This is a genomic window from Clostridium estertheticum (assembly GCF_018861295.1).
GTDB lineage: Bacteria > Bacillota > Clostridia > Clostridiales > Clostridiaceae > Clostridium_AD > Clostridium_AD estertheticum_D.
Window position 1 is genome coordinate 57672 of the sequence record NZ_JAHLDM010000015.1, and the last position, 57671, is coordinate 115342.

Annotated in this window: 53 protein-coding genes, 1 other RNA gene and 1 riboswitch (2 of these 55 cut by a window edge); of the genes, 4 read left to right on the forward strand and 50 right to left on the reverse strand. The window is 30.6% G+C overall.

Annotation, left to right across the window (positions count from 1 at the left end):
* The 5 genes from KPL54_RS15045 to KPL54_RS15060 all read right to left on the reverse strand — a co-directional run.
* On the reverse strand, positions 1-442 hold the 5' portion of the coding sequence (locus tag KPL54_RS15045; protein WP_216107334.1) for a class I SAM-dependent methyltransferase. 284 nt of this gene lie to the left of the window's left edge; the window shows 442 of its 726 coding nt (coding positions 1-442); its start codon is at positions 440-442; its stop codon lies beyond the left edge, outside the window.
* 12 nt (positions 443-454) lie between these two features.
* Positions 455-577 carry a hypothetical protein gene (locus KPL54_RS26535; protein WP_268037591.1) on the reverse strand — a complete coding sequence of 41 codons (123 nt, stop codon included), beginning with the start codon at positions 575-577 and terminating at the stop codon, positions 455-457.
* 130 nt (positions 578-707) lie between these two features.
* Positions 708-1460: a class I SAM-dependent methyltransferase gene (locus KPL54_RS15050; RefSeq protein ID WP_216107335.1), complete on the reverse strand. Its 753-nt coding sequence runs from the start codon at positions 1458-1460 to the stop codon at positions 708-710.
* A 124-nt stretch (positions 1461-1584) separates the two neighbouring features.
* A complete protein-coding gene (locus KPL54_RS15055) occupies positions 1585-2109 on the reverse strand; it encodes a topology modulation protein (protein WP_216107336.1) in 525 nt (174 codons plus the stop codon).
* A 131-nt stretch (positions 2110-2240) separates the two neighbouring features.
* Positions 2241-2765 (reverse strand): GNAT family N-acetyltransferase, encoded by a 525-nt coding sequence (locus KPL54_RS15060; RefSeq protein WP_268037590.1) that lies wholly within the window; start codon positions 2763-2765, stop codon positions 2241-2243.
* Positions 2766-3289: 524 nt separating this feature from the next.
* Here KPL54_RS15060 and KPL54_RS15065 point away from each other — a divergent pair.
* Positions 3290-3925: a cupin domain-containing protein gene (locus tag KPL54_RS15065; protein WP_216107337.1), complete on the forward strand. Its 636-nt coding sequence runs from the start codon at positions 3290-3292 to the stop codon at positions 3923-3925.
* Between the two features lie 163 nt (positions 3926-4088).
* Here KPL54_RS15065 and dut read toward each other — a convergent pair whose 3' ends face one another.
* From dut to KPL54_RS15080, 3 genes are all read right to left on the reverse strand, one after another.
* Positions 4089-4526: a dUTP diphosphatase gene (gene dut, locus KPL54_RS15070; RefSeq protein ID WP_216107338.1), complete on the reverse strand. Its 438-nt coding sequence runs from the start codon at positions 4524-4526 to the stop codon at positions 4089-4091.
* Positions 4527-4710: 184 nt separating this feature from the next.
* Complete coding sequence (gene rlmD, locus KPL54_RS15075) at positions 4711-6066, reverse strand: 23S rRNA (uracil(1939)-C(5))-methyltransferase RlmD (protein WP_216107339.1); 1356 nt, start codon at positions 6064-6066, stop codon at positions 4711-4713.
* A 17-nt stretch (positions 6067-6083) separates the two neighbouring features.
* On the reverse strand, positions 6084-6410 hold the full coding sequence (locus KPL54_RS15080; RefSeq protein WP_216107340.1) for an RDD family protein: 327 nt from the start codon (positions 6408-6410) through the stop codon (positions 6084-6086).
* A gap of 283 nt (positions 6411-6693) precedes the next feature.
* Here KPL54_RS15080 and KPL54_RS15085 point away from each other — a divergent pair, with 283 nt between their 5' ends.
* The gene (locus KPL54_RS15085; RefSeq protein ID WP_216107341.1) at positions 6694-7455 is read left to right on the forward strand and encodes a TSUP family transporter; all 762 of its coding nucleotides are present in this window, start codon (positions 6694-6696) and stop codon (positions 7453-7455) included.
* A gap of 120 nt (positions 7456-7575) precedes the next feature.
* Here KPL54_RS15085 and purD read toward each other — a convergent pair whose 3' ends face one another.
* From purD to KPL54_RS15160, 15 genes are all read right to left on the reverse strand, one after another.
* Positions 7576-8820: a phosphoribosylamine--glycine ligase gene (purD, locus tag KPL54_RS15090; RefSeq protein WP_216107342.1), complete on the reverse strand. Its 1245-nt coding sequence runs from the start codon at positions 8818-8820 to the stop codon at positions 7576-7578.
* A gap of 71 nt (positions 8821-8891) precedes the next feature.
* Entirely contained in the window at positions 8892-10394 is a 1503-nt protein-coding gene (purH, locus tag KPL54_RS15095) for a bifunctional phosphoribosylaminoimidazolecarboxamide formyltransferase/IMP cyclohydrolase (RefSeq protein WP_216107343.1), read from the reverse strand.
* 14 nt (positions 10395-10408) lie between these two features.
* Positions 10409-11017 (reverse strand): phosphoribosylglycinamide formyltransferase, encoded by a 609-nt coding sequence (gene purN / locus KPL54_RS15100; protein WP_216107344.1) that lies wholly within the window; start codon positions 11015-11017, stop codon positions 10409-10411.
* On the reverse strand, positions 11005-12003 hold the full coding sequence (purM, locus tag KPL54_RS15105; protein WP_216107345.1) for a phosphoribosylformylglycinamidine cyclo-ligase: 999 nt from the start codon (positions 12001-12003) through the stop codon (positions 11005-11007). The genes purN and purM overlap by 13 nt, the downstream gene beginning before the upstream one ends.
* Positions 12004-12012: 9 nt before the next feature.
* Positions 12013-13446, reverse strand: coding sequence for an amidophosphoribosyltransferase (gene purF / locus KPL54_RS15110; RefSeq protein ID WP_253203487.1), 1434 nt, complete (start codon positions 13444-13446; stop codon positions 12013-12015).
* Between the two features lie 87 nt (positions 13447-13533).
* Positions 13534-14238: a phosphoribosylaminoimidazolesuccinocarboxamide synthase gene (gene purC, locus KPL54_RS15115; protein WP_216107346.1), complete on the reverse strand. Its 705-nt coding sequence runs from the start codon at positions 14236-14238 to the stop codon at positions 13534-13536.
* 47 nt (positions 14239-14285) lie between these two features.
* Complete coding sequence (gene purE, locus KPL54_RS15120; protein ID WP_216107347.1) at positions 14286-14765, reverse strand: 5-(carboxyamino)imidazole ribonucleotide mutase; 480 nt, start codon at positions 14763-14765, stop codon at positions 14286-14288.
* 124 nt (positions 14766-14889) lie between these two features.
* Positions 14890-14989: riboswitch (purine riboswitch) on the reverse strand.
* Positions 14990-15124: 135 nt separating this feature from the next.
* On the reverse strand, positions 15125-18949 hold the full coding sequence (locus tag KPL54_RS15125; protein WP_216107348.1) for a phosphoribosylformylglycinamidine synthase: 3825 nt from the start codon (positions 18947-18949) through the stop codon (positions 15125-15127).
* A gap of 180 nt (positions 18950-19129) precedes the next feature.
* An RNA gene (gene rnpB, locus KPL54_RS15130) (RNase P RNA component class A) lies at positions 19130-19518 on the reverse strand.
* A 39-nt stretch (positions 19519-19557) separates the two neighbouring features.
* A complete protein-coding gene (locus KPL54_RS15135; RefSeq protein WP_216107349.1) occupies positions 19558-20373 on the reverse strand; it encodes a Nif3-like dinuclear metal center hexameric protein in 816 nt (271 codons plus the stop codon).
* Positions 20364-21053 (reverse strand): tRNA (adenine(22)-N(1))-methyltransferase, encoded by a 690-nt coding sequence (locus KPL54_RS15140; RefSeq protein ID WP_216107350.1) that lies wholly within the window; start codon positions 21051-21053, stop codon positions 20364-20366. Before KPL54_RS15140 ends, KPL54_RS15135 begins: the two co-directional genes overlap by 10 nt.
* An 11-nt stretch (positions 21054-21064) precedes the next feature.
* The gene (locus KPL54_RS15145) at positions 21065-21952 is read right to left on the reverse strand and encodes a PH domain-containing protein (RefSeq protein ID WP_216107351.1); all 888 of its coding nucleotides are present in this window, start codon (positions 21950-21952) and stop codon (positions 21065-21067) included.
* 122 nt (positions 21953-22074) lie between these two features.
* On the reverse strand, positions 22075-23172 hold the full coding sequence (gene rpoD / locus KPL54_RS15150) for an RNA polymerase sigma factor RpoD (RefSeq protein WP_071613588.1): 1098 nt from the start codon (positions 23170-23172) through the stop codon (positions 22075-22077).
* A 22-nt stretch (positions 23173-23194) separates the two neighbouring features.
* Positions 23195-24967, reverse strand: coding sequence for a DNA primase (dnaG, locus tag KPL54_RS15155; protein WP_216107352.1), 1773 nt, complete (start codon positions 24965-24967; stop codon positions 23195-23197).
* A 217-nt stretch (positions 24968-25184) separates the two neighbouring features.
* Positions 25185-26213 (reverse strand): deoxyguanosinetriphosphate triphosphohydrolase, encoded by a 1029-nt coding sequence (locus KPL54_RS15160; RefSeq protein WP_216107353.1) that lies wholly within the window; start codon positions 26211-26213, stop codon positions 25185-25187.
* A 215-nt stretch (positions 26214-26428) separates the two neighbouring features.
* Between KPL54_RS15160 and KPL54_RS15165 the strand changes: the two genes are divergently transcribed.
* Positions 26429-27502 carry a CotS family spore coat protein gene (locus KPL54_RS15165; protein ID WP_216107354.1) on the forward strand — a complete coding sequence of 358 codons (1074 nt, stop codon included), beginning with the start codon at positions 26429-26431 and terminating at the stop codon, positions 27500-27502.
* A gap of 116 nt (positions 27503-27618) precedes the next feature.
* Here the strand turns inward: KPL54_RS15165 and KPL54_RS15170 are convergent, their stop codons facing one another.
* From KPL54_RS15170 to gpr, 23 genes are all read right to left on the reverse strand, one after another.
* Positions 27619-27792, reverse strand: coding sequence for an FmdB family zinc ribbon protein (locus tag KPL54_RS15170; RefSeq protein WP_216107355.1), 174 nt, complete (start codon positions 27790-27792; stop codon positions 27619-27621).
* A gap of 172 nt (positions 27793-27964) precedes the next feature.
* Positions 27965-30601, reverse strand: a complete 2637-nt coding sequence (ppdK, locus tag KPL54_RS15175) for a pyruvate, phosphate dikinase (protein ID WP_216107356.1) — start codon at positions 30599-30601, stop codon at positions 27965-27967.
* 351 nt (positions 30602-30952) lie between these two features.
* Entirely contained in the window at positions 30953-31594 is a 642-nt protein-coding gene (locus tag KPL54_RS15180; RefSeq protein ID WP_216107357.1) for a DUF4342 domain-containing protein, read from the reverse strand.
* Between the two features lie 14 nt (positions 31595-31608).
* Entirely contained in the window at positions 31609-32367 is a 759-nt protein-coding gene (recO, locus tag KPL54_RS15185; protein WP_216107388.1) for a DNA repair protein RecO, read from the reverse strand.
* A complete protein-coding gene (gene era, locus KPL54_RS15190; protein WP_071613595.1) occupies positions 32364-33245 on the reverse strand; it encodes a GTPase Era in 882 nt (293 codons plus the stop codon). The genes recO and era overlap by 4 nt, the downstream gene beginning before the upstream one ends.
* Positions 33246-33477: 232 nt before the next feature.
* Positions 33478-34176 carry a diacylglycerol kinase gene (locus KPL54_RS15195; protein WP_216107358.1) on the reverse strand — a complete coding sequence of 233 codons (699 nt, stop codon included), beginning with the start codon at positions 34174-34176 and terminating at the stop codon, positions 33478-33480.
* 61 nt (positions 34177-34237) lie between these two features.
* Positions 34238-34738: an rRNA maturation RNase YbeY gene (gene ybeY / locus KPL54_RS15200; protein ID WP_216107359.1), complete on the reverse strand. Its 501-nt coding sequence runs from the start codon at positions 34736-34738 to the stop codon at positions 34238-34240.
* Positions 34735-36885: an HD family phosphohydrolase gene (locus tag KPL54_RS15205; RefSeq protein ID WP_216107360.1), complete on the reverse strand. Its 2151-nt coding sequence runs from the start codon at positions 36883-36885 to the stop codon at positions 34735-34737. The genes ybeY and KPL54_RS15205 overlap by 4 nt, the downstream gene beginning before the upstream one ends.
* 58 nt (positions 36886-36943) lie before the next feature.
* A complete protein-coding gene (gene yqfD, locus KPL54_RS15210; RefSeq protein WP_216107361.1) occupies positions 36944-38116 on the reverse strand; it encodes a sporulation protein YqfD in 1173 nt (390 codons plus the stop codon).
* The gene (gene yqfC / locus KPL54_RS15215; RefSeq protein WP_216107362.1) at positions 38100-38384 is read right to left on the reverse strand and encodes a sporulation protein YqfC; all 285 of its coding nucleotides are present in this window, start codon (positions 38382-38384) and stop codon (positions 38100-38102) included. The genes yqfD and yqfC overlap by 17 nt, the downstream gene beginning before the upstream one ends.
* 469 nt (positions 38385-38853) lie before the next feature.
* Positions 38854-39030 (reverse strand): 30S ribosomal protein S21, encoded by a 177-nt coding sequence (gene rpsU, locus KPL54_RS15220; RefSeq protein ID WP_071613601.1) that lies wholly within the window; start codon positions 39028-39030, stop codon positions 38854-38856.
* A 183-nt stretch (positions 39031-39213) separates the two neighbouring features.
* Positions 39214-39564 (reverse strand): histidine triad nucleotide-binding protein, encoded by a 351-nt coding sequence (locus tag KPL54_RS15225; protein WP_309245390.1) that lies wholly within the window; start codon positions 39562-39564, stop codon positions 39214-39216.
* 80 nt (positions 39565-39644) lie between these two features.
* The gene (locus KPL54_RS15230; protein WP_216107363.1) at positions 39645-40421 is read right to left on the reverse strand and encodes a 16S rRNA (uracil(1498)-N(3))-methyltransferase; all 777 of its coding nucleotides are present in this window, start codon (positions 40419-40421) and stop codon (positions 39645-39647) included.
* Positions 40422-40450: 29 nt separating this feature from the next.
* Positions 40451-41386: a 50S ribosomal protein L11 methyltransferase gene (gene prmA, locus KPL54_RS15235; protein WP_216107364.1), complete on the reverse strand. Its 936-nt coding sequence runs from the start codon at positions 41384-41386 to the stop codon at positions 40451-40453.
* Between the two features lie 58 nt (positions 41387-41444).
* Positions 41445-42566, reverse strand: a complete 1122-nt coding sequence (gene dnaJ / locus KPL54_RS15240) for a molecular chaperone DnaJ (RefSeq protein WP_216107365.1) — start codon at positions 42564-42566, stop codon at positions 41445-41447.
* Positions 42567-42749: 183 nt separating this feature from the next.
* Positions 42750-44612: a molecular chaperone DnaK gene (dnaK, locus tag KPL54_RS15245; RefSeq protein WP_216107366.1), complete on the reverse strand. Its 1863-nt coding sequence runs from the start codon at positions 44610-44612 to the stop codon at positions 42750-42752.
* A 117-nt stretch (positions 44613-44729) separates the two neighbouring features.
* The gene (gene grpE / locus KPL54_RS15250) at positions 44730-45413 is read right to left on the reverse strand and encodes a nucleotide exchange factor GrpE (protein WP_375372997.1); all 684 of its coding nucleotides are present in this window, start codon (positions 45411-45413) and stop codon (positions 44730-44732) included.
* Between the two features lie 44 nt (positions 45414-45457).
* Positions 45458-46504: a heat-inducible transcriptional repressor HrcA gene (gene hrcA, locus KPL54_RS15255; protein WP_216107367.1), complete on the reverse strand. Its 1047-nt coding sequence runs from the start codon at positions 46502-46504 to the stop codon at positions 45458-45460.
* 213 nt (positions 46505-46717) lie between these two features.
* Positions 46718-47839, reverse strand: coding sequence for a radical SAM family heme chaperone HemW (gene hemW, locus KPL54_RS15260; protein WP_216107368.1), 1122 nt, complete (start codon positions 47837-47839; stop codon positions 46718-46720).
* A gap of 58 nt (positions 47840-47897) precedes the next feature.
* The gene (gene lepA, locus KPL54_RS15265) at positions 47898-49703 is read right to left on the reverse strand and encodes a translation elongation factor 4 (protein ID WP_216107369.1); all 1806 of its coding nucleotides are present in this window, start codon (positions 49701-49703) and stop codon (positions 47898-47900) included.
* Between the two features lie 143 nt (positions 49704-49846).
* On the reverse strand, positions 49847-50104 hold the full coding sequence (locus tag KPL54_RS15270) for a hypothetical protein (protein WP_216107370.1): 258 nt from the start codon (positions 50102-50104) through the stop codon (positions 49847-49849).
* 89 nt (positions 50105-50193) lie between these two features.
* Entirely contained in the window at positions 50194-51318 is a 1125-nt protein-coding gene (locus KPL54_RS15275; RefSeq protein ID WP_216107371.1) for a stage II sporulation protein P, read from the reverse strand.
* 52 nt (positions 51319-51370) lie between these two features.
* Positions 51371-52345 carry a GPR endopeptidase gene (gene gpr / locus KPL54_RS15280; protein ID WP_216107372.1) on the reverse strand — a complete coding sequence of 325 codons (975 nt, stop codon included), beginning with the start codon at positions 52343-52345 and terminating at the stop codon, positions 51371-51373.
* Between the two features lie 250 nt (positions 52346-52595).
* Here gpr and rpsT point away from each other — a divergent pair, with 250 nt between their 5' ends.
* Positions 52596-52868, forward strand: coding sequence for a 30S ribosomal protein S20 (rpsT, locus tag KPL54_RS15285; protein WP_216107373.1), 273 nt, complete (start codon positions 52596-52598; stop codon positions 52866-52868).
* A gap of 79 nt (positions 52869-52947) precedes the next feature.
* Here rpsT and holA (KPL54_RS15290) read toward each other — a convergent pair whose 3' ends face one another.
* The 4 genes in view from holA (KPL54_RS15290) to KPL54_RS15305 are tightly spaced (each overlapping or abutting the next) and all read right to left on the reverse strand, a layout consistent with a single transcriptional unit that may run on beyond the window.
* Positions 52948-53982 (reverse strand): DNA polymerase III subunit delta, encoded by a 1035-nt coding sequence (holA, locus tag KPL54_RS15290; protein ID WP_216107374.1) that lies wholly within the window; start codon positions 53980-53982, stop codon positions 52948-52950.
* Positions 53975-55231 (reverse strand): ComEC/Rec2 family competence protein, encoded by a 1257-nt coding sequence (locus tag KPL54_RS15295; RefSeq protein ID WP_216107375.1) that lies wholly within the window; start codon positions 55229-55231, stop codon positions 53975-53977. Before KPL54_RS15295 ends, holA (KPL54_RS15290) begins: the two co-directional genes overlap by 8 nt.
* On the reverse strand, positions 55209-56225 hold the full coding sequence (holA, locus tag KPL54_RS15300) for a DNA polymerase III subunit delta (protein WP_216107376.1): 1017 nt from the start codon (positions 56223-56225) through the stop codon (positions 55209-55211). Before holA (KPL54_RS15300) ends, KPL54_RS15295 begins: the two co-directional genes overlap by 23 nt.
* Positions 56218-57671, reverse strand: the 3' portion of a protein-coding gene (locus KPL54_RS15305) for a ComEC/Rec2 family competence protein (RefSeq protein ID WP_216107377.1). Its footprint extends 262 nt past the window's final position; the window shows 1454 of its 1716 coding nt (coding positions 263-1716); its start codon lies beyond the right edge, outside the window; it ends in the stop codon at positions 56218-56220. Before KPL54_RS15305 ends, holA (KPL54_RS15300) begins: the two co-directional genes overlap by 8 nt.

The window sequence follows — 57671 nt, forward strand, 5'->3', positions numbered from 1 at the left end:
CGTCCATATTATTTTCGAAAATGACCTTGGACATGATTCTTCCAGCATGATTGTGTTTTACCATAGAAATTATTCCATTGGGTCTAAGAACTCGATAAAATTCTCTAAATATTTCTTTTGGATCTTCCGCATACTCCAAAACATTATGACATACTACTAAATCAAACGAACTATCTTCTTGTTGTTTTAATTGCTCTATATCCCCAATCATCTGCTTATAATTATTTTCACATATTCTCATTTCTACCATGTCGGCATTTGGTTCTATTGCAACCACCTCATTGTTCTTTGCTAAATGATTTGCGGTAATTCCCAATCCACTTCCAAAATCAAGGATTTTAGAATTAGTTATTTGAGATAGTTGTTCCCAAACCACTCTATAAAACATTACGCCCCAAGGTTTCTTTACGTTTTCTAAATATGATTTAAAATCATTATTCATTATGCTCCTCCACTATCTATATTTAAAATTCAGATATGATGAATCTACTATATTCTCCACAAATGCTTCCTCAAGTAATTTAATTCTTAATTTTACAAGACTATCTATATCATCAATTGTCGCCATTCTTATCATTACCATTTACCCCTCACTAATTACTTTACTATTTCGCATGTTAAATATTGTATCGTACTATCTATATTCGGAGCTCTCATTCTCTACAAGTTTACAGTATTCTTTTAAATCTGATTTAAAAAAACTCACTCTATAATTTTATAGCCTTTATAATAAATGACATTGGTATAATCTTAGCTTTAAAAGCTGAATAATATTTTTCTGAAAAATCAGCAGCATTATTAATTGTTTCTGTGTCCGTTTTCTCAATTAATCTTTCAACCTTCATTCCTGCATTTGAAAGTGCATTTATGTATGTTGACAACTTCCAATTATAAAGCGACATCGGTTGTCCACCTTTTTTCATATTTATCAATTTTTCCTCCATATACGAGTGATTTAAAAAAATCTTGTCATCCTTTACTTCCAAACACTGCATAAGTGGGTTATCCCAACTAAAAACAAATATCCCACCTGGTTTAAGATAATTAGATATCATATTTATTGTCTTTTCCAAATCAATAGTCCAACCTAAAGCATATATTGAGTAAACAATATCAAAATAATTTAATGGTATCCCAGGATTATTTTCCATTGGTGAAACAAAAAGCTTTTGTGAGTAACCGCTTTTATTAAGAACATCTTTAGCACTTTTTATCTGTGTTGATGAAATATCAATTCCCCACAATTCGGATGCACCCTTTTCACCCATATAACACAGCGAATGACCACTACCGCACCCTATATCTAATACATATTTACCTGAAACATCTTCAAATAAATTTAATTCATCCTCTTTAGGAGTAAACGGGCCGTAAGTAGGAAGAGCTGTTACTCCAAACCAATCATCAGCTATGATATCCCAACTCTTACTGTTTTGGTCTAATATTTTTTCATTATTCATGCCATATCCCTCCGATTTTGATTCAATTATTTCATGTATTTCTGATTAATTGTTATTACCATACTACCATCATAGTTTAACTTAAAATAGATATTAATGAATTATATAACCGATTACATTCTCATTAATTTCTTCCATTTAAAATTTCTATAATATACTGTTTTGATTGTCTTCTATTTTTAAATACTATTACCTGTTTATTATTTTTTTCAAGTTTATCAATATTTATTTGACGTGGTTTATTAGAGAAATTCCAAATATACTTCATAAATTCAAAATCAAACTTTTCAGGGCACCCCTCTGGCATATCAGGTCTTATTTTACCTAAATTTGTTATAACTCGTTTAAAGTAACTCAATAAGCAAACAACTCTACTTAATTTAAAATATATTATTGTATCGGCCTTTTCAAGTCGAATATCTATAGTACCCCCATAGTTACCATCTATTATCCATTCATATCCTGCTATTAACTTCTTTTGCTTTCTCACCCATTCAGTCCTCGGAGTTTCAATCCATCCATTATTCCAAAACTCTTTATCAAGATGAATAAGAGGAATACCCGTGATTTTTGACAACTTCATCGAGAATGTACTTTTGCCACTACCTGGGGAACCTATAACCATTATTTTATTTCCCATGCTGCTCATTTACACCACCCCCTTTATTCTAAACAAGTTAAGTATCACTTACTAAAAATTATTATTGAATAATAATTCTGCCATTTTTTATCTCCTTTATTTTCTATAAAATATTGAATTCATCTTCTTCTCAACCAACACTATCCTTCAATACAATAAGTTAGTTTATCATATTCCACTTCAATTCCCTGCTTTATAGATTTATAGTTCTTTTCCTCTTTAATTTTAGTCATACCACACTTTTCCATAACTCTGTAGGATGCTCGATTTTTATTAGTACAGCTCGACATAATCTTAGTAATGTTTAGTTTATGAAATGCATATTTAATGATTTCTCTAACCGCTTCTGTCATATAACCATTGTTCCAATATACCTTATTAGAAATCCAACCGATTTCTGTGAATTCTTCTTCTATTTTTAACGAAATGTTACCAACAACTTTGTTGTTTTCCTTCAATTGGATTGCAAATTCATACCAAGTAACTGTATTAGAATTCATACAAGTAGTACATTCATCAATAAACTTTCTGATATTATTTTTGGATTTAGGCCAATATATCATATATTTACCCGTATCCTCATCACATCCGTATTCACTTATATCATAGCAATCCTGTTGCGCAATTGGCCGGATTATTAACCTATCAGTTATTATTATATCCACAATAATACACCTTCTTTAACAATTTATAAGTAGTAAATCACCCTGTAAGTCTCTTATCTAATCAACTCATATGTTCATAATATTTTTCATACTATAAATAATTTATAAATTCACTTACTGACTATAAATGCTTCATCAATACTGTTAGAGGACACTTTAATTTGCAGTAAATCTTCTCTTTTAGACATGAATGTCAGCAACTGTAGTTTTATATAGAAAAACAAAGCACAAGATGTATTGAATACAACTTGTGCTTTTTGTTTAGGCTTTAACTACGAAGAACAAACCTAAGTACATCATAATACAATTAAATATTAACTTCAATAGCTTTTTGTGAGAATTATGAAAAAAAGTATTTTAAAGGTTTTTAAAAAATTAATTCCTAAGGAATTAAACATACCAAAATCAGATAAACTCTAGAAAACCAGCTTACATTACTTAATTCATTATACTCTCTAACGAAAGCACATTTTCTAAACATATATCATATTATAATTTTATAGTACTATGAAAGGAATATCAATATGTATAATGTTTATGAACCATATCCTTACTTTGTTAACACACCAATGTATAATCTTTATAAACCATATCCATGTCCTTATTACATTAACGTGCCAATGTATACCCCAACTAATGAAATGGAGTATGATTCAAGATTTGATTTTTTACAATCAGCAAATCCCTATGATAATGGTTTAATTCAGTTAAAAGATTATGGAGCAGAACCATTTGTAATTAATATTGATAAAGCTACTAAGCAAAACAATACTTATCGTACTGCTTTATGGACAGGAAGCCATTTACAACTTACCCTGATGAGCATCAATGTTGGGGAAGACATAGGGTTAGAGGTTCATCCCTTTCTTGACCAATTCATACGTATTGAAGAAGGCCAAGGACTTGTTAAAATGGGTGACAGTAAATATAACTTGGATTTTCAAAGAAACGTCTATGATGATTTTGCGTTCATCATACCTGCTGGTAAATGGCATAATCTAATCAATACAGGTGATATACCAATTAAATTATACTCTATTTATGCACCACCTCAGCATCCACATGGTACAGTTCATGAAACTAAAGCAGATGCAGATGCTGCTGAAGAGAACCACGACAACCACTTCCAAAATGGAGTGAATCTAAACACTATTGCTTAAGTGCTGGTAAAAATTTAAACCCTCAGTTTGAAAGCTGTCACGGAGTATCAATCAACCTAGCTAATATTCCTAATGTTGGTGTGCTCAAAGGTTAAATAAAAAAATCTTGTAAAAATAAAATGAGATAACTTAAATACTAAGTTATCTCATTTTATTGTCTGTATTATTTACTAAACCCAGTTGAACCAAATCCACCTTTACCTCTTTCTGTAGAATTTAATTCATCTACCTCTACTATACTAACCTTTAAAACTGGTTTTATTACCATTTGTGCAATTTTCATATTCTTTTCAACTCTAAAATTAATTTTACTATGGTTAATTAAAATTATTCCAATTTCACCTCTATATCCCTCATCAATAGTTCCTGGTGTATTTAGTACTGTTATAGAATTCTTTAAAGCTAGTCCGCTTCTGGGCCTAATTTGAGCTTCTGTATCTTTAGGTAACTCAATTTGAATTCCTGTATGTACAAGTACTGTTTCACCTGGCATAATAATCTTTTCTTCAACTGAAAATAAATCTAAACCTGCATCACCTTCATGAGCATATTGAGGAAGTATAGCCACTTCATTAATTTTCTTTACTTTTAAATTTAACATAAATCAATTCCCCTTTCTTGAATAATCCTCTGATTCTACATAATTAGCAGCATTATTGAATTCACTTAACTTACAATTTAGAAGGTCATTCCATAAATTAAAAATTCCCCCAAACACTCGTCTGAGGGGACATTAAACACACTTTAATTAACTATTAAAAACCTTTAAAGCCTTTGATATCAGCCTATGCCTTAACTATATCAACAATAGTCTCTATATGAGGGGTATGAGGGAACATATCCATCAATATTACCTTATTCACCTTATATCCATTATTGATCATTTCTTTTAAATCAACAACTAAACTTTTAGGATTACAAGAAACATAAACTATGTGCGGTGCATCAAATTTTATTACATAATCTAATGCTGTAGGGTGAACACCCGCTCTTGGAGGATCTAAGATAATGCTATCAGGTTTATCTTGTACATCTTTTATAACTTTAGCTACATCACCTGCTATAAACTCACAATTATCTAATCCATTGATTCTTGCATTTTCATTTGCAGCAGCAACTGCTTCTTCTATTAATTCAATTCCCAAAACTTTTTTAGCTTTAGCTGCAACAATTTGACCTATAGTTCCAGTTCCACAATATAAATCAAACACAACTTTTGATTCTGAATTACCTAAAAAATCTCTAACTATACTATAAAGCTTTTCTGCACCTTTTGAATTAGTTTGAAAAAAAGCAAAAGGGTTGATTTTAAACTTAAGATCTAATATGTTTTCCATAATGTATTCTCTTCCGTATAATAGTTCAGTTTTATCAGCTTGAACTATGTCTGATAATGAGTCATTATATGTATGCATTATTCCGGTAATAACTCCATCACATTTTAATTCCTTAAGCTTATTCGTAATTTCACTAAGATCTAAATCTATCTGAGATGTAGTTACTAAATTAACTAATATTTCACCAGTATTTTTAGCCTTTCGAATCACTAAGTTTCTTAAATAACCCTTACGCTCCATTACATTATAATGTGGCAATTTTAATTCTATAAAATAGTTTAATACTAATTTTAATATCTCTCTAAAATCTACATCAACTATTTTGCAATCATCAACAGTAACTATACTAAAACTTCTTCCTTTTGTATGCATGCCTAAAGTTAATTCTTCGTTTTTTCTAAAATCACCAAAAGTGAATTCCATTTTATTTCTATACTCGAATTGTTCAGGACTCTGCTCTATACCCAAAAATTCATAATCTTTTATTTCTGCATCTTCAAATAATTTTAGAACTTGTTGTTTTTTAAATTCTAATTGCTTTTCATAGGAAAGGAATTGATGGCTGCATCCTCCACAAAATTCAGTGATTTTGCAAAGAGGTTCAACTTTATAGTCTACATCTTCAAGTATTTTCACAAGTTTTGCTTCTACTACAAATTGCTTCTTTCTTGATACTTTAGCAATTACCTTTTGACCTGGTAATGTATTTTTAATCATTACCTTTTCACCCTCATAGTATGCAATTCCCTGTGCTGGAAATTCTAATTCTTCTATATCAAATTCATATTCTTTTCTTTTTTGCATATTTTTTTCACAAACTCCTATCGTTTAGTAATAAATAGTCCTGATGCTTTCTTACCAAGTGTAGCAGACATTTTTCCACTTTCCATAATACTCATGTATAATACCATAACAACCATAAAAGTCACAGATATCATTTCAAATTTTTGAGTTAATGCAAATCCTGATATTCTAAGCACAGCATCTGCTAAAAATACTACTACTGTTGATGTCACACCTATAACTATTAAATCTATAAGGCTAGCCATAAAAGTGTTTAAAAAAGTAGGTCTTGATGCATTATTAGAATTGGATTTAACTGATTGACCGTCTTTACTATTTACCTTGTTTCCTTCTTGTTCTAACATTTTAATTCCCCCAATTATTATATTATTATTTTTGTTAACTTTTATTTTTATAATTCCCCATTATAAAATGCTTATAATTTTTTACTCCACCTATATATAATACGTATTTTTGACGTATAAATCAATAGTTTATTAAGTATCTTGATGTATTTGCCTATTGTTTTTGGTGTTTATTTAATTTAAATTTCATCAATATGACTCTTTAATTTATACTAACAATCATTTATAATATAAGAAAACCTTATTATTTGTTTTAATTTATTGAAAATTAGGAAGGTGTTACATGATTACTAAAATTATTCTCTTATGTATGGCCGGCTTTTTAGCTTCTTTTGTGGATTCCATTGCTGGAGGTGGTGGTTTAATAAGTGTGCCCGCCTTTATGCTTGCAGGTTTACCTCCTCACATGGTGCTTGGAACCAATAAATTCAGTGCTACTGCTGGTTCTTTTACTAGTTCGCTACAATTTATAAAATCAGGGAAGGCTAATTTTAAGTTATTAAAATATCTTATCCCCTTCACCTTTATAGGCTCGATATTAGGTGTTAAAGCAGTTCTACATATAGACCAAAAATTTTTAAATACATTAGTATTAATTCTTATCATGTTCATTGGAATTTATACTCTCTTTTCCAAATCTTTAGGATTAGAAGATAAATTCCAAGGCCTCAATAATAAAAATGTTATTCTTGGAGTAATCCTCGCACTTTTCTTAGGTTTTTATGATGGATTTTTTGGCCCTGGAACTGGTTCATTTTTAGTATTTGGATTTATAAGTATCTTTGGTTTTAACTTTGTAACTTCTTCTGCTAATGCAAGAATTTTAAACTTTGTCAGCAATATTACAGCACTTATCTTATTTGCCCTAAGCGGTAAAATAAATTATATGATAGGATTGCCAGTAGCTATTTCTATGATTATAGGCGCTAAAATGGGTACAATCGTTGCATTAAATAAAGGTTCAAAACTCATAAAACCTATTTTTGTAACAATGTCTTTAGCTGTTGCCTTAAAAATGCTTACAGGCCTTTTTAAATATCTCTAAATATAATCAACTACCATTTTTATTGAATTTTTCTTATTAATGAATAAAAAGTGCGAAGAATAACTAATCGCACTTTTTATTATCTAAATTATTAAGTATGAAATTTCATACTCTTTATTTCTATTTCCCAATATCTTTTCTATAATACATTCCATCAAACTGAACTTTTTTCATATCAGCATAAGCTATTTTCCTTGCTTTTGCGAGTGTTTCACCAAATCCTGTTATTCCTAGAACTCTTCCACCATTTGTCTTTAAAAGACCATCATCACAAATAGCACCTGCTAAATATAATTTACCTTCTAATTTTCCAGATTCACTTATTTCATATCCCGTATTGTATTTTCCAGGATAACCTTTTGATGCAGCAATTAGGCAACAAGAATATCCCTTTTTCCACAACAACTCAAAGTTTTCAAGGTCTCTATCTATCGCACTAATTACAAGTTCCGTAAAATCACTCTTCATTAATGGAAGCACAGCTTGCGTCTCAGGATCTCCAAATCTTACATTGTATTCCAGCGAATATACACCTTTTTTAGTTATCATTATACCGAAAAACATTATGCCCCTATAATCCATTTTTTCCTCTTGAATTCCTTTAAGCGTAGGCAACAATATATTTTTGTAAAATTCATCTAATACTTCTTTAGTACAGTATGGATTTGGTGCTATAGCTCCCATCCCTCCTGTATTAGGTCCAATCCCTCCGTCAAATATTTGTTTATGATCTTTTGAAGATACAAATGGGAGTATAACTTTCCCGTCTGTTATAGAGAGTATAGATGCCTCAACACCTTCTAAAAATTCTTCTATTACAATTTTCTTCCCACTGCCTTTAAATATATCCACTACCATAAAGTCATTTATACTACTTTTAGCCGCGAAAAAATCATTGCAGATAACTACCCCTTTTCCTGCTGCTAGTCCATCGGCCTTAATTACTATAGGGTACTCACAATTTTTAAGATAATCTATAGCTTTATTCTCATCTTCAAATACTTCATACGCAGCTGTTTTTATGCCATATTTTTTCATAAATTCTTTAGAATAGGATTTACTTCCCTCTAGTCTTGCCGCTTTTTCACATGGTCCTAATATTTTAAGTCCCTTTTCATTAAACTTGTCTACTATTCCTTGTACAAGCCATTCCTCTGATCCAACTATTGTAATATCTATCTTGCTTTCAATAGCAAATGATAAAAGCTCATCTATCTGCGTAATATTAATATTCTCACATTTATTTTCTCTATATGTACCACCATTACCAGGCGCACAATAAACCACCTCCACATTGGAGTTTTCTGCAACCTTTGATGCTAAAGCATGTTCACGTCCACCAGAACCAATAATTAATGCCTTCATTATTCCATCTCCTTTATCTCTATAAATTAAAATTGATGGAATAACTAGGTTATCCCATCATGAAGTTATGACTAGTGCTTGAAATGTCTAATTCCTGTAAATACCATAGCAATTTCATTTTTATCACACATCTCTATTGATTGTACATCTTTAATTGAACCACCTGGTTGAATTATAGCCTTTATATTATATTTTGCGGCAAGTTCTACAACATCTCCGAATGGGAAGAATGCATCTGATGCCATAACTGTTGCATCTACTCCTCTTTCTAAAGCATGCTCTGCTGCCCATATTCTATTAACTTGGCCTACTCCGATTCCTTTAGTTGCACCATCTTTAACTACTACAATGGCATTAGATTTAACATATTTAACTACTTTCATAGCGAATATTAGATCTTTCACTTCCGCCTGGGTTGGACTCTTTTTAGTAACTACTTTTATTTCCTCTGCTAATTTATCATCTGAACTTTGTACTAGTATTCCGCCATCAACAGTAACCATATTAATAGTGCCTTCTGATTTGTTTAAACACTTTACAACTCTTAAATTTTTCTTACCTTTTAATACTTCTAATGCATCTTCCTCAAAGTCTGGTGCAATAATTACTTCTAAGAATATCTTTTTAAGCTCGAGAGCAGTTTCTTTATCAACTTTTCTATTAAAAGCAACAATACCCCCAAAAATAGACATTGGATCACATTCATACGCCTTTTTGTAAGTCTCAAGTGTACTACTACCTATCGCCACACCACATGGTGTATTATGTTTTAGAGCGCAACAAGTAATTTCGTCGAAATCACATACTACCTTCCATGCAATATCCATGTCCTTTATATTATTATAAGATAACTCCTTGCCATTTAACTGCTCAAAATTTTTCATTGCTCCATTTCCTGAAGTTTTCACATAATAAGCTGCACTTTGATGAGGATTTTCCCCATATCTTAGATCCATTTGTTTTTTATATGATACAGAAAGATAGTCTGGGTATGCCTTCTCTCCTAGTAAAAAATTACTTATAGCTGCATCATAAGCTGATACTAAATTAAACACTTTACCTGCTAGGTGTTTTCTAGTATCAAAATCTACTTCTTCTTTAGCATCCATTTTTTTTATTATATTTTCATAATCAGAAACATCACTTAATACAATAACATCTTTAAAGTTTTTAGCTGCTGCTCTTAGCATTGTTGGTCCACCAATATCAATGAATTCAACTTTCTCCTCGAAACTTATATCTTCGCAAACTTTATCAAAGAAAGGGTAAAGATTAACTACTACCATATCAATAGGTTTTATTCCTTTAGCTTTAATAGTTGCCATATGCTCTTTATTACCACGAATAGCAAGTATTCCACTATGAATAACTGGATGTAATGTTTTAACTCTTCCATCTAATATCTCTTCAAATCCTGTAACATCAGAAATCTCCACAACTTTTATACCATTTTCTTTTAAATACTTAAATGTTCCACCTGTGGATATAATCTCTACACCATTGTTTTGAAGTGATGTTGCAAGTCCCAAAACATTTTCTTTATCAAACACACTTATAAGTGCTGTTTTAATCATTTAAATTCCACCTTTCATATAACTAGTACTTTTCTTCCTTCAATCCTTATTTTTCCCTCACTTATATATTTAATAGCTTCGGGTAATGCCTTATGCTCCTGTTCTAAAATCCTTAATTGCAGATCTTTCGCTGTATCCGAGCTAAAAACATCTACAACTTTTTGAATTATTATTGGACCAGAATCTGTACCCTCATCTACAAAATGGACAGTACACCCAGAAACTTTAACTCCATATTCTATAGCCTTCTCATGTACTTTCAATCCATACATACCCCCACCACAAAATGATGGGATAAGTGCTGGATGTATATTTATAATTTTGCCCTTAAATGCTGAGAGAAGTTCACCTTGAAGTATAGATAAAAAACCAGCGAGTACTATTAAATCTACTTTTCCATCTAGAATTTTAAATATTTCAGCTGACATACTTTTCCCATACTGCTTTCTGTCTAATATGTATGTTTTTATATTTTTAGCTTTTGCCCTATCTATGCCATATGCATCTTTTTTATCACTAATTACGACCTCTATAGAACAGTTTAAGTACCCACTTTCTATATTATCTATAATAGATTGAAGGTTGCTTCCGCCACCTGATACTAATACGGCTATTTTAAGCAAACTCCTGCACCTCCAGCCTCAACATGCCCAATTTTATATGCTCTATCTCCTAAATCATTAATAGTCTTTATGATTTTTACAACATCTTTATCTTCAACGCATAATACATATCCTATTCCCATATTATATGTGTTAAACATATGCTCCTCGGTTACTCCAAGAGACATTAGATGTTTACAGATGTCTGGAGTATTAAAGCTGTTTTTATCCACTACTGCTGTGAACGCTCCATTAAACATTCTTGGTATATTTTCATAAAAACCGCCACCAGTTATATGTGCCATACCTTTTATGTCAAATTTATCTAAAAGACTTAGTACAGTTTTTACATATATTTTTGTTGGAGTTAAAAGAGTCTTTCCAATCTTATCTCCATTAAAATCTTCATCCAAATTTGGTATTAACTTTCTAACTAATGAATATCCATTACTATGAAGACCTGAGGACTCAATTCCTATAAGCGAATATCCATCTTTGATAGCAGAGCCATCAATAATTTTATGTTTATCAACTATTCCTACAGTAAATCCTGCCATATCATATTCACCGTCTCTATAAAAGCCAGGCATTTCAGCAGTTTCACCGCCTATTAGTGCACAATTAGATTGAATACATCCATCTGACACACCTTTTACAAGCTCCGCCGATACTTTAGAATCTAATTTACCACAAGCAATATAATCTAAAAAGAAAAGAGGTTTTGCACCATGACAAAGGACATCATTAACACACATAGCAACGCAGTCAATACCTACAGTATCATATTTTTTCATTCTAAATGCTATATCAAGTTTTGTTCCAACTCCATCAGTACCCGAAACTAAAATAGGATTTTTATAACCCTCTCCTATTTCGAACATACCAGCGAAACTTCCTAAATGATTTAAAACACCCTTTGTAAATGTTGCCGCTGCATATTCTTGTATTAATTTTACTGATTTGTATCCTTCTTCAATATTGACACCTGCATCTTTATAAGTTATCATAAATATCCCCTACTTTCCTAATTTTTCTTTCTCAGTTTCGTATGGAGCTGATACTGGATATGTACCATTAAAACACCCTAAGCAAAATTCATTATGGCCAAGTGTTTTAAGAAGTCCATCTATACTTAAATATCCAAGGCTATCTGCACCTATCTCTCCTCTTATTTCCTCAACGCTTATATTAGACCCTATTAAATCTTTTCTATAAGGTGTATCTATTCCAAAATAACATGGATATTTTACTACTGGTGAACAAACCCTAAAATGAACTTCTGTTGCCCCAGCTTTTCTTAGAATGTCAACCAATCTTTTACTTGTAGTTCCACGAACTATTGAATCATCTATTAAAATAACTCTTTTACCTTCTACGTTAATTTTTAATGCATTTAATTTTACAGAGACTGCTCTTTCGCGAATTTCTTGAGTTGGGCTTATAAAAGTTCTACCCACATATCTGTTTTTTACAAGACCTATTCCAAAAGGTATCCCAGACATTTTAGAATAACCTATTGCTGATGCCAGTCCTGAATCTGGAACTCCTATAACCATATCTGCATCCACTGGAGACTCTTTAAATAACTGCTCTCCCGCTGCCACTCTTGAAGTGTACACATTTATTCCATCAATTGTGCTGTCTGGTCTTGCAAAATATATATACTCAAAGGAACAAGTTGAATTTTTAGTTTTTTCGGCAAAATTAATAGACGTAAGGCCGGCTTCATCTATAATTACTATTTCACCAGGTTTTACATCTCTTAAGAACTCTGCACCAACTGCATCAAGTGCACAACTTTCTGAAGCTATAACGTAACTATTTTCTATTTTACCAATGCAAAGAGGTCTAATACCATTTTGATCGCGAACACCTATTAACTTATCTTTTGTAAGCATTACTATTCCATAAGAACCTTTAACAGCTTGTATTGCATCAACTACTGCCTTTTCCATGCCTTTTTTTGCACCTCTAGCAATTAAGTTAAGTATTACTTCTGAATCTATTGATGTTTGAAACATATAGCCGCAATCCTCAAGTAACTCGCGGATTACCTCTGCATTTACTAAATTACCATTATGAGCTATTGCTATGTCACCTAGTTTCGATTTACTTAAAAGTGGTTGTGCATTTTTCACTTCACTAGATCCTGTAGTTGAATATCTAACATGTCCAATAGCAGCTATACCTTTCATTTCACTAATCTTTTTCTTATCAAAAACATCGCTTACAAGTCCCATAGCCTTTTCACAAGTAAGGGAAACTCCATCAGAATATACTATTCCGGCACTTTCTTCTCCCCTATGCTGAAGAGCATAAAGCCCATAATAAGTTAACGATGCAACATCTAAGTCTTTATCCGCCGCAAGAATTCCAAAAACACCACATTCATCCTTAAACTTATCTTGATCATTAATAATGACCTCATTTGATTCTATAAATTCACTCAAAGAAATTCCTCCTTATATGTTCATTGCTATTGTTCATCGCTATTGTCCTTTGTAGGCTGTTTTCTATATCTTCATTGCAATTTAATTTTATTTAGTAATTCTACTTAATATTTCTTCATACGCTTCTGTAACATTTCCTAAATCTCTTCTAAATCTATCTTTATCTAGTTTTTCTCCAGTTTCAACATCCCAAAATCTACAAGTATCTGGTGATATCTCATCTGCCAAAATTACTTCATCATTAAATCTTCCAAATTCTAATTTAAAATCTATTAAGTTAATACCTTTTTTAAGGAAAAGTTCTCTTAAAATATCATTTATTTTAAAAGCCATTGTATATATTTCTCCTAATTCTTCAAAAGTAGTAAGATCCATAGCTACTGCATGATAATCATTTATAAGAGGATCACCTAAATCATCATTTTTATAACTTAATTCAATTACAGGTATTTTAAGCTTACTTCCCTCTACTATTCCATATCTTTTTGCCATACTACCAGCTGCAACATTTCTTATAATTACTTCTAGAGGTACTATTTCAACTTTTTTGCATAACTGTTCTCTATCATTTATTTTCTTAATAAAATGAGTTTTTATACCTTTTTTCTCTAATAACTCATATAACATAGTAGTTATACTATTATTTAAGATTCCTTTTTTCTCAATTTGACCTTTTTTAGCGCCATTTCCAGCCGTTGCATCATCCTTGAAATATACTCTTATCTCATCTTTATTGTCTGTACTAAACATTTTTTTAGCTTTTCCCTCATATAATAAAACTGAATCTCCCATTTATAACACTCCTTCATATATTAATTTTTAACCTATATATTTAACCTTTAAAATTCGATTTGCTCTTCATTCTCTGCTATAAATTTTTCTTTCATTTCTTTTCTATATGTAATTAGTTTATCTTTAAGAAGTGAATACTTAAGAGATAAAATTTGTACTGAAAGCATCCCAGCATTATAACTGTTATTGAGACCCACCGTAGCTACAGGAATAGCTTTTGGCATTTGCACAATTGAAAGTAATGAATCTATACCTCCAAGAGCTGCTTTAATTGGCACTCCTATTACTGGTAATATAGTCTGAGAAGCGATTACTCCTGGAAGATGTGCTGCAAGACCTGCTCCTGCGATAATGCATTCTACCCCTCTATCTTCCATTTCCTTTATTACCTGAGTTAATTTTTCTGGTACTCTGTGTGCTGAGAGGATGTGTACTTCATACTCCACTCCAAATTCCTTAAGTGCCATTGCAGCATTCTTCATTATATCTTTATCCGATTTGCTTCCAAATATAATTCCTACTCTCATATATTTGCCTCCTTATTTACATAAAGTATTTAACTGTTATAATTGCAATAAAAAAAGACTACACCACAAAATAATGTTTTTATGGTGTAATCTTGAATTAAGGGCATATACACACCCTTATAACTTCAATTCAAGATTCACCAATAGTGAGAAGTTAACGGCCTCTCGTAGAAACTTCTAAGCCATATTCCTAGAAATATATCGATGAACTAATTATTCGTTTTTTCCTAATTTATGTTTTAATATTAACATCTATTTTCCATTAAGTCAATTCATTAATTATGTTTTTTATATTATCGTTCGTATTTATGCCGATATATGAACAAATAAATGTATTTTTACAATTTATCGTTCGTATTTTATTTGAAGTAGTTTACTCCAGCATCAAATATTTTCTGGTCTTTATCTCCGATAATATTCACTAAAGTATTAACACCAACTCTTTCTGAATGTCCCATTTTACCCAAAATCCTTCCGTCCAAACTTGTAATTCCTTCAATTGCATATCTTGATCCATTAGGATTAAAGTTTATATCGTTATTTGGAATTCCATCAAAGTCTACATATTGAGTAGCTACTTGCCCATTTGCAAATAATTTTTTAATTACATCATCATTTGCTACAAATCTACCTTCTCCATGTGATACTGGAATAGAATGTACATCTCCAACTTTTACATTACTAAGCCAAGGAGACACTGTTGAAATTATTTTAGTTTGCACAACGCAAGATACATGTCTTCCAATTTCATTGTATGTTAATGTTGGGCTATCCTTTGTTATATCAGATATTTTTCCATAAGGGAGAAGTCCAAGCTTTATTAACGCCTGGAATCCGTTGCATATTCCCAGCATCAATCCATCCCTTTTCTCTAATAATTCACTAATGCTTTCACTTATTATAGGATTTCTAAAGAATGTAGCTATAAATTTACCAGAACCATCTGGCTCATCACCAGCACTAAATCCACCTGGAAGCATAACAATTTGAGAATTTTTTATCTTTTGTGCTATAGCTTTTATAGATTCCTCAATATGTTTTGCTGATAGATTGTTTATAACCACAATTTCTACTTCAGCGCCAGCTTTCTCAAAAGCCCTCATAGAATCATATTCACAATTAGTTCCTGGGAACACTGGAATTATGACTTTAGGTTTTGCTACTTTAATAATAGGAGTAGCGTTAAGTTTTATATTTTTAACATCTATATGGTTTTTATTAATTGTATTATCTTTTGAAATAGCAACTTCTTTCATGCTACTTACTTTTGCATTATTTACTTTTGTGTTAAATACACTTTCTAAAGGTTCTTCCCAATTACTCAAAGCTTCTTCTAAACTAATAGTTTCCCCTAAGACTTTAATAACTGGCTCTTTCGTTGTATGCCCAAGTATTTGAATATTTGAACTTTCCTTTGTTAGAACATCAAGAACATCATTTTCTATTTCCATAACTATGCTGCCATAATTTTCTTTGAATATATCTTCTACTTTAACATCATCTGCAAAGGTAAACCCTATATTATTACCAAAACTCATTTTTGATATAACCTCTATAAGTCCACCCATTCCAACTGCGTAACTAGACATTACTTTACCACTACTAATTAATTTTTTTACTAATTTATAATTTGTACGAAGTTTTTCGAAATCAGGTAATCCATCTTCACCTATAGTTGCATAAATTAAAACAACCTTACTATCTCCTTTTTTAAATTCTGGAGATATAACCTTATCTGTATTTACAACATCTACAGCAAAAGACACCAAAGTTGGCGGTACATTCATCTCATTAAAAGTACCTGACATACTATCTTTTCCACCGATTGCAGCTATACTAAATTCTTTTTGAACATGTAGTGCTCCTAAAAGAGCTGAAAATGGTTTACCCCATTTATAAGGTTCTTTTGATAATTTTTGAAAGTATTCCTGGAAGGTTAGTTTAATGTTCTCATAATCACCACCGCTGGCAACTACCTTTGTTACAGAATCAATTACTGCATATGCAGCTCCATGAAAAGGACTCCAAGTCGATAATTTAGGATTGTATCCATAGGCCATTATTGTACCTGTGTTTGTATCTCCGTGAAGAACAGGTAATTTTGCAACCATAGATTGAGTTGGTGTTTTTTGATATTTCCCACCGAATGGCATAAGCACTGTTCCTGCACCAATAGTACTATCAAATCTATCTGATAATCCCTTCTTGCTACAAACATTTAAGTCTGATAATGTAGAATTCCATAAAGCTTTTATTGATTTAGTTTCACTTGAATTTTCTAATTTATTCTTTTTAAAGTAATATTCATCCTCTTTAGGTGTTGCTATTTTTATATTTGCATGCTGCTTAACTCCATTGGTGTCAAGGAAACTTCTACTTACATCAACTATAGTTTTACCCTTCCATACCATTTTAAGCCTATTATCGTTAGTTATTAGAGCCACTTCTACAGCCTCTAAATTCTCTTCTTCTGATAATTTTATAAATATGCTTGCATCCTCTTTCCTAACTACAACAGCCATACGTTCTTGTGATTCCGATATAGCAAGCTCTGTACCATCTAACCCCTCATATTTCTTAGTAACTTTATCCAAATTAATTATAAGTGCATCTGCAAGTTCACCAATAGCTACTGATACTCCACCTGCACCGAAATCATTACATCTTTTTATAAGTCTAGTTACCTTAGGATTTCTAAATAACCTTTGGATTTTTCTTTCTGTAGGGGCATTACCCTTTTGAACTTCTGCTCCCGAATCCAGTAGTGAGCTTTCACTGTGTTGCTTAGATGACCCTGTAGCTCCACCACATCCGTCACGTCCTGTTTTACCTCCAAGAAGTATAACTACGTCAGACGCAAGCGGTTCCTCTCTCACTACGTTACTATAAGGTGTTGCTCCAATAACCGCTCCTACTTCCATTCTTTTAGCTACAAATCCTTCATCATAAACCTCAGAAACAAGTCCTGTAGCAAGTCCTATTTGATTTCCATATGAGCTAAATCCATGAGCAGCTTCAAGTGTAATTTTTCTTTGAGGCAATTTTCCTTTTATAGTATCTGAAATTTTTGTTCTTGGATCACCACTTCCTGTAACACGCATTGCTTGATACACATAACTTCTACCTGATAATGGATCTCTTATTGATCCACCAAGACAAGTTGCCGCGCCACCAAAAGGTTCTATTTCAGTAGGATGATTATGGGTTTCATTTTTAAACATTACAAGCCATTTTTCTTTTTTGTTATCAATATTGGCTTCAACTACTATACTACAAGCATTGATTTCATCTGAAACATCAAGATCCTTTAATTTCCCTTGTTTTCTTAAATCCTTCATACCAATAACAGCCATATCCATTAATGTTACGTCTCTAGTTGTTTTGCCATATACAAAGTCTCTAGTACCTAAGTACTCTGTGTAAGCCATCTTAATTGGTTTAGAATATTTTCCTTCTTCTATGCACACATCATCAATTACAGTATTAAAAGTTGTATGCCTACAATGATCTGACCAATATGTATCAATAACTTTTATCTCTGTTATAGTTGGATTTCTCTTCTCAGTTTCTCTAAAATAATCACTACAATATTTCAAATCCTCAAAACTCATAGCAAGCCCATTACTTTTTAAGAACTCTGCAAGCTTTCCATCAGTCATATTAGTAAAAGATTCTACTGTTTTTACCTGCTCTGGCTCATTAAAACTTTGCTCTAAATCTTTTGGTTTCTCTAAACTCGCTTCTCTAGAGTCTACAGCATTTATGCAATATTCTTTAATCTTATCTAATTCACCGATGCTAACATTTCCTTTTAATAATATCAATCTTGCTGTTTTAACTATATGTTCATCTTCTCTTGTTAAAATCTGAATACATTGAGATGCTGAATCTGCTCTCTGATCATATTGTCCTGGCAAAAATTCAATAGCAAATATTGTATTGTAATCCTTCATATCTAGTTCTTCATCATAAACATCATCCACTGTAGGTTCTGAAAATACAGTATTTTTTGACAATAGATACTGATTCTGTGTTATTCCTGTAATATCATATCTATTAACTAATCTAAGCCCCTTAAGACCTGTTATACCTAAATTTATTTTTATATCACTTAGTATTTTTCCACCTTCAATATCATAGTTCGTTTTTTTCTCAACATATAACCTATATATCTTATTTTTCATGATTAATACCTCCAAAAATTAAATTTATACGAATATTAAACATTATTTATCTTTTATAATTCGTTATAGTAAGATTATAATATACTTTGACCAATTATAAAAGGTCATTTTGCAATAAATTTTTTTTAATTTTTCCACGTAAAAAAAAACTCACCCTAAGGTGAGTACTTTTTTATATTTAGTGCGACTAAGTCTATAAGCCGAGTCCTGTATTAGACAATCATCTATCTAGGCCTACTGTTACCAATAAGCTCAAGCGATACACCCGAGAACGAGACGGGCCGCCCCAAAATGTTCTCCTATTCGATCTTGCTCCAAGTGGGGTTTACATAGCCGCAAAGTCGCCAGTGCGCTGGTGAGCTCTTACCTCGCCTTTCCATCCTTGCTAGTATATTCTAAAATTTTAGTAAACTAAACTTTTAGAATACCTTTAGCGGTATCTCTCTGTTGCACTTTCCTTAAAGTCGCCTTCACTGGGGGTTACCCAGCACCCTGCCCTGTGGAGCTCGGACTTTCCTCTTCTAAAGTATTGCAAGCAATACAGTAGCAGCGATTGTCTGGCTTACTCGCAAAACTATAATATCATATTATTAAAACAAAAGCAATCACTATTTGATTTTATATGGATCAAAAGTGCACTTAGAAATTATAACTTCATTGTCATATCCATCTTCTATTAGTCGTTTTTTGAACTTTTCCACAAATACTTTAAACGGTATCCACTCCGTTTTAAAATGACCAGCATCGATTAAAGCAATATTTTGTTCTAATAAATCACAAGCACCATGGTATTTAGTGTCTCCTGTAATAATACAATCTGCTCCAAGCTTTATACTCTCCCCAAAAAAATCTTCTCCACTGCCATTTATAATGGCTATAGTATTTACTAATTTATCATCCTTACCTACAACTCTTATAAATTCTGCTTTAAGTGTCCTTTTAACATTTTCGCATAACGATTCAAAACGGATAGGTTCATCTAAAATTACTAATCTACCAATTCCTGCATCAGTTTTACCTGAATCATTTGTTTCTGACATCTCTATTATTTTATATTTACTAAAGCCTAAGATTTCAGTAACAATATCATTCAAACCGCCTTTAACAGAATCAAGATTTGTATGACTAGAGTACACATTTATACCATTCTTAATCAGCTCAATAACTTTTTTTCCTACTAAGGTATCTGTAGTAATAGTTTTAGGTTTAACAAAAAGAAGAGGATGATGCGTCAATATAAAATTACACCCTTTATTTTTTGCTTCACGTATTACATCCATTGTGCAATCTAATGCGACTAAAATTTTTGTAACATTTTCCGCGCTCTCTCCAACCATAAGTCCTACATTATCATAACTCTCTTTTAAAATAGAGGGTGCGTACTCTTCCATAATATTTTCTACGTCTTTTACTTTTAAAAGCATTCTAAAAACTCCTTAAGTTTCCGTATAACATAATAAAGCTGCTCTTTCCTAGTGTTTGATAAAACGGTATTCTCGTTTAAACCATCGTATACTTTTGAGTATTTATGTAATTTGTATTCTATAAACTCTTTCATCACTAAATGTTTTTTGTCTAATAATATTTTACTTATTTCATAATATATATTGTCTAACACTTTAGGTTTAGAATCATATCTAACCTTAATTATTTCATAAAACTTACCATCATCATAACAAATTTCTTCATCAATAAATTCATATCCAGTTTTATATAAATATTCCCTAAGCACTTCAGCATTTTGAACTGGTTGAAGTACCATGTATTTTAATTTTTTAACAATACCCAAATCAGTTTCTAATATATCTCTTATTAAATTGCCACCCATTCCTGCAATAATAGCTACCTGAACTTCACCTTCTTTAACTGTAGACAGTCCACTTCCTAACCTACAGCTAATTACATTAGTTGCATTATTACGAGTTATATTTTTTTTAGCCTTTTCAACAGGCCCTCTATTTATATCAGATGCAATAGCCTTTTTTGTTATACCCTTTTGCACTAAATAAATAGGAACATATCCATGATCCGTACCAACATCAATAACACTATCACATTTTTTAATCATACTTACAATACATTTTAATCTTATACTAAGCTCCATAATTTTCATCCTTATCTAAAGTTAATTAATATTTTAAACTGCATAATTAAAAATATAAGCGCCACAACTAGTGACAAATAAATATATTTATATGCTGATTTTCTATCATATTTCGCGCAAAAATAACTTGCATAATACATACAAAAAAGCAAAGCCATATTTAATACTCCATAAAGCATCTGAGTAAATGCAAATTGCTTACCTGTACCCATTTTTATTGGCTTAAATTTTGCATCAAAATTTAATGGCATAATATCAGGTATCGCATTTTTCAAATGTAATATAAGTGGATTTAAAGTTAATATTAGTATTATAATACTAACTATCATTAATGGCACAATAAAATATTTGTCTTTATGAAGATTATAGCTATTATTCACATTATACTTCCACTCAGCAACAGGTATCTCGTGATAGATTAAATCTTCCTCAAATTTTTTAAAGTTAAGTGGTGAAACTGCATAATTCATATGTTTAGTTTTTATATAAACAACATTCTTATTATCAGTGACAAACATTCTAGACATTCCAATTTTATCAATTACAAATCTACCCATTACAAAACCGCTAGCGGCTATACCATTAAGCTTTACGCCTTTAATTTTACCAGTAGTCATAGAATATCCTTCAATCTCATTTAGTGGAATTATCACCCTTTTTAAGGACCAAATAGCATAAATTTTAAGTTTTTCCTCATCAATAGAACATTTAACTGAGGCGAACAGCAATATATAATATACTTGATATATATTACAAGCGACTAATAAAAGTTTTAATAGATTAGCTACAATGTATGAGTTAGTAAATTTAAGAAATATTAAAATTAATATATTATATAATGCAATAGTCAGTAGCATAAGCACTAACCCGTACCCTCGTTTCGATTCATAACTCTCCATTTAATCACCTTCTAAAATGTATTATATCATATATAAATCTACCTTGTAAATGCATTTACATATTTTTACATGACAATGAAAAAAAACACCTTAAAAAGGTGTTTTTTTATGCTTAATATGTTCTAATCTAAATAATCTTTTAATTTTTTACTTCTGCTTGGGTGTCTTAATTTACGTAGTGCTTTTGCTTCAATTTGTCTTATTCTCTCTCTAGTTACATTAAACTCTTTTCCAACTTCCTCAAGAGTTCTTGCACGTCCATCATCTAACCCAAATCTTAATCTTAAAACTTTTTCTTCTCTAGGAGTAAGCGTATCTAGAACATTAATTAATTGCTCTTTTAGCATTGTAAATGCAGCCGCTTCCGCTGGTGCTAACGCATCATCATCCGGAATAAAATCACCTAAATGACTATCTTCTTCTTCACCAATAGGGGTCTCAAGAGACACTGGTTCTTGTGCAATTTTCATTATTTCACGAACTTTTCCAACTGGCATTTCCATTTTTTCAGCAACTTCATCTGGCTGAGGTTCGCGTCCAAGTTCCTGTAACAATTGTCTTGAAACTCTAATAAGTTTATTTATAGTTTCAACCATATGAACTGGTATTCTTATAGTTCTTGCTTGATCGGCTATCGCTCTTGTAATCGCCTGCCTAATCCACCATGTAGCATAAGTACTAAATTTAAAGCCTTTTCTATAATCATATTTTTCTACAGCTTTTATTAGTCCTAAATTACCTTCCTGAATAAGATCTAAGAACAACATTCCACGTCCAACGTATCTCTTAGCTATACTTACTACCAATCTTAAATTAGCCTCTGCAAGTTTTTTCTTAGCAGCAAGATCTCCTTCTTCGTTTCTTTTAGCAAGATCAATTTCCTCAGCCGATGATAATAATGCAACCTTGCCGATTTCTTTTAAATACATTCTAACTGGGTCATCTATAGATATACCTTCTGGTATGCTAACATCAAGTTCTTCAGTTTCAGGTTCTGCTTCTGCTTGAGCACCTGTAGCAGGTGCAGCTTTTGCATGCATATCCCCAACAACCTCAATCTCCATTGATTCTAAAACTTCATATACTTTCTCTATTTGTTCTGGTGACAATTCTATTTCATAAAGTTCATCCATTACTTCTTTATAAGTTAAGGATCCTTTTTTCTTGCCTTTTTCAATAAGTTTTTTAACAATAGTCATTTTTGAGCTTTTATCCTTCATCATATAACCTCCTTTCTAAATACTATAATTGTTTTAGATTCTTTTGTAATTCTATGAGTTCTTGAGCAAGTTTTATAGATTCTTCGAGCAAACCTTTTGATTCGTACTGTTTGATTTTATTCATAATTTCTTTTTTCGACTCCTCTAACTTGAATTTTTTCAGTTGTTTTATGCAGTCATTTATTAGTTTTTTATGATCCTCTTCATTTCCAGAGAATTTAATTTCCATAATATTAATCCATTCCTTTGTGCATTCTGTATCTTTCTCACACATAGGTTCTATATTTTTTATTTTTTCACCTATTATTAAGTTTTTATATTTAACAATTAGCTCATATATACTTTTATGGCTTTGAATTACTAATTGGTTTACAGACATGTTTTCTGTAATATAGTTACAATTTTCTTCATTTATAAACATAAACTTTAATAAAGTTCTTTCAGCCTTAATATAAGCTGGCTCTAAATATAATTTTTGTCCAAAATCCTGTTGTATATTCATTTTTTTCATTTTATTAGAACTTTTATTGAGTTCTTTGCTTAATAAGTCATATATTGCCTGTTCTTTGATACCCGTATCCTCAGAAACCTTTTTTATATAAACATCTTTTTCAACAGGATCAAGTTCTGCAATAATTTCAGTAACTTTTTTTACATACTGTATTATCATTTCACTATTTGAAAAATTTATTCCGTCTCCTGCTCTTTTAAGTCTATAATCTATTAAAGGAAGAGCATCATCTATTAATTTTTGAAAAGCCTGCTTCCCACTATTTTTTATATATTCATCAGGATCTTTACCACTAGGAACTATAAGAACTCTTAAATCAAAACCTTCACTTCTTAATATCTCAAGTCCCTTTATAGTTGCAGCCTGACCTGCAAAATCAGCGTCAAAAGAAATAATAACTTTATCTACATGTCTTTTTAATAACTTTGCTTGATTAATAGTTAGTGCAGTACCAAGCGACGCAACTACATTTGAAAAACCATATTGATGAAGTGAAATGCAATCCATATATCCTTCTACTATTATTATTGTTCGAGATCTGTTATTTTTAATTACAAAATTTAATCCATAAAGATTTAATCCTTTATGAAATAAGGGAGTTTCCGGTGAATTTAGATATTTAGGTTTAGAATCATCTAAAACTCTTCCACCAAATCCAATCACTTTCCCCATATAATCAAACACAGGGAACATTATCCTATTTCTAAATCTATCATAATAAGACCCCTTAGGACTTTTAATAATTAATCCTATATTAAGTAAATCTAGTTCTGAGTAGCCTTTCTTTTTTAAATATAATAACAATCCATCCCATTTATCAAAAGAAAAACCTAATCCAAATTTTTTCATAGTAGCCTCTGTAATACCTCTGTTAAGGAAATATAATTCAGCTTTCTTATCCTTTCTTAAGTTTTCATAAAAATACCTGGCCGTTTCCACATTAATATTGTACATTTTTTTATACATGTCACGTTGTACATTATTTTCTCCATTATCTACTTCTATATTAATGTTAGCCCTTTGAGCAAGTATCCTTGCAGCTTCTGGAAAAGTTACGTTTCTATCCTTCATAACATAACTAATTACATTTCCAGCTTCTCCACATCCAAAACATTTATAAATTTGTTTTTCCGTAGACACTGTAAATGATGGACTCTTCTCATTATGAAAAGGACAAAGGCCAGTATAATTTTTTCCTGTCTTTTTAAGTTTTACTCTTTCAGATATTACATCCACAATATCATTTTGTTCCTTTATCTTTAAGATGACATCTTCAGCAATCAATATATTATTACCACCTTACCTATATAAGTTCACAATATGTTCTTATTCGACAAAAAAGCATGCTATCCTTCTTTAATTTTACTTTTTTTAAAAATAATTATGTCTGCTTATAATATATTCTTGATAAAATAGAAATTTCCTGCATTTTTTTAAATTTATTTTTTATTTATAATTTTTATACTATAATTTTTAGAAGTGTTAGCCTCTATTATTGTGTTTAATAAATAATAAGTTTAGGTACATATATATTATTAAAGAGCATTAAGCAATAGTCATCACTCATACCTGAAATGTAATCTGCTACCCCTATATACAGCCCCTCATCCTCAACTATACCCTTATAGAACTCTGGCATAGCAGATGGATTCTTATAGTAGTATTCAAAAACATTTGTCACCACAAATTGTGCCTTTTTCCTTTCTTCCTTTAATATTTCACCTTTATATATATTCTCAAACATAAAATTTCTTAAATAACCTAATGCATTTCCAACTTCCTCGGTAAGTGATACCCCTATAACTCCTGTATCTAAATTATTTATGGTATTATAAATACAATCTTTTACTAAAGTATCTATTCGGTTACCATGGTTCGTGCCTAATACTTTTGTAGCTCCTATTGGTAGCATTTCTTCTGTTAATAGATTGGCCCTTATAGAATCATCTATATCGTGGTTTACATATGCAATCTTATCGCTATACCTAACAACTTGCCCCTCAAGAGTTGCAGCCTCACCAAATTTTTTCAAAAGTCCACTATGATTAAGAATTCCATCTAATACTTCTACGCTTAAATTAAGTCCAACACCTGCTTTTTCTATTTTTGTGAGTACCCTGATACTATTTTCATTATGCCTGAATCCCTTTGGCAAAATATCATTAAGCACTGCTTCACCATTATGTGCAAAAGGAACATGGCCTATATCATGCCCTAAAGCTATAGCTTCTATTAAATCTTCATTTAACCCAATACCACGCCCTATAGTTCTAGCTATCTGTGCAACTTCTAATGTATGCGTTAACCTTGTTCTATAGTGATCACTACTTGTCTTTATGTATACTTGAGTTTTATGCTTTAGTCTTCTAAATGATTTACTGTGTATTATCCTATCTCTGTCAACCATATAACAAGTTCTTAGATCATCCTTCTCCTGCATTTTTTCGCGTCCCTTTGAATTTATGGATAACGCGCCATATTGTATAATTGTACTACTTTCATTAGTTTCTATTTTACTTCGAATATTCATAGATTTCCTCCTAAATTTAAAAATATCTCTTAAGCTATTTATTTTATTTCTTATTTAGGTTTCTTAAAATACGTCTTGCTAGTTTAATTATAAATTTAAAATCATATTAGTTAGTATTCTACAAATTAAATTAATTTCCCTTTTTTTACGTTAAACGTATATTATTTATATTTTATTAATATTCTAATAATGTAATAATTTTTAGGAGTGTTAAGATGCCATCTACGGCTAAAAACTTTAATAACATAAATTTGTTATCAGAAGAAAATGTAAAAAAGAACATTCTACCTCAATATGACTTAGCTAACGCTGATATATCACAAATTAAATTTAAAGATACTGATAAACAAAGAGCTGTATATAAAGTGCAATACTTTGACGAATGTTATTGTCTTAAAAAGGTTTATTACTCTATTAAAGATTTATTATTTGTGTACTCAGCAATAGAATGGTTATATAGAAACAATATTCATGTACCCCGAATCCTGAAAACAAAAAACAATAGTAGATTCGTAAATTACAACAACATGTTATTTATACTCACACCCTGGATTAATGGCATAAAATGTGATTACGATAATATCGATCATATATTAGTATGCAGTACGAATCTAGCAAATATGCACAAAGTAAGTATTAACTTTAAACCTATATGTGGTAGTTCCTTAAAAGAAGACTACAGCCCTTTAGGACCTTCCATCTATAAACACTACGAAAGCCTTCTTAATTTTTCTAATTTAGCTTATAAATACGATGACGCCTTTTCAAAATTATATCTTAAATATTTTGAAACAAGTAGTAACCTCGCTAAGTGTTCTTCAAACATTGCTTATAGCTTAAATCTTAATAATCTTACAAGATCATTGTGTCACCTTGACTATGTTAATAAAAATATTATTTTTGACAATAATAATGAAATATGGGTAATTGATTTTGATAAGTGCAGGAATGACTACTGCGCCCACGACATCTCATATTCATTAAGAAGACTGCTTAAAAGAGACAGTACAAAATGGGATTTAGAACTAGCCATAAGTTTTCTAGATTTATATGATAAGATTCTACCTTTAACCTTGGATGATTATAAATATATTCTTGTTTATTTAGCTTTTCCACAAAGATATTGGAAAATATCAAGAGATTATTATGGTAACATTAATAAGTGTAATAAAAAAGCCTTTTTAAATTTATTAAATAATGCAACTGATAAAAATGACTATCAATTAGATTTTGTACAAAAGTTTAAATTCTATATTGAAAATAAATTTAATATGACACATAAACTATAATTAATTCATCTCCTTGGTCGCGTAAGTATTCTCTTTTGTGATATTTTTCAAGTTATAATAACACCGTTAATAAATTTATTAACGGTGTTATTATAATTAAAAAGTTATTTTAAGATTTACTTATTTATTTTCCCACAAAATCCACTGCAATTAATCTTAAAACTCGGCACACTATATATTCTCTTTACATCAGTATTCCCACATTCACATTTAATCTGAGCTTCCTCATTCATACCCTTTTCAATGATGAATTCATTATTACATTTATTGCATTTATATGTATATGTCAAATTGTTCACCTCTATTTGCTGTTTTATTATATTCTCATATCCATCTACTATATTTAATAATAGGTCATATCACTTATTATAACAAGCTTAATAACAACTTTATAATATTAAAATAGGGCATTATACTTAAAATCAATAATGAAATTAAGTACAACACCCTATTCTTTTTATACTATTTTTTTCTTGGGTTATTTATTTCAGCTTGAGCAGCTGCAAGTCTTGCAACTGGAACTCTAAATGGTGAACATGATACATAATTAAGTCCAACATTGTGACAGAATTCAACTGACGATGGGTCTCCACCATGTTCGCCACATATTCCAAGCTTTATATTAGGCCTAACCTGACGTCCAAGGTCAGCTGCCATTTTAATAAGTTTACCTACACCTACCTGATCTAATTTTTGGAATGGATCAAATTCATAAACTTTCTTTTCATAATAATGCTTTAAGAAGTTTGCAGCATCATCTCTTGAAAATCCAAAAGTCATTTGTGTTAAATCATTTGTTCCAAACGAAAAGAACTCTGCTTCTTTTGCTATTAAATCTGCTGTAAGTGCTGCTCTTGGTATTTCAATCATTGTACCAACCATGTATTTTAAATCACTGCCAGACTCTGCTATGATTTTATCAGCTATTTTTACTACTATATCTTTAACATATTTTAGTTCCCTAACTTCTCCAATTAAAGGAATCATTATTTCTGGAACAATATTATATCCTTTTCTATTTTTAACATCTATAGCAGCTTCAATAACTGCCCTAGTTTGCATTTCTGCTATTTCTGGATATGATACTGCAAGTCTACATCCTCTATGTCCCATCATTGGATTAACTTCATGTAATGATTCAACTGTAGCCTTTAACTCCTTAAAAGTTATTCCCATATCTTTTGCTAATTTTTTTATATCTTCATCAGCATGTGGCAAAAATTCATGTAGCGGTGGATCTAAAAATCTGATTGTAGTTGGTTTTTCTTTAAGTTCTTCATATATTCCTACAAAGTCACCTCTTTGAATTGGTAGTAATTTATCTAGTGCTACTCTTCTTGCATCTTCATCTTTAGCGACAATCATTTCTCTTATAAGCATTATTCTATCAGAGTCAAAAAACATATGTTCTGTTCTACATAAGCCTATGCCTTCAGCTCCATATTTAACCGCTTGAGCTGCATCTTTTGGAGTATCAGCATTAGCTCTAACTTTAAGACTTCTTACTTCATCAGCCCAGCCCATAAATATTTCAAAGTATCCATTTATCTCAGGCTCAACTGTTTTAATTACTCCAGCATATACATTTCCTGTACTTCCATCCATTGAAATAAAATCACCTTCATGATATACCATTTCTCTAATTTGGAAACTCTTAGATTCTTCGTTAACTTTTAAATCAGAACAACCAGCCACGCAACACGTCCCCATTCCTCTCGCAACAACCGCAGCATGAGACGTCATCCCTCCTCTTACTGTCAATATACCTTCTGCAGCAACCATGCCTTCAATGTCCTCTGGTGAGGTCTCAAGCCTTACAAGAATAACCGCTTCTCCAGCCTCATGTCTGATTTTTGCCTCATCTGCAGTAAAGTAAACTTTTCCACATGCAGCTCCAGGAGATGCTGGTAATCCTTTAGCTATTATCGTAGCTTCTTTTAATGCAACTAGATCAAAATTAGGATGAAGTAATGTATCTAATTGTTTTGGATCAACCTTCATTAAAGCTTCCCTCTTTGTGAGCATTCCTTCTTCAACAAGTTCTACTGCAATTTTGAGTGCTGCTTGCGCAGTTCTCTTTCCACTTCTTGTTTGCAAAAAGAATAACTTTTTATCTTCAATTGTAAACTCCATATCTTGCATATCTTTATTATGTTTCTCAAGAGTATTAACAATATTCATAAACTCGCTATATACTTTTGGCATATCTTTTTCAAGTTGTGAAATATCTTGTGGCGTTCTTATTCCTGCAACAACATCTTCACCTTGAGCATTCATTAAGTATTCCGCAAAGATTCCTTTTTCTCCAGTAGATGGGTTTCTTGAGAAAGCAACACCAGTTCCTGATGTTTCACCTTTATTACCAAACACCATTTCTTGAACGCTTACAGCTGTTCCCCAGTCTCCCGGAATATCATTTAGTCTTCTATATACATTAGCGCGAGGATTGTCCCATGATCTAAATACTGCGGATATAGCCTCTATTAATTGTATCTTTGGATCACTTGGGAATTCTACACCTTTAGTTTCTTTATAAAATTCTTTGAATTGTACTACTAGTTTTTTAAGATCACTCGCATCTAATTCTGTATCGAATTTTACACCTTTTTCTTCCTTTATCTTATCCATCATATTTTCAAAATTTCTTTTTTCAACGTCCATAACAACATCAGCAAACATTTGTATAAATCTTCTGTAAGAATCATAAGCGAATCTTGGATTATTTGTAAGTCTTGCCATAACTTCTACTGTTTTATCATTTAACCCCAGGTTTAAAATTGTATCCATCATACCAGGCATTGATGCTCTTGCTCCGGATCTAACTGATACAAGTAATGGATTTTCTAGACTTCCAAACTTCTTACCGGTAAGGTTTTCTAGTTCAGTCATTTTAACATAAATTTCACTAACAATTTCAGGTGTTATTACTTGACCATCTTCATAGTATTTATTACAAGCTTCAGTAGTAACGGTGAATCCCTTTGGAACTGGAATTCCAAGACTCGTCATATCTGCAAGATTTGCACCTTTTCCACCTAGAAGATTTTTCATTGAAATATTACCCTCACTAAAATGGTATACGTACTTTTTCTTTTCCATTTGCACACAACTCCTTCGATTATAATTAATATATGATAATGGTTATAAGAATATCCCATTAACAACAATAAGCACCCTTGAAATTCATTACAATTTTATAAAATGGTATATATTTGAATCAAAACGTTTGCATCAATTAATAATATTCTAAGATTTCACATACCATTTGTAACATTATACCACGTTTCCTAATTGAATGTAGGCCTTTTTAATCACTTTTTTTCGTCATGTTTATTGCATTTTTTACATTTATAAAGCCAGCAACTAATAGCTGCTGGCTTTATAAATGCAAAAGATTACTTCGATTCTATTTAAAAACATTAAACTAAAAAAAACAAAATCATTATCTTGTTATTCATCTTCTTTAATATTTTCATTTTCTATATCTTCTTTTTTATCTTCTTCTTTATCTTTTTCTTCAAACTTTACAGTATATTGGTATACATTGTCAGTGTTAGTATCTTTATTGTCTTTATTACCTTTGCTAAAACTGTCTTTTGTCTCATTGTATTTTTCTTTTACATCCTCACCCATATCACTCATCTTGTTTACTACATCATCAACTGTATTTTTAATTATAGTATTAATTATTTCCACGCTACCATCTGCTTTAGTTATCTCTATAGTAACATTTGTTACTACTGCTGCAAATATGCCTATACCAAATAGATAAGGTATACATAACCCAACTATACCTACTGCAATGCCTGCATTAACAGGGATATCTATAACAACTTTATCATCCCTTTTAATTTTTATCCGTGTTACATTACCTTTTCTGGCTATCTCTTTTATCCATGATAAAAACTCATCCTTAGTAGTATACATTTCATCCATATTAAATTTAGCTGATTTTTTCTCTTTTGCTTCGATATAAATCAAAGCATCAACTACGTTAGCATCACATTCCTCTAGCGCTTCTTTAGCATCAGTATATGAAACCCCTGTACGTTCCTTAACAATATCAATCTTTTCAAGTGTAATTTCTTCCATTAAAATCATCCTCCTTAAAATTTATCTAAGTAATCAAACATTTCTAAGCTCTTTGGCTTTCTTGTATAATTTTGAGAAATAATAAGCGATAAAATTTTATATAATTCAAGCTTTGATGTTTTAGATACAATAATTCTATTAATTTTATCCATACCAAAGTTATTTAAGAATTTCAATGTATTATATGTAGGATTTGATATATATATACTATTTAACTTTTCACACTCACTGCAAATTGGACCATAAGATATTAAATCTATATAATTCGAGATAGTTATTTTTTTTCTACACCTTACGCACTTATCAAAATTTAATTCATATCCTGTTGCTTTTAAGATTCTTATTTCAAAAGCCCTTGCCAGAATTTCTATATCCATAACATCATTTTTAATAAAATAAAAAGCAGTAACTAAGTCTTTAAACAAGTCTTTATGAATCTCATCATTTTCAAGTGTTATATCAATTAATTCATTAAAATATGAGGCATACGTAATTGTATCCAAATCCCTTAGTAATTGCTGAAAAGAATCTATAATTGTAACTTCATTTATTGTATATAAATTTCTTCCTTTAAAAAGCACAAATTCGCCATAGCAGCAAGGTAAAGTGGATGATACATACCTACTTTTACTTTTCCTCGCGCCCTTTGCTATAGCTGTTATTTTACCAAAATCTTCAGTAAATAACCAGACTAACTTATCATTTTCCTTAAACTCTTGTGTTTTAATGACAATAGCTCTAGTTTTTAAAATTCCCAGAAGATCATCCCCTATTTATATCCAAGTTCCTTCAAAATACTTGAAGTATCTCTCCATTCTTTCTTTACCTTAACCCATAATCTCAAATGTATGTTTTCTCCTAATAATTTCATTATATCTTGTCTTGCATAAGTAGAAATTTTCTTTAATGTTTTTCCACCTTTTCCGATTATTATACCCTTATGAGAATCTTTTTCACAAAATAAGTTAACTTCTATATTGTATATTTCTTTTTTGTCTCTTTTCATAGAAATAATTTCTACTGCTATTCCATGAGGCACTTCCTGTGATAATAATTTTAGAGCCTTTTCCCTTATGATTTCAGTAATAATAAATCTTTCTTGTTGATCTGTAATCATATCTTCTGGATAATATAAAGGACCCTCTGGAATATTTTCCTCTACAAGTTTTGTAACTATGTCAATATTTTTCCCTTTTATTGCAGCTATTGGTATTATTTCTTTAAAGTTAAAATACTCAGAATAGCCTTGAACTGTTTTAGCCACTCTCTCTTGAGTGTTCTCATCTATCTTATTAACTAATAAGAATACTGGGATTTTAGTGTCTTTAAACTGTTCAAGAATATGCTTATCACCCATCTCAATTTCATCACCAGGTGTTGTTATAAATAATATAACATCTACTTCATTCGCAGATTGTTTAGCTACCTTAACCATATATTCTCCTAGTTTATGTCTAGGTTTATGCATTCCTGGAGTATCTACAAATATTATTTGAGATTCCTTAGTTGTTAAAATAGTTTGGATATTATTTCTTGTAGTTTGGGGTCTACTAGACACAATTGATAATTTCTCCCCCATTATATAATTTATTAATGTAGATTTCCCTACATTAGGTCTTCCAATAATTGTTACGAATCCTGATTTAAACATATATCCTCCTTCTTTTTATCTTAAGTAAATAGTTTCTATTTCTATCTTACTTTAATAAATTTTCTTTTATAAAAACACCTGACCTTATAATATATCATCAATTTTTTTATTAATATAATTTGAATATCCTTCACCTAAAAATCATGTATACCAATTATATCACTAAATATTAGTATTTCAATATTATTATAATTATATTTAGAGCGCTTGTCATTATCAATAAATAAATTTATCATCCTAACATTTTAAATAGTAATAATGTTAATAATGTACCAAATATACCGCCAAACACAACTTCTAAGATAGAATGAATTTCTGAATCAACCCTACTTTGTGCAACAATTACAGCTATAAAATAGGATAATACCATAATTAAGGGTTCGCTAGTTAATAATGTTATAGCTGTTGCAACTGCAAATGCTATAGTACTATGTCCACTCGGCATCCCACCCCTAAGTGGAGTTCCCTCTCCATATATTGCCTTAACTACAACAGTCGCAATACATACTATAACTAGTATAAAAAAGATCATGTGAGGGTCAGATTTTTTTATTTTGAGCATCACGCTCTTATTAAATGGAGTGACTCTATCCCAAAATATTATATATCCTACTAAGACTGAATTTATAGCAGTTACAAGTACTGCGCCAGCCGCCACATTTTTAGCAATTTTAGCTAGTGGATGATAGAAATTTGTTGTGGCATCTATTGCACATTCTACTGCGGTATTTATCATTTCAGCCACTATTACTAGTGTTATGGTTATAGTAATAATTAAAAGTTCTATTTTTGAAAGATCATAAAAAAACGTGGCAGTAAGTACTAATATAGTAGTTAACATATGTATCTTCATATTTCTTTGTGTACGAATTGAATATATAATTCCCTCAATAGCGTAATTAAAACTATCAACTAATTTCTTTACTTTCATACTTGACCACCTTTAATAATATTCTCTGCAGTAAGGCACATTAACATAACCCCGCTGCATTTTATCTAGTTAAACTAAAATTCTTTAATATTTCCTCTTCTCTCTTTCTCATAATGTTTTTTTGATCCTCTTCCATATGGTCATATCCAAGCAAATGCAGAATTGAGTGAACTGTAAGATAAGCACATTCGCGAATGAATGAATGTCCAAATTCATCACTTTGCTGCTTTGCCCTCTCAAGGGACAACGCAACATCTCCAATTACTAACTTTTCATCATATAAATCACTTTGGTCAAATTTATAGTTTATATACACCTCTTTAAAAACCTTGTTTTCTGGATAATTTAACATTGGAAAAGATAACACATCTGTAATTTTATCTATTCCCCGATACTTTTTATTTATTTCCTTAATTTCTTCATTATCTATAAATATAACACTAACTTCATTATCTATAGAAAGTTTTTCCTCGCATAGTGTATACTCAATAACATCCTTTATTACGGTTTTAAGTTCCTTTGTAACTTCAATCTTATTTTGCCTATTATCAATTAAAATCATACTTGTTTTTGCTCCTTTACCTGCTTTCTATTCTCGCAAGACTTATCCTTTTCCCATTTATCTAGTGGATATTCTATTCTCTCATGATATATCCCTGAAAGCACTTTTAAAAATGATTTTCTTATCTTTTCTAAATCTTTTAAAGTTAAATCACAATTATCTAATTGTCCATCATTAAGCCTAGCTTTTATTAAATTATTAACCATTTCCTCTATTTTACCTTTAGTAGAATTTTGAATTGATCTTACGGCTGCTTCAACTGCATCTGCAAGCATTATAATTGCTGCTTCTTTACTCTCGGGATTAGGCCCATTGTATCTAAAATCTTCTTCCTTAATTTCATCTGGATTTTCACTAGAATTTTTCATAGTTACATAAAAATACTTAACTAAAGTTGTACCATGATGTTGCACTATCACATCTTGAATAACCTTAGGTAATTTATATTCTTTTGCAAGCTCAAGTCCATCTTTTACATGTGAAATAATTATAAGTGTGCTTAAATTTGGAGTTATTTTATCATGTGGATTATCATTTCCCAATTGATTTTCCTTAAAGAAATAAGGTCTCTTTATTTTGCCAATATCATGATAATATGCGCAAGCCCTTGCTAGAACAGGATTTGCTCCAACTACTTCCGCTGCAACCTCTGATAAATTAGCTACTAGTACCGAATGATGATAACTACCCGGTGCCTCTAAAAGTAGCCTCTTCAATAGAGGGTGATTCGGATTAGATAGTTCCAAAAGTTTTACTGTAGTTACTATATCAAAAATGCTTTCGAAAAATGGTAAAAATCCTATAGTAAGTGTTCCGGCTACTAAACTTGCTATATAAACCAATCCTGCTTTTTTAAATACCTCCATTATACTATTACTAAGCAAAAATCCCATAGAAAGATATATAACCAAATTCACCATTGCAATATATAAAGATGAATATAATATATCGTTTCTTTGCTGCATTTTCTTAAGTAACATAACCCCTACAATAGAGTTTAGTACAGCGAGTATTGTAATTTCAAAGTTAAAATTAACTGCAACACTAATTAAAATACAGTTAAAAACATTTAAGACTATGGATACTTCCTTATTGCTCAAAATGGCCATAAGCATAGGTACGCAAGCTAGTGGAATTACAAATATAGAAATTATCCCAAGAACCCTTGCGAGCAATATTGCAATTATACTAAGAATATTAAGCATAATTAATTTTTTTGTATCATAATAAATTTCTGGATGGTACTTGTATAAATAGAACCACTGAAGAAAGATTACAAAACAAACAAGTGCAGCTAAACTTAAGTATAATGACCAATCAAAATTATTAGTACTATTTAGGAGTCCTAATGATTCGAGTAGTGACATCTGCTCAGATGTTATTGGTTCCCCCTCTTTTATTATAATTTGATCTTTCTTAATAATAACTGGTTTAATATTCTTTTCAGCTTCTTTAATGGCAACATCCGTGCTTGCCTTATCATATATTGTATTAGGTCGAACTTCTACATTTGCAATAGCTATTCCTATTTCTCTTATGTTCTTCGGAAAATTCGAATTTATAAAAGTTGTTGCAATCATTCCCTTTGCCATGATAATTTCTTCAGGCTTGTTTTCATTAATTGTAGTTATATCATTAATTGTTGTCATTGTTTTTTTAATAAACTTTTCTAATTCATTAGCTTGTTTAAGTTCTAAATTTATTAAAAACTGATAGTTTTCATAAGTAAAATTAGAAATTGGATTACTTTTTTTTAGTAATGTGATTTTATCCTTTTCTGAGGCTGCTTTACCATCTAAATCTTCATTATTTACTGAGCCCGCTTTATTCGCATCAGTGGCATTTAACTTACTTACTGTAGAAAATAACTTATCTATATTTTCTATAGCCTTCTCATTAACGGGGACTTTTATTGTTTTTTTCCCTACCTTTTCTATCGCCTTATCTATATCACTTTTTGTTAATTCTTCATTTTCAACTTCTCTTGGCGCTTTTATATCCGCCTTTGCAATATCTCCAACGGTTAAAGTGTATTTTTTAGGAACTAAAGCTGTTACTAAAATTGAATACATTATAATCGTCGTAACTATAAAAATTATATACGGTTTTGTTTTCCTTAGCTTTATAAGCTCCCTAATATTTCTCATGCCCCATCTCCACCTTTTTCTCAAGTAAATTTAAAAATATACTAATCTTTATTTTTCTTTATTGTGCCTTTTTTTGAGATTCACTATTTTTTTCAGGTACTATACTTGCTTCCATTGCAATATTTTCTTCAGCAAGGACCAATACTCTTATTGAATATTTATCATTTTCTTTTTTTACACTTTCTATTTTGTTTATAATCTTTACACTTTTATCTAACTTTCTCAAAATATTAGAATATATTTCATCTTGTGTTTTAGTAACATTCGCAGGTATATTTTTCACTTTAACTTCATAATATGTTTCTTTGTGCACAAACTTATTGTTATTTTCTATTTTATCATAAGTCTTATATGGATTTAAGCTATTTTTAAGATAAACTTTTTTATTTCCTAATTTAATGTAAAAATTACTAATAATGTTCCCTGTTTTCACTCTTGTCTCTTTGGTTATTGGTACTTCGTTAATCTGCTCATAAAAAGTTCTTGCTATAACTTCACCTTTCGCGTGCACAGGATAAACACTACCTTCCTTTCCTTGCTCACCATTAACTAATATATCACCCTTTTGCACCGAATCCCCATCTTTCACAATGGCTGTACCATCCGTCGTGTATACCCTCGACACTATACCATCTTTACTCGCTATTAAATTGCAAGGGGTTTTATTGCTAACTATGATAGGTGGAGACTGCCTTTCTATTACATCAACTTTTAGCTTAATGCCGTCAATTCTTGCTTTTACCCACATTATTTCATCATTACTTCTTAAAATTTTGCTTTCAATATCATAAACATCTATGTTTTTCTTCCTCATTCCAGGTATTACTCCAAATCCTTTAATTTGATTTCTGAGTTCATATGGACTTATGTAGTTTTCTGTATTAATCTCTATATTCCATACAAACGTAGATAAATAATATATTATACTGCCAAATAAAATTATTCCAATTAAGAGAGCTACTCTACTCCTTAATTTTATTAGAAAAAACGACATTCCACTTCTTCCTACAATTTTAACCCTAGTACCCGTTCGTTTTGCCACTTTACTAATTTCACCATAATCACTTAGTTTTACTTCTAATATAACAGTTGTTATATTAATCTTTCGTATATTTTTTACTACAACACCATTTTTCCATAATAAATTTATAAATTTTTCTGGAATTAATGATTGGATTTCCATTGTGACAACACCTTTTTTATATTTTTTTAAATTATTCATGGCTTTCATACACAACTGATTTAAAATTACCACTTAAAGTTATTGTGTTTCCTCCTATAAATAATATTTTAAAATTTTTACCATATATCGAAATCGGCCCCACATTAGAATTTATTTTTATTTGTTCTTCTTCAAATATTACTATTCCTTTATGGTTTTCTATATTTATTTCATTATTTGCCAAAATAGTAATTTTGGGTAAATCTAATAAGATATCCCTTGGCAATTCTAACTTACTCGCAATAATTTCTCTTGTTTTATAAAATTTATTATCCATACACTCACCCCACAAAATACTTCATATTAAATTTATGAAAAAAGTGTCTAATAAATAACCGTTTATAATTTATTTTAATGACATTTCAGAAGGAAAGTTTCCACTTCTATAAGTAGGCGTTAACTACCCTAGCAAAAACAAAACTTCTGTAAGAAAACAACTCTCCTTCTGAAGTCATTAATATCCAGCTCCACAGGAGATGATTTAATAAAAAAAAAGACTCAGCAAATGCTGAATCTTTTTTTATTTAAATATTATTTTGCAAGCAAGTTTACCATCTAATTCACCTTTAACTATAGGTTCTGAGGTAAACATAACTTTTCTTTTGTCTTTTCATACTATTGTATCCCAACCCACCACTGCTTTTTTGAATAGCTCTAATTTTCTGTTTTGTTACTGCTGAGGAAGGTATTATAACAAGATTCTTTTACATTATAAAACAAATCTTGTCTTTCTCAATTTTAAAAATCTATTTAAACTTTCTCTTTCTTGCAGCTTCTGATTTCAATTTCTTTTTAACGCTTGGTTTTTCGTAGTGTTCTCTTTTTCTTACTTCTCCGAGCACTCCACTTCTTGCACACTTTTTCTTAAACCTTCTTAAAGCATTCTCAATTGTCTCGTCTGTTCCAACTTTAATTTCTGACATCATTATCCCTCCCTCCGCTAGCTCAATTCAATTTAAAAGCAGCTAATGCGGGGCCTAAATAGTACATTTTTTATTATACAACACTGCTTTACATAATGTCAACATTTTCATTGCTGCTTTGTTATATATATAGCACTTTTTTTATAAAACATTATCAAAATTCAAATATAAAATAATTATAAATTAACCAGGTGGCCACTCAAGTAATCTTCCACCGAGCAAATGAAAATGTATATGTTGAACGGTTTGACCCCCTTGCTCCCCACAATTAGAAACAATCCTATATCCAGACTTTGCAATCCCTAAAGTCTGTACAACCTTAGTTGCAACCATAAATATATGACCTATTATTTCTGATTGATCTTCTGTTAAACAATTTAAATTATCAATATGCTGCTTTGGAATAATTATAACATGTATGGGTGCCTGAGGACTTATGTCTTTAATAACTATAACTTTGTCATCTTCATATAACATTTCTGATGGAATTTGTTTTTTTATGATTTTACAAAAAAGACAATCTTCCTTTTCCACATAATCACCTCCAATTCATCTTATACTATACTATTCAACATAAAACTTAATTTTCCTTCTAAATAAATTTATTTCAATATTTATTTTATACTTCCCCCAAGGTCAGAAAGTTCATACATTATTAAGCTTAAGCAAGTAAACCCTGCTGTTTCAGTTCTGAGTATTCGCGGTCCTAAAGTGATTATTTTTGATCCTATCTCTTTAAGTTTTGATATTTCACATTCCTCAAATCCACCCTCAGGTCCTATGATAATCGCAACTTTATTAATAGTCTCTTTGTCTATGTCTTTGACTAATTTTTTCATGCCGTAGCCCTCTTCATTCTCATAGGGAACCACCACTAAGTCCATAGCTTTTAACTCTATAAGTAAATTATCAAACTCTATAGGGTCATTAATTACAGGTATTAAACTTCTTTTGCTTTGCTTAGAAGCTTCAAGGGCTATCCTATTCCATCGAATTACCTTTTTATCAATTTCCCTATCTTTTTTAAATTCCATTATCTCAGTTTTAACTTCTACCCTTTGCGTAATTATAGGGGTTATTTCTTTAACTCCCAGCTCAGTATTCTTTTGAACTATTAAATCCATTTTTGTAGATTTAGGCATACCTTGAAATAAATATACTTCAATAGGGCTTTCATTATTTATAGGATTTTCTTTAAGAATATTTATATTTACAACTTTCTTGTCTATATAAGTTATTTCACCTATGTATTCCTTGCCGCAAGAGTTGTTTATACTTACCTTCTCGCCAACTTGAAGCCTTAATACCTTATATATATGTTTTACATCTTCGCCTTCTATAATAGCTTTATTATCATCTATACTGCTTTTGGGCACAAAAAATTTATGCATTATTTATTCTCCCCTCACTTAGACATTTGCTATAATTTTGCAACTATGCAAACCCATTCTCCCTCTATATTTATCTCCTCAATCGTAAATCCACACTTTGTTAATTTATTTATTACTTCATCTTTTTTACATAAAATTATTCCTGAAGATATAAAATATCCACCCTTTGTTATAACTTCCTTAACTTGATCTGTCAAAAACATAATTATATCAGCCATTATATTTGCTATAACTATATTAGCCTTACCTTTAACAACTTCGAGTAGGTCTCCGTATAATATCTCAATGTTATTTATATCATTATACGAAACGTTTTGCTTTGCAGAATCTACTGCAACTGGATCAAGATCAACTCCTACAGTTTTCTTAGCACCAAGCATGGCCGCTGTGATAGCTAATATTCCAGACCCTGTACCTATATCAAAAACAGTTGAATCAGCGTCCACATACCTCTCTAGTGCCTTTATACACATTCTGGTAGTCTCGTGAGAACCAGTACCGAAAGCCATGCCTGGATCTAGCTGCACGATTATTTCACCGGGATTTTTATTGTAATCTTCCCAGATAGGTTTTATAACTATCTTTTCTCCTACCTTTAGCGGTTTATAATACTTCTTCCAGTTATTTTCCCAATCTTCCTCATTTACCTTTTCCGCAGTTACAGACCCTACTCCCTTGTCTAGTCCAAAGCTAGGTAAATTATTTACCCCTGTCTTAATTTCCTCTAAATGCTCATTAAAGTGTTGATCTTTTTTATAATATCCCTTAATTACAACACCACTCTTTGTATCAATAATGCTCTCATCAAAATAGTCCCAATCAGTAGTATGATCTCGCCTATAAATCAAATCTAAAGGATCCAAAATAGATACACCTTCAACTCCAGTATTGTATAACATTGCTGACACTGCCTCAACCGCTTCAGTGCTTGTTATTATAGTTACCTCAATCCAATCTTTATTCATTTTTATTCTCCTTATTTAAAATAAAAAACTCCGTTTTACAAAACGAAGTTTTTTATTATTATTTACCTAATATTTTATCTACAAAAGACTTTTTATTTTCTTCAAAATTTTCTACACTCTCACCACTAGCTTGCATAAATAGTTTAAGTGCTTCCTTTTGTTTATCATTCAAAGATTTTGGAATATCAACAATAACTTTTACATATTGATCTCCTCTTCCATGTCCATTTACTCTAGGTATTCCCTTACCTTTAAGCCTAAATACAGTGCCAGATTGTGTTCCACCAGGAACTTTGTATTTAACATCCCCATCTACTGTTTGAACTTTAATTTCAGTACCCATGGATGCATAACCAAAGCTTATATGTGATTCTATATGAATATCAATTCCCTTTCTCTTAAAAGTTTTATGAGGAGCTACTCTGATATTTATATATAAATCCCCTGCTGGTCCGCCCTTTTCACCCTGTTCTCCTTGGCCTCTTAGTGGCATAACATTTCCGGTGTCAACTCCACCAGGAATATTAACTTTAATTTTTCTGTTTTTTCTCTGTTTTCCAGAGCCATGACAAGTTCTACATGGTTCAGAAATTATCTTACCACTGCCTCCACACTTATCACAAGTGCTCATGCTAGCAAAACTTCCAAATGCAGTATTTCTTTGAACTTTTATCTGACCATTTCCACCACATTTATCACAAGTTTTAGGTGTTGTACCAGCTTTAGCACCACTACCGCTACAATCTCCACATTTTTCATTTCTTGTAATTGATACATCTTTTTCTACACCAAATACAGCCTCTTCAAAAGTTAGATTTATGTTATATTCTAAATCCGCACCTTTTTTAGGACCATTCTGATTTCTTGACGAGAATCCGCCTCCAAATATATCTCCAAATATATCTCCAAAACCACCAAAGCCAGAGAAGTCAGAACTACCACCATATCCAGCTCCATTATCATCAGCTGTACCATATTGATCATATCTAGCCCTTTTTTCTGTATTAGACAGAACTTGGTATGCTTCATTCATTTCTTTGAATTTATCTTCAGCTTCTTTATTATCTGGATTTCTATCTGGATGGTACTTTAATGCACCTTTTTTAAAAGCTTTCTTAATGTCTTCTTCACTGGCATCTTTACCTACGCCAAGTGTTTCATAATAATCTTTATTTGCCATTCTACTCTTCACCGCCTAAAATATATATACTTATATATTATAACTAATCCTTAAAATAATACAACTCTTATTATTATATAGTTCTTATATAACAATTGATAATACTGTTTTACTTAAGGCAAATTAAAATTAGGGAAGGGTAGTTACCCATCCCTAATTTAATTATTTTGTTAATTGTTTATATTATTTCTTATCTTCTTCTTTTTTATCTTCTTCCACTTTATAATCAGCATCTACTACATTGTCATCATGCTCAGCAGAATTAGCATTATCTGCGCCTTGACCAGCTTCTCCAGCTTTTGCTGTTTCTGCTTCAGCTTGATATATTTTTGTAGTTACTGCATAAAATGCTTCAGTTAATTCTTCTGTAGATTTCTTTGTAGCTTCAGTATCGTCTCCATCTTTAATCTTTTTAAGAGCTTCTAATTTAGCTTCAATATCTTTCTTATCTTCCTCTGATACTTTTTCTCCGAGGTCAGTTAAGCTTTTTTCAGTTTGGTATACTAACTGTTCTGCATTATTTTTAATTTCTATTTCTTCTTTTCTTGTTTTATCTTCTCCTGCAAATTTCTCTGCTTCTTTTACTGCTTTATCAATTTCATCATCACTTAAATTAGTTGATGCTGTAATTGTTATTTTAGCTTCTTTTCCTGTTCCTTTATCTTTAGCTGATACATTAACAATGCCATTAGCATCTATATCAAAAGTAACCTCTATTTGTGGAATACCTCTTGGTGCTGCTGCAATTCCGGATAGAGTAACTCTTCCTAAAGATTTATTACCTGCAGCCATTTGACGTTCACCTTGAACAATGTTAATTTCAACTGATGTTTGACCATCTGCCGCTGTTGAGAATGTTTGACTCTTTTTAGCTGGAATCGTAGTATTTCTCTCAATTAAAGGAGTAGCTATTCCACCTAATGTTTCAATTCCAAGGGTTAATGGAGTTACATCAAGAAGTAATACATCTTTAACTTCTCCACTTAAAACTCCTGCTTGAATTGCTGCACCAAGTGCAACGCATTCATCTGGATTTACACCCTTTGAAGGATCTTTGCCAGTAAATTCTTTAACTGCATCTTGAACTGCTGGTGTTCTTGTTGAACCACCTACAAGTACAATTTTATCTATTTCATTAAGAGATAAACCTGCATCTGCTATTGCTTTTTTCATTGGTTCTATTGTAGATTGAACTAAGTCATGAGTTAATTCGTTAAATTTAGCTCTTGTCAAATTCATATCTATATGCTTAGGACCTGTTGCATCAGCTGTAATAAATGGTAGATTAATATTTGTTTGTGTTGAAGATGATAATTCTATTTTTGCTTTTTCAGCAGCTTCTTTAAGTCTTTGAAGTGCCATTTTATCATTTCTTAAATCTATTCCATTATCTGCTTTAAAAGTATCTGCAATATGATTCATAACTTTTTCGTCAAAGTCATCTCCACCAAGTTTAGTGTTTCCGTTAGTTGATTTAACTTCGAATAATCCATCACCAAGTTCTAATATAGATACATCAAATGTACCGCCACCTAAATCATATACTAATATCTTTTGATTAACGTCCATTTTGTCTAGTCCATAAGCTAATGCTGCAGCTGTTGGCTCATTTATTATTCTCTTAACTTCAAGTCCAGCTATTTTTCCTGCATCTTTTGTTGCTTGTCTTTGGCTATCATTGAAGTATGCAGGTACAGTTATAACTGCTTCTGTAACTGCTTCTCCTAAATAAGCCTCAGCATCAGCTTTTATTTTTTGTAAAATATATGCTGAAATTTCTTGTGGTGTATGTGTTTTTCCATCAATATCTACTTTATGATCAGTACCCATTTGTCTTTTAATTGACATTATTGTTTTATCTGGGTTTGTAATTGCTTGTCTTTTAGCTACTTGACCTACTAGTCTTTCTCCATTAGCTTGAAATGATACTACAGATGGTGTAGTTCTTGCACCTTCTGAATTAGAAATTACTACGGGTTCTCCACCCTCCATAACTGCTACACATGAATTTGTTGTACCTAAATCTATTCCTATAATTTTTCCCATTATTATTTCCTCCCTATATTCCTTTTATATCATTTCAATTATAATTGTTATGATATTTATATTTTATATTTATCAAAGGTTTTTATATTTATCAAAGGTTTTTACATTTATTAAAGTTTAATTTGCAACCTTAACCATACTATGTCTTAATACCTTATCTTCTTTTTTATATCCCTTTTGTAATACTTCGACTATTTGATTTACACCATATTGTTCATCTTCTACATGCATTACTGCGTTGTGGAAGTTAGGATCAAATTCGCCTGTTGAGGATAATTCTTCAATGCCTAGTTTTTTAAATGCAGCATTAAATAATTTAACTGTATTTTCTACACCAGTTCTTAGTTCCTCCCCACCACCTTCAACCGAAAGAGCTCTTTCTAAGTTATCAAGTACTGGTAGAACTTCTTTTAAAACATCTGCACAAGCATCTGTGTATATGTTTTGTTTCTCTTTTATTGTCCTTTTTCTAAAGTTTTCATACTCTGCAGTTGTTCTTAAAAGTTTATCCTTAAAAGAATCCATATTATCTTGTAAATTTTTGTTTTCTGCTTCTAGTTTCTTTTTACTTTTTCTCATATCTTTCTCTTTATCACTTTCTAAAAGTTCTTCAACTTCTTCATCTTCCTCTACTATTTCAGCATCTTCTAATACTTCAGCTTCTTCTAGTGTTTTATCTAATGTATCCTCAGTCTCTTTTTTACTTTCCTTAACTTCGTTAGTGTCACCTGCTAAACTGGAATCTTCATTTGAAACCTTTGTGTTTTCCTCGTCTAATATTTCTTTATTATTCGTATTCACTCAATCATTCCTCCAAATCTTGCTCAAAATAAATCTTTAAAATTTTATTTATGATCATCATAAATTTGAGCTATATTATCATTTAATTCTTTAACTACTCCCGTTAATACTGATATAACTTTTCCATAGGGAATTCTTGTTGGTCCTATAACTCCAATGGATCCAAGTGGTACTCCAGAAGCGCTATAAACTGCTGTTATAATACTACACTCCCTTGCACACTCAACAAAATTTTCCCCACCAATTTTAATGGTAATATTAGAAATATTGTCGTTAGTACCTAGTAAGCTATTTATACTCTCTTTATTGTCTACCAATACTAAGAACTCTCGAGCTTTAGTTATATTATTATATTCAGGGTAATTAAATATATTAGCAGCGCCTTGAATATAAACTTCAGAAGACTCAACCCCAGATAAACTATCATATAATGCTGGAATAATCCCTGCAAATATTTCTTCATAAGAAGCTAAATCGCTTTTTAAATTATTGATAACTTCTAAGTTTATCTGTTCTATTGTAAGTTTTCCTAATCTAAAGTTAAGTATATTAGTAAGTTTTTCTATAGTTGCAATGCCAATTGGCTTACTAACTTTTATAACATTATTTTTGATAATGCCACTATCTGTAATAATTACAAACAAAATGCTTGTAAAATCTAAATTCATTAGCTGAATATATTTTATACAGCTTTTTTGAACAGAAGGTGCCTTCACTATAGATGTAAGATTTGTAAGAAGAGAAAGCATTTGTGTTGCTTGCTTAACAATTTTATCAACCTCATACAATGCAGCATTAATAAGATGATTTTTAATCATATATTCTTCCTCAGAAGATAACTTTGTAAGTTCCATAAGTCTATCAACATATAACCTATAACCTTTATCTGATGGTTTTCTACCAGATGAGGTATGTATATGTTCAATATATCCCATTTCTTCGAGGTCTGACATTTCATTTCTTATTGTAGCTGAACTAATACCTAAATCATACTTTTTAGCTATGGTTCTGGACCCTACAGGCTCACCATTGTTTATATAATCTGTTATTATAGCCTGAAGTATTTTAATTTTTCTTTCATCCATTTCCATAATATCACCTCTTTTATTAGCACTCGCTTCCGTTGAGTGCTAACGGGTATACATTTAAGTTATCATTTATTATGGTTTTTGTCAATAATCTTGTTTTTTCAATATAGCTATTTTACATAGTTTATTTTGAATTATATTTAAAATGCTCTACTTATCTCTGATTTACTACCTAAGACGTTAAAAATCAAAATTTCTTATTAAGATTACTATAATTTATAATAAAAACTCTGCCATAATTACGTTTGATACTTCAATACCCTCATATGTTAAAAAAATATCATCTGGACTTTCTATCATAAAACCAGTACTTGTGTATTTATTAATTACATCGTAATAAACATCATCCATATTTTCATCAAACCTTTTCTTGAATTCACTTTTATTTACACCCTTTGTTTTTCTAAGTCCCATGAACATAAACTCTTCCATATTATCTTTAAATGAATTTTTCGTTTTTTCAACTATTGCACTGTTACCATTATTCATTTTTTCAATATATTTTTCTATGTTTTCTTCATTTCTATACCTAAAACCGTCACTATACGAATGAGAAGCAGTTCCACACCCAATATATTCATCCAATTCCCAATATACTAGATTATGTCTACATTTCTTATTTCTTTTAGAAAAGTTTGAGATCTCATATTGTATATATCCTTTTTCCCTTAAAACTTCTATTGTTTTCGCATACATAGTTCTATCTATTTCCTCATCTGGGAGATTTAATGTACCTTTTTCAAATCTTTTATAAAATTCTGTTCCCTCTTCTACAATTAAACTATAGCAAGATAAATGCTCTGGATTAAGCTTAGTTACATTATCTAATGTCTCTGTCCATTGATCGATAGTTTGAGATGGAAGTCCAAACATCAAATCTACATTTATGTTATCAAATCCTAATTTTCTAGCCATTTCAAAGCTTTGTTTAAAATCTTCTATAGTATGAATTCTTCCGAGTTCTTTTAAAAGTGGATCCTGCCAAGCTTGAAGTCCAATACTAAGTCTATTCGCTCCCATTTCTTTTAGGAAGTTCAATATTTCTTTTGTAAATGTTCCTGGATTCCCCTCCACTGTAAATTCTAAATCATCACATATATCTAATGTATCAATACTTTTTTTTATTATTTTCCAGCCCGCTAAAGATAAATAGGTGGGAGTTCCCCCACCTATAAAAATAGTTTTTATTTTTTTATTCTTTATACTATATATTTCTTTTGCAAGTGCTGCAGCATAATCAACCATACAATCCTCTTTGCCAGCTAGTGATGGAAAATCACAATATAAACACTTCTGCTTACAAAAGGGAATATGAATATATAAAGCAACCTTCTTCATGTTTTATCCTCACTTTAATTATCTTTTTCAAAGCTATTAATTATCTTTTTCAAAACTACTAGTCTACTTTAAGTATAGCCATGAATGCTTCTTGTGGAACTTCTACACTTCCAACTTGTCGCATTCTCTTTTTACCTTCTTTTTGCTTTGATAATAATTTTTTCTTTCTTGAAATATCTCCACCATAACATTTAGCTAAAACATCTTTTCTTAGAGCTTTTACAGTTTCTCTTGCAATTACCTTCGAATTTATAGATGCTTGTATTGGTATTTCAAACATTTGTCTTGGTATATGTTCTTTTAATTTTTCAGCCATAATTCTACCTCTATGCCCAGCTGATTCTTCTGGAACAATCATGGACAAAGCATCAACTTTTTCTCCCTTAAGTAAAATATCTAGCTTTACAAGATTTGCGGTTACATATCCCTTTACTTCATAGTCAAAGGATGCATAACCTTTTGTTCTTGATTTTAGAGCATCAAAAAAGTCATATACTATTTCATTAAGTGGCAAATCATAATTTACCACAACTCTAGTGGTTTCTATATATTGCATATCAATATATACGCCCCTCTTTTGTTGGCATAACTCCATAACTGATCCAAGATACTCTGATGGTGTTATTATAGATGCTTTAACTATTGGTTCTTCCATATACCTAATTTCTGTAGGTTCCGGAAGATTAGTAGGATTTGTTATCTCTATTAATTCTCCACTAGTTTTCATTACTTTATATATAACTGATGGTGCTGTCGTAATGATATCTAAATTAAATTCTCGCTCGATTCTTTCTTGTATTATTTCCATATGAAGAAGACCTAAAAATCCACATCTAAATCCAAAACCTAAGGCAATAGATGTCTCTGGTTCAAACCCTAATGCTGCATCATTTAACTGAAGTCTTTCTAGCGCCTCCTTTAATTCTCCATACCTTGCACCATCTATAGGATAGATACCACTAAATACCATTGGAATCGCTGGTTTATATCCCTTAAGCGCCTTTAATGCTGGTCTATCAGATTCTGTTACAGTATCACCAACACGTGCATCCCTAACATTTTTTATAGAAGCAGTTATATATCCAACATCACCAGCACTTAACATTGCTACTGGAAGATAATTTGGAACAAACACTCCAACTTCTACTACCTCGTATACCTTATTAGTATTCATTAGTTTAATCTTTGTTCCTGGTTTAACTATGCCGTCTTTAATTCTTACATAACATACTACTCCTTTATAACTATCATAAAAAGAGTCAAAAATTAAAGCCTTAAGGGGTGCTTCTTCATCCCCGCTAGGTGGTGAAATTTTATTTACTACAGCTTCTAAAACATCTTCTATATTAAGTCCAGTTTTTGCCGAAATTCTTGGAGCATCAAGGGCTTCAATACCTATTACATCCTCAATTTCCTTAATTACTTCGTCCGGCCTTGCACTAGGAAGATCTATTTTATTGATAACTGGAGCAATATCAAGGTCATTATCTAATGCAAGATAACAGTTTGCTAAAGTTTGAGCTTGAATTCCTTGTGACGCATCAACTACAAGTACAGCGCCCTCGCAAGCAGCTAAACTTCTTGAAACCTCATAATTAAAATCCACATGACCCGGAGTATCTATAAGATTGAATATATATTCTTCTCCATTCTCCCTTTTATAAACGAGCCTTGCCGGTTGAGACTTTATAGTAATTCCTCTTTCTCTTTCTAAATCCATATTATCAAGTACTTGCTCTTCCATTTCTCTTTTAGTTAAAGTACCTGTCTTTTCTAGTAATCTATCTGCAAGAGTAGACTTGCCGTGATCAATATGTGCAACTATTGAAAAATTCCTTATGTACTTTTGTCTATTACTCTGCATTAATTTTTACCCCCGTTGTACTATATGTTAATATTTTTTTGATTTTATACATCTACTTAAATTATATCATAATTATATCTGTTTTTGTCAATGCATTGTTATTTTACGTGATACTTTATTTAATTTTATATGTTAACCTTATATTATTTCATAAAAATTTCATTATAAGTATCAACACATTTTTCTTTAATATTATAAAAGAATTTGCCATTTGTATAAAAAACATATCCCTTCGTCTCTATTCTAAAATCTAAAGGGTTTAATTTAAAATTCATTGTAAATTTTGACTTTTCTTTTACAAGTTCAGGTTTGTTAATATTAACTTCAACAAATCCATAAATAAGTATAAAAAAACAAATAACTAGTACAAATATATATTTAATAATACCTTTTTTAAACATAAAAAATGCCCCCTACCTCTTCTCTTAAACAGATAATAACTAATTATTATCTGCTCATTATTAAGGATGCACTTTTTATAATAAATTATTCACTTTTTCCCATTTAATTGTTCTGCTATTATTCTTGATAGATATTTACCTGTATTTTTCACTTCTTGGATACTATTACTATTTGCACCTACTTCAATTAAAAGTGCGTTATTACTTCTATCTTGATTATAAAAACCCATGCCCCAGTGATAAACCCAAATTGGTTCGTCGCGTATAAGCCCTGGATATAATCTATTTGATATTGACATCATAGAATCTATTAATTTCTTCTGCTGTGCATATCTAGGATTCTTATCTGTTACTACAAACATAAATCGTGCAACGTCCTCACCATTCAATTTTGTAATTAATGTCTTCTTGTTGTCTATACTATCTCTATGTAAATCAATAATCAAATCAAATTTTTCGTATAACTTTAAATATTTATCTAAAGTAACTCCAGACTTTTTATAAGCATTTTTGTAATCTCCTGTATCATTTACATTCTTATCATGTATAACTGAAATTCCATAATTTTTCTCTAGGTTTTCGGTTATTACATCGCCTACAGCAACTACACTTCGAGATTGATCTGAACTCTCAGTATTTTTCGATGTATCCGTGTCAGAAGTTAGATAAGCTTCAGATGTATGAGAATGATATATAAGTACCCGTGGCTTGGACTTATTTAGCGTACCTTTCAAACTAGAGTCATATAATTTTGCTACCACATTATTAACCTCCAACTTATTTACCTGCTTATCATCTAAGTTAAAAGAATTAAGGCTAAATGTTTTTGAATTCTTTACATCCGTGATGACTTCATTTTTATCTAAATAAGCTATTTCCTTTATAACTATTGATATAGGATTCGAAATATCAATTCCTAGAAATGATAAAACTACTGAACCATTTGTGTTTTCACCGTTTGTATCCTGTCCCTTTACACTAGATCCCTTTATTACAGATAAAACATTATTAATAACCCTAATATAAAAATAGTTTCTATAATTTCCTCCGCTATCTGCCTTCGCACTTTTAGGCAGAATTACTCCTAATAAAAAAATAATGAGCAATGTGAAAACACAAAAAAACATTCTCACATTACCACTTTTTTTAATGGAATTTTTAAAAAAATTCATTTTTTCACTTAGCCTAATCTTATTTTTGCCTCTATAACTCATTTTCATCCCCCCTGTTTATACAATATATATGAGGGAATCTGAATAGTTATTACTAATTTAAATACTTATTTATGTCCTCTAAGTCTAATGCTGGTTGCAATGCTATATTAATTCCATTAGCAATTATTTTAGAAACAGAGCTTATAACCATATCTATTTCCTTTGGTGTAACAACAAGATTGCCTACATAAGGATTTAATATCTCAGCAATCATTTTTTGTTTTTCCGCTTTGTCAATGGATTTTAACATATTGTAAAATTCTTTACCTTCATTTGCAGATTTAATCATCTCATCAAGTACTAAATCAATAGTATCATTTGCAAGTGTTGCAGCGTCTACTACTGTTGGTATCCCAATTGCAATGACTGGCACACCTAATGTTTTTTCACTTATTTCCATTCTTCTATTTCCAATTCCTGCACCTGGAGAAATTCCAGATGTCCCTATTTGGATAGTTCTATTCACCCTATTCATTTTCCTAGAAGCTAATGCATCAATACAAATCACCAAATTGGGTTTAATCCTCTCCACAATACCACGAATAATTTCACCAGTTTCCATACCTGTTATTCCAAGAACACCAGGAGATATTGCACATACCGGACGTATACCTTCATCTATAGAATCTGGTACTAATTGTTTTAAATGCCTAGTAATCATTATTTTCGATACAACTTTGGGTCCTACAGCATCTGGGGTAACATTCCAATTACCAAGGCCAACTACTAGAGCCGTCATACTGTCATCCAATTTTATTAGTGGTGATAAAACCTCTCCCATTACTACACTTACTCTATCCATAGCATCACCATCATAGTGAACAAATTCCGGGATATCAATAGTTATATATGTACCTTTTGGTTTTCCCATCATTTTTTCTCCGATATCGCTTACTATTTTTACATTAGTAATTTTAATATCTTCCCTATTGTACTCTTCTACATCAACACCAGGCATTTCACCATTGTTTTTTTCTTTGTATATTTCTTTAGCCTCTACGGCTAAGTCTGTTCTTATACTTATCATAATTTCACCTCAACTACATTTTTATTATTATCCTTTCCCAATAGTATTTTCTTATTCTTAAAAATGTTTATTTTAAGCTTTCTGCCTCATTTAAATAAGTCTTATACTAAAATTTATGTATATAGATTAATTTACCCTTGAAGTGCTTATATTTTAATGCTATAATACTAGTTGATTAATTAAATAGATTCGTATGCAGTTTCCCCAAAACTGCTGACACGTTATTAAATACAAAGGGGGGTGAAAATTAATGGCAAATATTAAATCAGCAAAAAAAAGAATCAAAATTACTGCAGTTAAAACAGAAAGAAATACAATGATTAAATCTGCTTTAAAAACTAAGGTTAAAAAATTTGAAACAGCACTAGTTACTGGTGATGTTGCAGAAGCTAAAGTTACATATGCATCTGTAGTTAAAGCTTTAGACATGGCTGTAACAAAAGGAATCCTTCACATAAACAAAGCAGCAAGAAGAAAATCAAGACTTGCAGCAAGATTAAACGCTTTAAATTTAGCAGCATAATAAAAAACCGGTGATTTACACCGGTTTTTTTATTTTTTTGTTTATATTATTTATTTTAAAAAAAACCTCTCCTCGGTCACTACATTACGGTCTTTACCATAAATACTTCAATATTTGTTTTATCATCAGTTGAAGTACTTTTTAAAACTTTTTCTGTTTCAAGACATAGTTCGATATTTCTTTTTAACCTTTTTATAGTAAATTTATTGCTCTGTGAAATCATTTTTTCACAAACGTATGGATGAAGCCTTAATTCACTTGACAAAAGCTCCTTTGTTTTCCCATTTTCAGTACCTAATTTTATATTAAATAAAAGATTGAACTGCCTTGTTACCATAAATAATATAAATGGTATTTTCTCTCCCCTATATATAAGTTCATTCAAAATGTCTAGAGCCCTCTTTATATTCTTCTGAGACAAAAAATCAACTAAATTAAAAATATCATTTTCACTCTTTTGAGGCATCATCGCCAAAATATCTTTTTTAGTAATCTCCTTTCCATTTGCAAATGATACTAGCTTTTCTACTTCATTTATTATAATATTCATATTGTTATCTACCTGAGAACAAAACAAAACAAGTTCTGATTTTCCGATTTTCGCTCCGGCACCTTCAAACAAATTTTTACATATTTTCTGGAGAGATTCACCTTTTAATTTATCAACTTTTATCACACATGCTTTTTTGTCTAGTTTTTTAATTTTGTTACTCGGTTTTTCTCTATCGCTTAAAAACGTATAATATATAATCAATATACATTGAGGCGGTGGATTTTTTAAATATTCATTTAGCATAAGAAAATTTTTATTTTTCAAATCATTAGAATTCTTAGTTCCTGAGTTATCCTCTAAAAAGGTCGCCCTATATACAACCACTACCTTTTTATCGCTCATAAACGGCATAGTTTCACAAGCATCACTAATTGTCTCAAAATCTGTTTTACTACCATCAAATTTCGAATAATTTAGATCAATAAAATTTTTGTCTAGTACGCTATTTGTTATATATTCAACATGATCTTTTATTAACTTTTCATCTGATCCACAAAATATATAACAATTATCTAATTCATGTTTTTTAATCTTTTTTTCAAGTTCTGCATAATTAATCAATTATTTCCTCCAACCCTTGTGAAAATTTTAAAACTTTATTTCCTATGATTATATATTTATTAATAATTGTTCCTGACGGCACGTATGTTTCATCATTTTTAAGTTTTACTATATCTTTAAATGGTGTAATTTCATCCCTTGCACTTTTAAGTAATTCCACATTCTGTTTTTTATTTGTCTCCTGAGTAAAACATACTTGTGCTTCTAATTTATCACGATTACGTATTAATTTAATAGTATATCTTTTTGAAAGACTTATAGCTGACTTACCAGTATAATTTTCGAAAACTCTATCTATTTTAACCGGAACTTTTAAATCATTTCCCTTAATATTCCCCGTGGTTACTGCAATAGCTGTCCGTTTGTATTGTATTAAAACCACATTATTCTTATTCACGCTTATATAACTAACCTCTGGAAAAACTTTATAACTTTGAAATACTAAAACAAAAATAATACAAATCGGAACATACTTAAATTGCATATAACCTTTTTTAATTCCAAGATAACATAAGTATAATCCGAATACAACTAAACTTTCAATATATGAAAAGTAAAGCATTTCTGGTAATAATGCTACAAGCACCTTTTGAATAAACTCTATAATCATTAAAACAGTAAACAAGCCATAATTTATTAAATTAAACAATCGATAAAAGGCACTGCAAACAAGCCCCATATTCCCAAGTATCACAACTACTGTATAAAAGGGTAATAGCACTAAATTACTAAGAACAGACCCTAAACAAAAGGTTTTAAGTGCTACAACTGCATATGGAGTAGAGAATATCTGAGAACTTATACTCAAACTGAAAGATTCATTTAAAGTAGAAGGTAATTTATATAACGCCTTCCTTATTTTCTTGTTAAATACTATGATACCAAGAACACAAAGAAAAGAAAGCATAAATCCTATATCAAGAATATAAAAAGGTCTAAATACTAATATTATAATTGCAGCCAGACTAACAGATGATAGACTATCATATTTTTTATATACTTTGCTAGCTATTTTCAATATAAAAATCATTATAAAAGCTCTTATTGTCGATGATTGCCCTCCTGTGAATATCATGTATCCAAAAGAAAATAATAAAGCGATTTTATAACCAATAACAGTTTCTAACACTTTATAAACTATTGACATATGAAGACCTGATACACTTATCACATGACTTATACCCAGCTTTTTAAAATCTTCCTTTTGCACTTTCTCTATGTATCCACTATCTCCAAAACATACACCCATAACTAAAGCAGCCTTTTCTTTTTAAAACTTTTTCTGTTTCAAGACATAGTTCGATATTTCTTTTTAACCTTTTTATAGTAAATTTATTGCTCTGTGAAATCATTTTTTCACAAACGTATGGATGAAGCCTTAATTCACTTGACAAAAGCTCCTTTGTTTTCCCATTTTCAGTACCTAATTTTATATTAAATAAAAGATTGAACTGCCTTGTTACCATAAATAATATAAATGGTATTTTCTCTCCCCTATATATAAGTTCATTCAAAATGTCTAGAGCCCTCTTTATATTCTTCTGAGACAAAAAATCAACTAAATTAAAAATATCATTTTCACTCTTTTGAGGCATCATCGCCAAAATATCTTTTTTAGTAATCTCCTTTCCATTTGCAAATGATACTAGCTTTTCTACTTCATTTATTATAATATTCATATTGTTATCTACCTGAGAACAAAACAAAACAAGTTCTGATTTTCCGATTTTCGCTCCGGCACCTTCAAACAAATTTTTACATATTTTCTGGAGAGATTCACCTTTTAATTTATCAACTTTTATCACACATGCTTTTTTGTCTAGTTTTTTAATTTTGTTACTCGGTTTTTCTCTATCGCTTAAAAACGTATAATATATAATCAATATACATTGAGGCGGTGGATTTTTTAAATATTCATTTAGCATAAGAAAATTTTTATTTTTCAAATCATTAGAATTCTTAGTTCCTGAGTTATCCTCTAAAAAGGTCGCCCTATATACAACCACTACCTTTTTATCGCTCATAAACGGCATAGTTTCACAAGCATCACTAATTGTCTCAAAATCTGTTTTACTACCATCAAATTTCGAATAATTTAGATCAATAAAATTTTTGTCTAGTACGCTATTTGTTATATATTCAACATGATCTTTTATTAACTTTTCATCTGATCCACAAAATATATAACAATTATCTAATTCATGTTTTTTAATCTTTTTTTCAAGTTCTGCATAATTAATCAATTATTTCCTCCAACCCTTGTGAAAATTTTAAAACTTTATTTCCTATGATTATATATTTATTAATAATTGTTCCTGACGGCACGTATGTTTCATCATTTTTAAGTTTTACTATATCTTTAAATGGTGTAATTTCATCCCTTGCACTTTTAAGTAATTCCACATTCTGTTTTTTATTTGTCTCCTGAGTAAAACATACTTGTGCTTCTAATTTATCACGATTACGTATTAATTTAATAGTATATCTTTTTGAAAGACTTATAGCTGACTTACCAGTATAATTTTCGAAAACTCTATCTATTTTAACCGGAACTTTTAAATCATTTCCCTTAATATTCCCCGTGGTTACTGCAATAGCTGTCCGTTTGTATTGTATTAAAACCACATTATTCTTATTCACGCTTATATAACTAACCTCTGGAAAAACTTTATAACTTTGAAATACTAAAACAAAAATAATACAAATCGGAACATACTTAAATTGCATATAACCTTTTTTAATTCCAAGATAACATAAGTATAATCCGAATACAACTAAACTTTCAATATATGAAAAGTAAAGCATTTCTGGTAATAATGCTACAAGCACCTTTTGAATAAACTCTATAATCATTAAAACAGTAAACAAGCCATAATTTATTAAATTAAACAATCGATAAAAGGCACTGCAAACAAGCCCCATATTCCCAAGTATCACAACTACTGTATAAAAGGGTAATAGCACTAAATTACTAAGAACAGACCCTAAACAAAAGGTTTTAAGTGCTACAACTGCATATGGAGTAGAGAATATCTGAGAACTTATACTCAAACTGAAAGATTCATTTAAAGTAGAAGGTAATTTATATAACGCCTTCCTTATTTTCTTGTTAAATACTATGATACCAAGAACACAAAGAAAAGAAAGCATAAATCCTATATCAAGAATATAAAAAGGTCTAAATACTAATATTATAATTGCAGCCAGACTAACAGATGATAGACTATCATATTTTTTATATACTTTGCTAGCTATTTTCAATATAAAAATCATTATAAAAGCTCTTATTGTCGATGATTGCCCTCCTGTGAATATCATGTATCCAAAAGAAAATAATAAAGCGATTTTATAACCAATAACAGTTTCTAACACTTTATAAACTATTGACATATGAAGACCTGATACACTTATCACATGACTTATACCCAGCTTTTTAAAATCTTCCTTTTGCACTTTCTCTATGTATCCACTATCTCCAAAACATACACCCATAACTAAAGCAGCCTTTTCTTTTCCTAAACTTTCCGAAAATCTTTCATGTAACCCTTTTCTATAACTTTCTATTTTTGATATTATATCTTCATCACAAATCTCATAACTTTTAACAGTATATGTTCCGACTATTCCCTTTTCATATACTGCTTCCTTTTTAAAATTACCTTTTATCCAAACATTTCTTCCTTCACTTA

Coding starts and splice junctions, on each gene's coding strand:
- KPL54_RS26535 (WP_268037591.1), bottom strand. CDS start 577: ATGATAAGAATGGCGACAATTGATGATATAGATAGTCTTGTAAAATTA.
- KPL54_RS15050 (WP_216107335.1), bottom strand. CDS start 1,460: ATGAATAATGAAAAAATATTAGACCAAAACAGTAAGAGTTGGGATATC.
- KPL54_RS15055 (WP_216107336.1), bottom strand. CDS start 2,109: ATGAGCAGCATGGGAAATAAAATAATGGTTATAGGTTCCCCAGGTAGT.
- KPL54_RS15065 (WP_216107337.1), top strand. CDS start 3,290: ATGTATAATGTTTATGAACCATATCCTTACTTTGTTAACACACCAATG.
- dut (WP_216107338.1), bottom strand. CDS start 4,526: ATGTTAAATTTAAAAGTAAAGAAAATTAATGAAGTGGCTATACTTCCT.
- rlmD (WP_216107339.1), bottom strand. CDS start 6,066: ATGCAAAAAAGAAAAGAATATGAATTTGATATAGAAGAATTAGAATTT.
- KPL54_RS15080 (WP_216107340.1), bottom strand. CDS start 6,410: ATGTTAGAACAAGAAGGAAACAAGGTAAATAGTAAAGACGGTCAATCA.
- KPL54_RS15085 (WP_216107341.1), top strand. CDS start 6,694: ATGATTACTAAAATTATTCTCTTATGTATGGCCGGCTTTTTAGCTTCT.
- purD (WP_216107342.1), bottom strand. CDS start 8,820: ATGAAGGCATTAATTATTGGTTCTGGTGGACGTGAACATGCTTTAGCA.
- purH (WP_216107343.1), bottom strand. CDS start 10,394: ATGATTAAAACAGCACTTATAAGTGTGTTTGATAAAGAAAATGTTTTG.
- purM (WP_216107345.1), bottom strand. CDS start 12,003: ATGATAACTTATAAAGATGCAGGTGTCAATATTGAAGAAGGATACAAA.
- purC (WP_216107346.1), bottom strand. CDS start 14,238: ATGGGAGATTCAGTTTTATTATATGAGGGAAAAGCTAAAAAAATGTTT.
- purE (WP_216107347.1), bottom strand. CDS start 14,765: ATGAGAGTAGGAATTATATTTGGAAGCAAATCGGATAAAGATATAATG.
- KPL54_RS15125 (WP_216107348.1), bottom strand. CDS start 18,949: ATGAAAAATAAGATATATAGGTTATATGTTGAGAAAAAAACGAACTAT.
- KPL54_RS15135 (WP_216107349.1), bottom strand. CDS start 20,373: ATGCTTTTAAAAGTAAAAGACGTAGAAAATATTATGGAAGAGTACGCA.
- KPL54_RS15140 (WP_216107350.1), bottom strand. CDS start 21,053: ATGGAGCTTAGTATAAGATTAAAATGTATTGTAAGTATGATTAAAAAA.
- KPL54_RS15145 (WP_216107351.1), bottom strand. CDS start 21,952: ATGGAGAGTTATGAATCGAAACGAGGGTACGGGTTAGTGCTTATGCTA.
- rpoD (WP_071613588.1), bottom strand. CDS start 23,172: ATGAAGGATAAAAGCTCAAAAATGACTATTGTTAAAAAACTTATTGAA.
- KPL54_RS15160 (WP_216107353.1), bottom strand. CDS start 26,213: ATGAATATTCGAAGTAAAATAGAAACTAATGAAAGTAGTACAATTATA.
- KPL54_RS15165 (WP_216107354.1), top strand. CDS start 26,429: ATGCCATCTACGGCTAAAAACTTTAATAACATAAATTTGTTATCAGAA.
- ppdK (WP_216107356.1), bottom strand. CDS start 30,601: ATGGAAAAGAAAAAGTACGTATACCATTTTAGTGAGGGTAATATTTCA.
- KPL54_RS15180 (WP_216107357.1), bottom strand. CDS start 31,594: ATGGAAGAAATTACACTTGAAAAGATTGATATTGTTAAGGAACGTACA.
- era (WP_071613595.1), bottom strand. CDS start 33,245: ATGTTTAAATCAGGATTCGTAACAATTATTGGAAGACCTAATGTAGGG.
- KPL54_RS15195 (WP_216107358.1), bottom strand. CDS start 34,176: ATGAAAGTAAAGAAATTAGTTGATAGTTTTAATTACGCTATTGAGGGA.
- ybeY (WP_216107359.1), bottom strand. CDS start 34,738: ATGATTTTAATTGATAATAGGCAAAATAAGATTGAAGTTACAAAGGAA.
- KPL54_RS15205 (WP_216107360.1), bottom strand. CDS start 36,885: ATGAGAAATATTAGGGAGCTTATAAAGCTAAGGAAAACAAAACCGTAT.
- yqfD (WP_216107361.1), bottom strand. CDS start 38,116: ATGAAAGCCATGAATAATTTAAAAAAATATAAAAAAGGTGTTGTCACA.
- yqfC (WP_216107362.1), bottom strand. CDS start 38,384: ATGGATAATAAATTTTATAAAACAAGAGAAATTATTGCGAGTAAGTTA.
- rpsU (WP_071613601.1), bottom strand. CDS start 39,030: ATGTCAGAAATTAAAGTTGGAACAGACGAGACAATTGAGAATGCTTTA.
- KPL54_RS15230 (WP_216107363.1), bottom strand. CDS start 40,421: ATGCATAAATTTTTTGTGCCCAAAAGCAGTATAGATGATAATAAAGCT.
- prmA (WP_216107364.1), bottom strand. CDS start 41,386: ATGAATAAAGATTGGATTGAGGTAACTATAATAACAAGCACTGAAGCG.
- dnaJ (WP_216107365.1), bottom strand. CDS start 42,566: ATGGCAAATAAAGATTATTATGAAACACTTGGCGTAGGTAAAGATGCC.
- dnaK (WP_216107366.1), bottom strand. CDS start 44,612: ATGGGAAAAATTATAGGAATAGATTTAGGTACAACAAATTCATGTGTA.
- hrcA (WP_216107367.1), bottom strand. CDS start 46,504: ATGGAAATGGATGAAAGAAAAATTAAAATACTTCAGGCTATAATAACA.
- hemW (WP_216107368.1), bottom strand. CDS start 47,839: ATGAAGAAGGTTGCTTTATATATTCATATTCCCTTTTGTAAGCAGAAG.
- lepA (WP_216107369.1), bottom strand. CDS start 49,703: ATGCAGAGTAATAGACAAAAGTACATAAGGAATTTTTCAATAGTTGCA.
- KPL54_RS15270 (WP_216107370.1), bottom strand. CDS start 50,104: ATGTTTAAAAAAGGTATTATTAAATATATATTTGTACTAGTTATTTGT.
- KPL54_RS15275 (WP_216107371.1), bottom strand. CDS start 51,318: ATGAGTTATAGAGGCAAAAATAAGATTAGGCTAAGTGAAAAAATGAAT.
- gpr (WP_216107372.1), bottom strand. CDS start 52,345: ATGATAAGTATAAGAACAGACTTAGCCGTAGAGGCTAAAGAAATATAC.
- rpsT (WP_216107373.1), top strand. CDS start 52,596: ATGGCAAATATTAAATCAGCAAAAAAAAGAATCAAAATTACTGCAGTT.
- KPL54_RS15295 (WP_216107375.1), bottom strand. CDS start 55,231: ATGGGTGTATGTTTTGGAGATAGTGGATACATAGAGAAAGTGCAAAAG.